The following is a 47,379-nucleotide window of genomic DNA, read 5'->3' as shown; positions in this document are numbered from 1 at the left end:
ATGCACGGCGTCGCGATCAGCTTCGGCAGCCCCTGGCCATCGTACTCGGCCGGATGCTGCAGCCCCTGCCAGCCGCCTTCGACGAACTGGCGAAACGCGTCGCCGAAGCCCGGCGTCGCGCTCACCACACCGTCCTTCCAGCTGCTCGGGTGGCGGTCGCCCTCGACGTTCAGCGGCGCCAGCACCTCGCCGCAGAATTTCGCGGACTCCTCGAGCACGGCCTGCGCCGTGTCGTAACCGGCATCCTCGAAGCCCGGCAACTGCGCGACGGCGTCGATGCCCGCGAGTTCCTTCAGCACGAACAGCATGTCCTTGACGGGGGCGACATAACTCATGGCGCGTCTCCTCTTCTCTCTTTTGTCGATGGCGTAAAAAAAGGGGCGCTCGGCGCGCCCCTTTTCCCGTGTGCTTAACGCTGAAGCGTCACGCCGCGTCAGCCGAGCTCGCTCACGAGCTCCGGCACCAGCGAGAACAGATCGCCGACGAGGCCGTAGTCGGCCACGCTGAAGATCGGCGCTTCCGGATCCTTGTTGATCGCGACGATCACCTTCGAATCCTTCATGCCGGCCAGATGCTGGATCGCACCCGAGATGCCGACCGCGATGTACAGCTGCGGGGCGACGATCTTGCCGGTCTGGCCGACCTGATAGTCGTTCGGCACGTAGCCGGCGTCGACTGCCGCGCGCGATGCGCCCAGTGCCGCCGACAGCTTGTCGGCCAGCGGCTCCAGCACCTTCGTGTAGTTCTCGCCGCTGCCCAGACCGCGGCCGCCCGACACGATGATGCTCGCCGACGTCAGCTCCGGACGGTCCAGCTTCGTCACTTCACGGCTCACGAACTGCGACTTGCCGGCATCCGCCGCCGCTTCGATCTTCTCGACCGCTGCGCTGCCGCCTTCCGCTGCCACCGGATCGAAACCCGTCGCACGCACCGTGATGACCTTGATCGGGTCGCTCGACTGCACCGTCGCGATCGCGTTGCCCGCGTAGATCGGGCGCTCGAACGTGTCGGCACTGTCGACCGCCGTGATGTCCGAGATCTGCGCGACGTCCAGCTTCGCGGCGATACGCGGCGCGATGTTCTTGCCGTACGCGGTGGCCGGCGCGAGGATGTGCGAGTAGTCCTTCGCGATGTTCAGCGCGGTTGCCTCGACGTTTTCCGCCAGGCCCGCGGCCAGTTGCGGCGCGTCGGCCAGCAGCACCTTGGACACGCCTGCGATCTTCGCTGCCGCGTCAGCCGCTGCTTGTGCATTGTGGCCCGCGACCAGCACGTGGATGTCACCGCCGATCTTCGCTGCCGCCGCCACCGTGTTCAGCGTCGCGGCCTTGATCGACGCGTTGTCGTGTTCTGCAATCACCAGAATCGTCATTTCTTTCCGCTCCCTCTTACAGCACCTTGGCTTCGGTCTTCAGCTTCTCGACCAGCGTCTTCACGTCCGGCACCTTCACGCCGGCCGCGCGCTTCGGCGGCTCGACCACCTTCAGCGTCTTCAGACGCGGCGCGACGTCCACACCGAGGTCTTCCGGCTTCACGGTTTCCAGCGGCTTCTTCTTCGCCTTCATGATGTTCGGCAGCGTCACGTAACGCGGCTCGTTCAGGCGCAGGTCGGTCGTCACGACCGCCGGCAGCGTCAGCGACAGCGTTTCCGCGCCGCCGTCGACTTCGCGTGCAACCGTTGCCTTGCCGTCCGCGATCGTGACCTTCGACGCGAACGTCGCTTGCGGCAGGCCGGCCAGCGCGGCCAGCATCTGGCCCGTCTGGTTCGAATCGTCGTCGATCGCCTGCTTGCCGAGGATCACCAGCTGCGGCTGCTCCTTGTCGACCAGCGCCTTCAGGATCTTCGCGACGGCCGGCGGCTCGACGCTGTCGTTCGATTCGACGAGGATCGCGCGATCCGCGCCGATCGCCAGCGCCGTGCGCAGCGTTTCCTGCGCTTGCGTGACGCCCACCGACACCGCGATCACTTCGGTCGCGACGCCCGCTTCCTTCAGGCGCACGGCTTCTTCAACGGCGATTTCGTCGAACGGGTTCATCGACATCTTCACGTTCGCGATGTCGACGCCCGTGTTGTCCGACTTCACGCGGACCTTCACGTTGTAATCGACCACTCTTTTCACTGGCACCAGGATTTTCATGCACACGCTCCAAAGTTACGAATACGACCAGAGGCCATTCTATAGCGAGGCCTCATGACTGCGCGGCCAAGCGGACCCATCCATCGTGGCTGTCGAGGATACCGCTTCTTGGCGACGCGCCAATGATAGCGAACGGTCGTTCTATTTTAAAAGAGAAAAAACCCGGACGCAAAGCCCGGGTTTTCGATCATCGACTCTAATCCCGCCGGGCGTCCGTCCTCCGCCCGTCACCAGGCGGCGATGACCGCCCCGCCGAACTTGCCCTCGATGAATTGCTTCACGTCGGCCGAATGATAGGCCGCGATCAGTTTCGCGACCCACGGCTTGTTCCGGTCCGCGTCGCGAATCGCGAGAATGTTTGCGTAAGGGCCGTTCGGGCCCTCGATCGCGATCGCATCCTGATTCGGTTTCAACCCCGCTTCCATCGCGTAGTTGGTGTTGATCGCGGCCGCGTCGACGTCGCCGAGCGAGCGCGGAATCTGCGCCGCATCGAGCTCGACGATCTTCAGCTTGCGCGGATTGTCGACGATGTCGAGCGGCGTCGCCTTCAGCCCCGCATCCGCGCGCAGCTTCAGCAGCCCCTGCTTCTGCAGCAACAGCAGCGCGCGGCCGCCGTTGGTCGGGTCGTTCGGCACCGCGACGCGCGCGCCCGGCTTCAGTTCGGCCAGCGATTTCACGCGCTTCGAATAGATGCCCATCGGAAACGTCACGGTATCCGCGACCTTGATCAGCTTGTAGCCGCGATCCTTCACCTGCGCCTGCAGATACGGATCGTGCTGGTAGCTGTTCGCGTCGAGGTCGCCCGACGCGAGCGCGGCGTTCGGCTGCACGTAATCGGAGAATTCGACGATACGGATATCGAGGCCGCTCTTCGCCGCGACCTTCTTCACCACTTCCATGATCTGCGCGTGCGGTCCGCCCGTCACGCCCACCTTGATGGTTTCGGCCTGCGCGTGCGCGCCCGCGAACAGTGCGGCCGCACCCAGTGCCGCCGCGAACTTCAGCATGAAACGTCGTTGCATCGTGTCCCCCTTACGGACCGGTTTGATCTTATTTGTGGCTCAGCCGGCGCACGAGCCAGTCGCCGAACGACTGGACGATCTGCACGAACACGATCAGGATCGCGACGACCGTCCACATCACTTCCGGCAGATAGCGCTGGTACCCGTAGCGGATCCCGAGATCGCCGAGCCCGCCGCCGCCGATGGCACCCGCCATCGCCGAGTAACCGACCAGCGACACGAACGTGATCGTCAGGCCCGCGACGACGCCCGGCAGCGATTCGGGCAACAGCACCTTGAAGACGATCTGCGACGTGGTCGCGCCCATCGATTGCGCGGCCTCGATCAGCCCGCGGTCGACTTCGCGCAACGCCGTCTCGACGAGACGCGCGATGAACGGCGCGGCCGCGAGCGTCAGCGGCACGACCGCCGCGGCCGTGCCGATCGACGAACCCGTGACGAGACGCGTGAACGGAATCACCGCGACCAGCAGGATGATGAACGGCGTCGAGCGGACGGCATTCACGATGCCGCCGAGCACGCGGTTCACCGCGAGGTTTTGCAGCACGCCCTGGCGATCGGTCAGGTAGAGCAGCACGCCGAGCGGCAGGCCGACGAGCGCGCCGACCGCTCCGGAGATGCCGACCATGATCAGCGTCTCCCAGAACGACTGCACGAACATATCGAACATCTCACTCAACATACGAAAGCTCCTCTACCACCACCCCTTGCTCGCGCAGGAACGCGAGCGCCTGCCCGACCTTGCCCGGCTCGCCGCCCGCGAGCACCGCGAGCGAACCGAATGCCTGCCCCTGGATCTCGTCGATCTGACCGTGCAGGATGTTGAAATCGAGTTCGTACCGGCGGATCGTCTCCGACAGGATCGGCTGGTCGACCCCCGAGCCCGTGAACGCGAGCCGCAGCAGGTGCCCGCTGCCCGTCTTCAGCCGCTCGGCCACGCGTGCCTTCAGCGCGGGCGGGAGTTCCTGCGCGATCACGTCGCCGATCAGCGCGCGCGTCACCTCATGATGCGGCTGCAGGAACACGTCGATCACGCGGCCCTCCTCGACCACGCGCCCGGCATCGAGCACCGCGACGCGATCGCATACCTGCTTGATCACTTCCATCTGGTGCGTGATCAGCACGATCGTCAGGCCGAGCTCGCGGTTGATGCGCTTCAGCAGATCGAGGATCGAACGCGTGGTTTCGGGATCGAGCGCGGACGTCGCTTCGTCCGACAGCAGCACCTTCGGCTGGCTCGCGAGCGCGCGGGCAATGCCGACGCGCTGCTTCTGCCCGCCGCTGATCTGCGACGGGTAGCGGTCCTTCTGCGCGGACAGCCCGACGAGGTCGAGCAGCGGCAGCACGGCGGCCTCGATTTCGGCACGGCTCGCACCGGCCAGCTCGAGCGGCAGCGCGACGTTGTCGAACACCGTGCGCGACGACAGCAGGTTGAAGTGCTGGAAGATCATGCCGATCTCGCGGCGCGCCTCGCGCAGCGCGCCCGCCGGCAGCAGCATGAGATCGCGCCCGCCGACGACGACGCTGCCTTCGGTCGGCCGCGTGAGCAGGTTGATGGTGCGCACGAGCGTGCTCTTGCCGGCGCCGCTTCGGCCGATGATGCCGAACACCTCGCCCTGCGGGATCGTCAGGTTGACGTTGCGCAACGCCTCGACCCAGCCGCCCGGCCCGGGAAAACGCTGCGAAAGATTGCGTAATTCGATCATGTAAACAAAACGGCGGCCGGCCGGCGAGTTGGCCCGCCAGTCGGCCGCCGATGCATCTGGAATAGCCGGCGATTTTACCGCAAACCCCTCATTCCACTTAATAATCGATTTCGATCTTTTCATAACTACACGAAATTAGAGGGGCACCGCTGGCCCGCCGCGCGAAGGCCGCGACTATGATCCGGAACACCTATGCCAACCAACAGGGGACACGCCAGATGACCGCTACCACCACGCCGGCTGCCGCGCCCGCCATCGCCGGCGCCGCGCCCGCGTCGCCACCCGCACCGACAATGGGCCGGCTGCGTACCGCGGACGGGCTCGAACTGGCGTCGTACCGCTGGCCGGCCGGCGACGACACGGCACCGCCGCGCGCGACGATCGCGCTCGTGCACGGCCTCGCCGAACACGCGGGTCGCTACGCCGCGCTCGCCGGCCGGCTGAACGCGGCCGGCATCGACGTGCACGCGATCGATCTGCGCGGGCACGGCCAGTCGCCCGGCCAGCGCGCGTGGGTCGACCGTTTCGACGGATACCTGAACGATGCGGATGCGCTGGTCGCCGAAGCCGCCCGCGGCAATGCGCCGCTGTTCCTGATGGGACACAGCATGGGCGGCGCGGTCGCGGCGCTCTACGCGATCGAGCGTGCGCCGGCCCGCGGCCATGTGCTGACGGGCCTCGTGCTGTCGAGCCCGGCGCTCGCGCCGGGGCGCGACGTGCCGCGCTGGATGCTCGCGGTGAGCCGCGTCATCAGTCGCGTCTGGCCGACCTTCCCGGCGATCAGGATCGATGCGGCGCTGCTGTCGCGCGACCCGGCCGTCGTCGCGGCCAATCGCGCCGATCCGCTCGTGCATCACGGCGCGGTGCCCGCGCGCACCGGCGCGGAGATTCTCGACGCGATGGCGCGTATCGAAAGCGGCCGCGGCGCGCTGCGCGTGCCGGTACTCGTCTATCACGGCACCGAGGACAAACTGACCGAACCCGACGGCAGCCGCGCCTTCGGCGCACGCGTCGGCTCGCCCGATCGTACGCTGACGCTATACGAAGGCGGTTTCCACGAAACGATGAACGATCTCGATCGCGACCGCGTGATCGACGCGCTGATCGCGTGGATTCACGCGCGCGTGCCGGCACGCTGAGCGCGCCCGCACGTCCTGCCCGTCAGGCGTCGGGAATCAGATGCCGGCCAGCACGCGCAGATGCGCGACGACGCTGCGCCCGAGCGCGGACAGGTTGTAGCCGCCTTCGAGGCAACTCACGATGCGGCCCTGCGCATGCCGGCGCGCCACGTCGACGATCTGCGCGGTCAGCCATTCGAAATCGGCCTCGACGAGGCCGAGGCTGCCGATGTCGTCCTCGCGGTGCGCGTCGAAGCCGGCCGACACGAACAGCATCTGCGGCTTGAATGCGTCGAGGCGCGGCAGCCAGAACATGTCGACGGCTTCGCGGATCGCCATGCCGTTGCTGCGCGCGGGCATCGGCAGGTTGACCATGTTCGGCGCCTGGTGATCGACGCCGGAGAACGGATACAGCGGATGCTGAAAGAAGCTGCACATCAGCACGCGCTCGTCGTTCGCGAACGCCGCCTCGGTGCCGTTGCCGTGGTGCACGTCGAAATCGACGATCGCGACGCGCTCGAGACCGTGTACGTCGAGCGCATGCCGCGCGGCGATCGCGACGTTGTTGAAGAAGCAGAAGCCCATCGCACGGGCGGGCTCCGCGTGGTGGCCGGGCGGGCGCACGCCGCAGAACGCATTCGCATAGCGGCCTTCGATCACCGCGTCGGTCGCCGCGATCGCGGCGCCGGCCGCGCGCAGCGCCGCGCGCCACGTGTCGCGATTCATCAGCGTATCGGGATCGATCTCGACGTAGCCGTCGACCGGCGTCATGCTCCGGATGTAATCGATGTGCGCCTGCGTATGCACACGACCCAGCGCGACCTCGCTCGCGAACGGCGCGGTTTCGTGCACGATCAGATCGTCGATGCGGCTCGCGATCAGTTGATCCTGGATCGCCGACAGGCGGGCCGGGCACTCCGGATGCCATTCCCCCATCTCGTGCAGCATGCAGTCGGGGTGCGTATAGAAAGCGGTTGCCATAAGCTGTCATCCACGACGCTCGGTGCGCCGCAGGTCTCCATCAATGATGTCCATCGTCTGCCGCGAATTCGCCGCTAACTTACCACAACGGGGGCCCGCCACGCCCCGGCGCGCCGGATCCGTCGGGTATACTGCGCCGAACACAATCGCCCTGTCCGCCCGCTTCGACATGAATTCCAGCAAGCCTGCCGCCCTCCTCTCCGCGCTGTCCCGTGTCCGCGTCCCGCTCGTCGCCGCCGCTGTCGTCGCGGCCCTCGGCACCGCGCCTGCCGGCGCGCAGACGCAGCCGGCGAAGCCCGCCGGCAAGCTCGTCGCCCAGGCCCAGCCGCAGCAGCCGTTGCCGCAAGGCCAGACCTTCGAGGAGGAAATTGTTCCGCAGCGTTATGCGAACAACGCCAAGGTCGACGCCTTCATCGACGAGATGGTGAGCCGCAACGGCTTCGACTCCGCGAGCCTGCATGCGCTGTTCTCGCGCATCAGCTACTCGGCGACGGCCGTCAAGCTCGTGAAGCCGGCCCCGTCGCCGACGGTCAAGAACTGGCGCGTCTATCGCTCGCGCTTCATCGAGCCGATCCGCATCAACGCGGGCGTGAAGTTCTGGAAGGCGAACCAGGCAACGCTGCAGCGCGCGTCCGAGCAGTTCGGCGTGCCGCCCGAGGTGATCGTCGGCATCATCGGCGTCGAGACGATCTATGGCCGCTACATGGGCAATTTCCGCGTGCTCGACGCGCTGACGACGCTCACGTTCGATTATCCGGACACGCCGAATCGCGACAGCCGCCAGGCAACGTTCCGCAAGAACCTCGAGGACTTCCTGGTCTGGACCCGCGACAACCAGCTCGACCCGACCACCGTGCTCGGCTCGTACACGGGCGCGATCGGGATCCCGCAGTTCCTGCCGAGCAGCATCCGCGAGTATGCGGTCGACTTCGACGGCACGGGTCACGTCGATCTGCGCAGCAGTCCTGTCGATGCGATCGGCAGCGTCGCGAACTACCTGAAGCAGCACGGCTGGGAAACCGACCGGCCGGTGGTCTGGCAGATCACGCCCGATACGGGCAGCCTGGGCATTGCGCAGGCCGCCGCCGACGGCCAGCCCGAGCCGCACTGGGCGCTGTCGCAACTGACGCGCGCGGGCATGACGCTGAACGAGCCGACGGTCAACATCACGACCGAAGCCGGCACGCCGGTGACCGTGGTCGACCTGCCGTCGCCGGGGCGCGCGACCGAGTACATGCTCGGGCTCAAGAATTTCTACGTGCTGACGCGCTACAACCGCAGCTTCTTCTACGCGCTCACCGTGTACCAGCTCGGCGAAGCCGTGAAGGCGCAGATGGAAGCGAGCGGCGCGCTGAAGCCGGCCGCCGCCGACGACGACGCGCAGTCGCAGTAAGATCTGCCCGCCCAAAGAAAAAGCGCCGCACGAGCGGCGCTTTTTACATGGCTGGCGCGCGGCGCACGCCAACCCGTGTTCAGGCGGGAAACACGCCCGTGGACAGATAGCGGTCGCCACGATCGCAGACGATGAACACGATCGTCGCGTTCTCGACCTGACGCGCGATGCGCATCGCGACTTCGCACGCGCCGCCCGACGAAATGCCCGCGAAGATGCCTTCGACCGCCGCCAGCCGGCGCGTCATCGTTTCCGACGCGGCCTGGCTCACGCTCTCGACACGGTCGACGCGGCTGCGATCGAAGATCGTCGGCAGGTACGCTTCCGGCCACTTGCGGATGCCCGGAATGCGAGAACCGTCTTCCGGCTGCGCGCCGATGATCTCGATCGCCGGGTTCTGTTCCTTCAGATAGCGCGACGTGCCCATGATCGTGCCCGTCGTGCCCATGGCCGACACGAAGTGCGTGATGCGCCCTTCGGTGTCGCGCCAGATCTCCGGCCCCGTCGCTTCGTAGTGCGCAACGGGATTGTCGGGGTTCGCGAACTGGTCGAGGATCACGCCCTTGCCTTCGCGCTGCATCTCGTCCGCGAGATCGCGCGCCAGCTCCATCCCGCCCTTCACCGGTGTCAGGATGATTTCGGCACCGTAGGCGGCCATGCTCTGGCGACGCTCGACCGACAGGTCCTCCGGCATGATCAGCACCATCTTGTAGCCGCGGATCGCGGCGGCCATCGCGAGCGCGATACCCGTGTTGCCGCTGGTCGCCTCGATCAGCGTATCGCCCGGCTTGATGCGCCCGCGTGCCTCGGCCTTGCTGATCATCGACAGCGCCGGGCGATCCTTCACGGAACCGGCCGGGTTGTTGCCTTCGAGCTTCGCGAGCACCACGTTGTTGCGCGCGCGAATCTCGTCGTCCGGCAAGCGGACCAGTTGCACGAGCGGCGTATTGCCGATCGTGTCTTCGATAGTTTTGTAAGCCATGGATATACCGTCAGTGCGAGGCCGATCAATCGATCGATTGTAAACCAGCACCGCCGCTCGCGCCGGCAACCCCCATTACGACGATGGAATACGCATGCCGCGCGACACGTGATCGCCCCCCCGTATCGCACGCGCTCCCCCACGCAAAAAACCCGCGGCATGCCGCGGGAAGCCGTCATGACGACGGCGGCTGAAGGAGCTCGTTGCCGGTCGCGCGCGATGCGTTACTTCTGTGCGGTGCGGGCGGGCGCGGCGGCAGGCTTGGCCGCCGCAGGCTTGCCCGCGGCGGGCGGCGCCGCGGCCGCGCCGGCTGCGCCCGCCGCGCCGATCGTCAGCCCTTCCTGCTGAAGCCGCTCGACGATATGCCCGCCCATGCCTTTCACGCGCGCGGTGAGATCTTCCGCATTCCTGAACGGACCGCGCGTGCCGCGTTCATCGACGATCGCCTTCGCCCGCGCCGGACCGATGCCCTTGATGCCGACGAGCGCATCCTCGCTCGCGGTATTGACATCGACGGCCGCCCAGGCCGACGCGACTGCGCCGAGCATGACCGCTGCGGCAAACCATTTCCTGATCATGTGCTGGATCTCCGAAGAAAAACGGCCGGCGGCTGCCGACCGTGAGACCCAGTCTAGCGACGCAACGCCTGCGTTTAAACCTGGCCGGATAGCCAACGGACGTAGCGGTCGACGCCTTCCTGCACGGTCAGGAACGGCGCGTCGTAGCCGGCTGCGCGCAGTTTCGTCTGGTCGGCCTGCGTGAAGCACTGGTACTTGCCGCGCAGCGCATCGGGGAACGGCACGTATTCGATCAGCCCCTGCTCGACCTGCTGCGCGAGCGTCAGCGGCGGCTGGTTGTCGAGCGCGCGCAGCGTGTTCACGACCGTCGACGCGATATCGTTGAACGGCTGCGCCCGGCCCGTGCCGAGGTTGAAGATGCCCGACTTCTCCGGGTGGTCGAAGAAGAACAGGTTCACCTTCGTCACGTCCTCGACCGACACGAAGTCACGCGTCTGCTCGCCCGGCGCATAACCGTTGTACTCGCCGAACAGCTTCACCTTGCCTTCCGCGCGGAACTGGTTGAAGTTGTGGAACGCGACCGACGCCATGCGCCCCTTGTGCGTCTCGCGCGGGCCGTACACGTTGAAATAACGAAAGCCCGCGATCTGGCTCTTCGCGCTCGGCAGCACGCGGCGGATCACCTGGTCGAACAGGAACTTCGAATAGCCGTACACGTTCAGCGGCGCCTCGACGTCGCGCTCCTCGACGAAACGCGTCGAGCCGCCGTAGATCGCGGCCGACGACGCGTACAGGAACTGCGTGCCGTGCGCGAGACAGGTATCGAGCACCGCGCGGCTGTAGCGGAAGTTGTTGTCCATCATGTAGCGGCCGTCGGTTTCCATCGTGTCCGAACAGGCGCCTTCGTGGAACACCGCGCGCACCTTGCCGAAATCGCCGCGCGCGAAGCGCTCGACGAATTCCGTCTTGTCGAGATAGTCGTCGATCTCGCAATCGACGAGATTGCGGAACTTGTCCGCGCGCGTCAGGTTGTCGACCGCGATGATGCGCGATTCGCCGCGCTCGTTGAGCGCCTTGACGATGTTCGCGCCGATAAAACCGGCCGCGCCGGTGACGATGAGGGTCATGATCGTCCTGCCTGAAAAGTGCGAGCCACTCGTGCGACGCGCTCGTCGCGCCGCCGAATGCGCTCAGTGAAACAGTTCGTCGTAGTCCACCGTGGCCGTGCCGAGCTTGCCCACCACGATGCCTGCCGCGCGATTCGCGAGCACGACCGCGTCGACCAGCGGCACGCCGGCGCCGAGCATCGTCGCGACCGTCGCGATCACGGTGTCCCCCGCGCCCGACACGTCGAACACCTCGCGCGCGAGCGCCGGTGCGTGCAGTTCGCCGGTCGCGGAAAAAAGCGTCATCCCCTCTTCCGAGCGCGTGAGCAGCAGCGCATCGATGTCGAGCTCCGCGCGCAGGTTCGCGACGCGCGCGCGCAGGTCGTCTTCCGACTTCCACTGGCCGACCACTTCACGCAGCTCCGCGCGGTTCGGCGTGATCAGCGACGCGCCGCGATAGCGCGCCCAGTCGTCGCCCTTCGGGTCGACGAGGACGGCCTTGCCGGCCGCACGCGCCTTCTCGATCATCGTCGTGACGTGCGTCAGGCCGCCTTTCGCGTAATCCGACATCAGCACGACGTCGTGCTGCGGCAGCAGCGCGTCGAAGCGCGCGAGCCCCGCGAGCAGCACCTCGTGCGTCGGCATCGCCTCGAAGTCGACGCGCAGCAGTTGCTGCTGGCGCGCAAGCACGCGCAGCTTGATCGTGGTCGGCAGCGCCGGGTCGCGCTCGAGATGCGGCGTCACGCCGCTGCCGGCGAGCAGTTCGACGATCCGCTCGCCGGGCTCGTCGCACCCGACGACGCACAGCAATCCCGCCTGGCCGCCGAGCGTCACGGCATTGCGCGCGACGTTGGCCGCGCCGCCGAGCCGCTCCTCCTGACGCTGCACGTGCACGACCGGCACCGGTGCTTCAGGCGAAATGCGATCGACGTTGCCGAACCAGTAACGGTCGAGCATCACGTCGCCGACGACGAGCACGCGCGAGCGCGCGAGCTGCGCGCGCGGCACCGATACGATTTCGTGAAGAGTATTCATCGTGTGGTCAGCCGCGGGAGGACGACTGCGGATCGACATACGGACGGCCGATCGCATAGTAGTCGATGCCCAGCTCGGCCATCGCGTCCGGCTCGTACAGGTTGCGGCCGTCGAAGATGACCGGCGCCTTCAGTTCGGCCTTCAGGCGCGTGAAATCGGGGCTCCGGAATTCCTTCCATTCGGTCACGATCACGAGGGCATCCGCGCCCGTCACGGCGATATCCTGCGTGTCGACGAGATGCAGCCGCGCCAGCGCATCGGCATCGTGGCCGAAATCGAGCTCGAACACGCGCCGCGCTTCGTCGATCGCGACCGGATCGTACGCGCGCACGGTCGCACCGCGCTCGAGCAGCGCGGCGATCAGACGCCGGCTCGGCGCCTCGCGCATGTCGTCGGTGTTCGGCTTGAACGCGAGGCCCCACACCGCGAACTCGCGGCCCGTCAGGTCGGCGCCGAAGCGTTGCTCGATCTTGCCGATCAGCACGTCCTTCTGCGCATGGTTGGCGGCCTCGACGGCTTCCAGGATGCGCAGCGGCTGGCCGTTCTCGCCGGCGGTGCGAATCAGCGCCTGGACGTCCTTCGGGAAACACGAGCCGCCGTAGCCGACGCCGGCGTACAGGAAGTGATAGCCGATGCGCGGATCGGAGCCGATCCCGCGGCGCACGGCCTCGATGTCGGCACCGACCTTGTCGGCGAGATTCGACATCTCGTTCATGAACGAGATGCGCGTCGCGAGCATCGCGTTCGCAGCATACTTCGCGAATTCGGCCGAGCGCACGTCCATGTAGATCGTGCGCTCGTGGTTGCGGTTGAACGGCGCGTAGAGCTTCTTCATCTTCTCGCGCGCGATCGTGCCGGTCTCGTCGTCGTCGACGCCGATGATGATCCGGTCCGGACGCATGAAGTCCTCGACCGCGGCGCCTTCCTTGAGGAACTCCGGATTCGACACGACCGAGAAGCGATGCGCGACGCTGCCCGCGAGCCCGCGTGCGGCAAGCGCCTCGTCGACCACGCCGCGCACGCGCTGCGCGGTGCCGACCGGTACCGTCGACTTGTCGACGATCACCTTGAAGCCCGTCATGTAGCGGCCGATGTTGCGTGCGGCCTCGAGCACGTACTGCAGGTCGGCCGAGCCGTCCTCGTCGGGCGGCGTGCCGACCGCGATGAACTGGATCTCGCCGTGCGCGACGCTCGCCTCGATGTCGGTCGAGAAGCGCAGGCGCCCCGCCGCGCGGTTGCGCGCGATGATGTCCAGCAGCCCCGGTTCGTGAATCGGCATGCCGCCGTTGTTCAGGATGTCGATCTTGCGCGGATCGACGTCGAGACAGAAGACGTCGTGACCGATCTCCGCGAGGCAGGCGCCCGTGACGAGGCCGACATAGCCGGTGCCGATGATGGTGATTTTCATAGATGTTCCGGTACTTCCCGGTAATTGACTAACTTGGCCGCCGGGGCCAGCCCGGCGGCAACCGCAGCGCGTTGGCTCCGCGTGCCGGGATCAGCCCGGCATCGCAGGTTCGACGCGGCGCGGCGCATAGGTTTCCCAGCCGCTGCATCCGGGGCACTGCCAGTAGAAAAGCCGTGCCCGGAAACCGCAATTCTGGCACGTATACCGTGGCAGATTTTTCGTGCGCTGCTTGATCAGCGCACGCATCATTTCAAGTTCCTTACGGCGCGGTTCGTCGGCCGCCGCGATCTGCGCATCGAGCAGGTGCAGCATCCCCGACAGGTTCGGTGACTTCTCCATCTGCAGGCGCGCCAGCGTGTGCGCCGCTTCCTGGCCGCGCAACCCGGCGATATGCTGGTACGCGATGTCGAGCAGGTCGTTCGACGGATAGCGGTCGACATACCCCATCAGCAGCTCGGCGCCTTCCCCGTTCTTGCCGAGCGCGACATACGCCTTCATCAGCTTGTCGGCGACGAGCGGCAGATACGCGGGGTTCTGCGCTTCGACACGCTTCCAGTGCCCGATCGCGGCGGCGTGGTCGCCTGCCGCCTCCGCCGCGTCGCCCGACAGGATCGTCGCACGCACGTTCTGCGGGTTCACGGTCAGCGCCAGGCGCAACTGTTCGGCTGCCGCGGCCGCATTCTTGCGCTGCAGCGCTTCCTGCGCGAGTTCGCAGTGGAACTGCGCAATTTCGACGCCGAGCGGTTTGTCGCTCATCGATTCGATGCGCTTCGCGGTATCGATCGACTTGTTCCAGTCCTTCTCGATCTCGTAGATCGTCAGCAGCGCCCGCTGCGCGCCGAGCGCATAGTCGCCGTCGGCGAGCTTGTGGAACGCCTCCTCGGCGCGATCGAGCAGGCCGGCCTTCAGGAAATCCTGGCCGAGCTCGTACAACGCGTGGTCACGCTCGTTGACCGGCAGGTCCGTGCGGCTCAGCAGGTTCTGGTGCACGCGGATCGCGCGGTCGGTCTCGCCGCGGCGGCGAAACAGGTTGCCGAGCGCGAAGTGCAGCTCGACCGTCTCGGGATCGAGCTTGGCGACCTCGATGAATGCGTCGATCGCCTTGTCGGGTTGTTCGTTCAACAGAAAATTCAGGCCGCGGAAATACGAGCGCGGCAGGTTGGCGCTCTCCGACAGGAGATTCTTCAGGTCATAGCGTGACGCCGCCCACCCGAGCGCGAACGCGACCGGAATCGCGAGCAACCACCAGAAATCCAGATCCATGCGAAATATCGAAGCAGAGACGAAAACCGCGCGATGATCGCGCGGCGTCCGTGTTAAATGACGGGCGGCATCGGCGGCTGATCGATGACGGCGGGCGTTTCACGCGCCGCGCGCAGATCGCGCTTCAGGCGCCCGTTCTCGAGACGCAGGCGGAAGATCGAAGGCAGCGCGGACAACAGGCCCGCCAGCAGCCCCACGGCGAAGAACGCCAGGCCGATCAGGATCAGCGGCGCTTGCCATGCGTAGCCGGCAACGAAATTCAGCGTCGCGGTTTGCGTATTGGCCAGCGCGAGCACCAGCAGCAGGACGAACACCAATACCCGGATCAGCCAGACGATAAACTTCATGAAGCCCTCTCTTTGTTGAGGTTTGCTGCGGCGCGCGACTCCCCTTCGTCGCACCGAATCGACCCGTATTGTAAAGGAAGCGTTTCCGCGACTGCGCACATCCTGCGCCGGCCGTTGCATCGCTGCCGCCGGAAATGAAAAAAGCGCCCCAAGGGGCGCTTTTCTTTTCAGCCTTCGCCGGACGGGTTCCGGGCACACCAAACGACGTTCAACGCTCGTCGTCCGGATCGTCAGCCTTCAGCGGTTCACCGGCGCGGCCGTCGACGCGTTCGCGCAATTCCTTGCCAGGCTTGAAGTGCGGCACGAACTTCTCGGGCACCTGCACTTTCTCCCCCGACTTCGGGTTGCGTCCGACGCGCGCCGGGCGACGGTTGAGGCCGAAGCTGCCGAAACCCCGAATTTCGATGCGATGCCCTTTCGCCAGGGCATCGGACATCGCATCGAGCATCGTTTTCACCGCGAAATCCGCATCCTTGAGGACAAGTTGCGGAAATCGCAATGCCAGCTGCGCGACCAACTCGGATTTGGTCATACTTCAGCAGACCTCGTGAGGCTTACTGGTTCTGGCCGTCGAGCTTCGCCTTCAGCAGCGCGCCGAGGTTGGTCGTACCGGTCGCAGCAGCGCTCGTGTCCGACTGCAGGCCGCGGATCGCTTCCTGTTGCTCAGCCGAATCCTTTGCCTTGATCGACAGGTTGATGCCGCGCGACTTGCGATCGATGTTGATCACCATCGCGTTGACCTTGTCGCCTTCCTTCAGCACGTTGCGTGCATCTTCGACGCGATCCTGCGAGATTTCCGACGCACGCAGGTAGCCTTCGATGTCGCCCGTCAGCGTGATGACCGCACCCTTCGCATCGACCGTCTTCACGACGCCGTCGACGATCGAGCCCTTGTCGTTCATTGCAACGTAGTTGCTGAACGGGTCGCCTTCGAGTTGCTTGATGCCGAGCGAAATACGCTCCTTCTCGACGTCGATACCGAGCACGATGGCTTCGACTTCGTCGCCCTTCTTGTACTTGCGAACGGCTTCTTCGCCGGCTTCGCTCCACGACAGGTCCGACAGGTGGACCAGGCCGTCGATGCCGCCCGGCAGACCGATGAACACGCCGAAGTCGGTGATCGACTTGATTGCGCCCGTGATCTTGTCGCCCTTCTTGAAGTTGCGGCTGAAGTCATCCCACGGATTCGGCTTGCACTGCTTCATGCCGAGGCTGATACGACGACGGTCTTCGTCGATCTCGAGGACCATGACTTCGACTTCGTCGCCCAGCTGGACAACCTTCGACGGCGCAACGTTCTTGTTGGTCCAGTCCATTTCCGACACGTGGACGAGGCCTTCGATGCCCGATTCCACTTCGACGAATGCGCCGTAGTCGGTGATGTTCGTGACCTTGCCGAACAGGCGCGTGCCCGACGGGTAACGGCGCGAGATGCCTTCCCACGGATCGTCGCCCAGTTGCTTGATGCCCAGCGAGACGCGGTTCTTCTCTTGGTCGAACTTGAGGATCTTCGCGGTGACTTCCTGGCCAACCGACAGGACTTCGCTCGGGTGACGCACGCGACGCCATGCGATGTCGGTGATGTGCAGCAGGCCGTCGATGCCGCCGAGGTCCACGAACGCGCCGTAGTCGGTGATGTTCTTGACCACGCCGTTGACGATCGCGCCTTCCTTCAGCGTCTCGAGCAGCTTCGCGCGCTCTTCGCCTTGCGTTGCTTCGATCACGGCACGACGCGACAGCACGACGTTGTTACGCTTGCGATCGAGCTTGATCACGCGGAACTCGAGCGTCTTGCCTTCGTACGGGGTCGTGTCCTTGACCGGACGCGTGTCGACCAGCGAACCCGGCAGGAACGCGCGGATGCCGTTGACCATCACGGTCATGCCGCCCTTCACCTTGCCGGTGATCGTGCCGGTGACGAGTTCGTTGTTGTCGAGTGCCTTTTCCAGCGACAGCCACGATGCAAGGCGCTTTGCCTTGTCGCGCGACAGGATCGTGTCGCCGTAGCCGTTTTCGAGTGCGTCGATCGCGACGGACACGAAATCGCCCGACTGCACCTCAACCTCGCCCTGATCGTTCAGGAATTCCTCGATCGGAATGTAAGCCTCGGACTTCAGGCCTGCATTGACGACCACGAAGTTGTGGTCGACGCGCACGACTTCGGCGGAAATCACTTCGCCGGCGCGCATGTCTTGGCGGGTCAGCGACTCTTCGAACAGAGCCGCAAAGGATTCGGTATTCGGGGTGGAGGTTTGCAGGTCGGACATAAAAATCTGATTGTGCATGGATCGCTGTGCCACGCCGGCCGGAATGGCAGGCTGAAAGGGCCAGATCGATGACCACACGGGGTTAAGGGTTCGAAACACGCTCCGCGCTTGCGACGCGGAACACCTACCGCTGCCCGCCTTCTCAGGCGGGCTGGCCGAGCGCCCGGTACCACTGCAGCACTTGATCGACGGCTTCATCGACCGACAGCGCCGACGTATCGAGCAGCTTGGCATCTGCCGCAGGCTTCAGCGGCGCGGCCGCGCGATTGCTGTCGCGCGCGTCACGTTCACGAAGATCCCGGAGCAAGTCATCTATATTAGCAGAAAAACCTTTTTGCATCAATTGCTTATGCCGTCTGGTCGCGCGAGCCTCCGCGCTGGCCGTCAGGAACACCTTCAGCACGGCATCCGGGAAGATCACCGTCCCCATGTCGCGCCCGTCCGCGACGAGGCCCGGCGTCTTGCGGAACGCGCGCTGGCGCGCGACGAGCGCGGTGCGCACGGGCCCGTGCACGGCAATGGCTGACGCGCGGTTGCCGACCGCTTCGGCGCGGATGTCGTTCGACACGTCGACGCCGTCGAGCTGCGCACAGCCTTCACGAAAGGTGATGTGGAGATCGTCGATCAGCTTCACCAGCGCGTCGATGTCCTCCGCCGCGATGCCGTAGCGCACGCTCGCGAGCGCGGCGAGCCGGTACAGCGCGCCGCTGTCGAGCAGGTGGAAGCCAAGGTGCGCGGCGACGAGCGCGGCAACGGTGCCCTTGCCGGAGGCGGTCGGGCCGTCGATCGTGATGACGGGAGTCGGGTGAAAGGGTCGGGTCGATTTCATCGGTACAGTCGGGTCAGGCTTTGGCGAGCGCGGCGAAGCGGTCGAAATAGTCGGGGAACGTCTTGCCGACGCACTTCGGGTCGTTGATCCGCACCGGCACGCCGCCCAGGCTGACGAGCGAGAAGCACATCGCCATCCGGTGATCGTCGTACGTATCGATCGCCGCGTTCGGCGTGAGCTTTTCCGGCGGCGTGACGACGAGATAGTCGGGGCCTTCCTCGACGATCGCGCCGACCTTGCGCAACTCGGTCGCCATCGCGGCGATGCGGTCGGTCTCCTTCACGCGCCAGCTCGCGATGTTGCGCAGCGTGCTCGTGCCGTTCGCGAACAGCGCCGCGACCGCGATGGTCATCGCCGCATCGGGAATCAGGTTGAAGTCCATGTCGATCGGTTCGAGCTTGCCGTGGTCGTGGCCGATGCCGCGCACGTCGATCCAGTCGTCGCCCATCGTCACGTTCGCGCCCATCTGCATCAGCGCGTTCGCGAAGCCGACGTCGCCCTGGATGCTCGCGCGCCCCACGCCCTCGACGCGCAGCGGGCCGCCGCCGAGCGCGCCGGCCGCGAGGAAGTACGATGCGGACGACGCGTCGCCCTCGACCATGATCCGCCCCGGCGAGCGGTAGCGGACGCCGGCCGGCACGACGAAACGCTGCCAGCCGTCGCGCTCGACGGTCACGCCGAAGCGCTCCATCAGCCGGATCGTGATGTCGATGTACGGCTTCGAGATCAGCTCGCCGTCGACCTCGACGACGGTCCGGCCGTCCTTCGCCTTCACGAGCGGCAGCGTCATCAGGAGCGCCGTGAGGAACTGGCTCGACACGTCGCCGCGCACGCGGATCGGCGCATCGACCGAGATCGTCGCGGGCTTGATCCGCAACGGCGGGTAGCCTTCGTTCAGCTCGTAGTCGATCTGCGCGCCGATCTGGCGCAGGCCGTCGACGAGATCGCCGATCGGCCGCTCGTGCATGCGCGGCACGCCGTGCACGCGATAGTCGCCGCCATTCACCGCGAGCGCCGCGGTCAGCGGCCGCACGGCCGTGCCCGCGTTGCCGAGGAACAGGTCGGCCGTCTTCGCGGTGAAGGCGCCGCGCGTGCCCGTGACGACACAGGTGTCGCCGTCGCGCGCGAGCTTCACGCCGAGCTTGCCGAGCGCGTCGAGCATCACGCGCGTGTCGTCGGAGTCGAGCAGGTTGGTGATCGTCGTTTCGCCTTCGGCCAGCGCCGCAAGCAGCAGCACGCGGTTCGAGATGCTTTTCGAGCCGGGCAGGCGCACGGTGCCCGATGCGCTGGAGTACGGGCCGAGATCGAGATAGTCCATGGGAATCGTCCTGTTATTTCTTGACCGGTTCGGCAGCGGGCGCGCCGCCGCGCTCCTGCCATGCCTTGCGTGCGGCGCGCGAGCGCGTGAACACGGCTTCGAGCGCCGCGCCGTCGCCGGCGTCGATCGCCGCGCGCAGCCGCGCGAGCACACGCGTGTAGCCGTCGAGTTCGTCGAGCAGCGCCGCGCGGTTCGCGACGCAGACGTCGCGCCACATCTCCGGGCTCGACGCCGCGATGCGCGTGAAATCGCGGAAGCCGCCCGCCGCGTACGAGAATTTCAGTTCCGCGTCGGCCTCGCCGAGAATCTGCTCGACGAGCGCGAACGACAGCACGTGCGGCAGATGGCTGATCGACGCGAACACGCGATCGTGCTGCTCGGTGCTCATCGCGCGCACGTCGGCGCCGCTCGCGCGCCACATCGCGTCGATCCGCGCGACCGACTCGGGCGCGTTCTCCGGCAGCGGGCACAGCACGACGTTGCGGCCGACGTACAGGTCCGGCAACGCGGCCTCGACGCCGCTCGATTCGCGGCCGGCGATCGGATGCCCCGGCACGAACTGCGCGATCCGCGCGCCGAGCGCCGCGCGCGCGGCCGCGACGACGTCGGACTTGGTGCTGCCGGCATCGGTGACGATCGTCGCATCGTCGAGCCACGGCGCGATGCGCGCGAGCAACGGGCCCGTCTGCGCGACCGGTGCCGCCAGCAGCACGAGATCGGCGCCGGCGAGCGCGTCGCGCAACTGCGCATCGTCGTCGAGTGCCGCCGCGCGATCGATCACGCCGAGCGTCAGCGCGCGCTCGACCGAGCGACGCGAACGGCCCACGCCGACGACCTCGCCCGCACCGCCCGGCGCGCGCTCGCGCAACGCGCGCGCCAGCGAGCCGCCGATCAGGCCGACGCCGAAGATGACCAGTTTGTTGAATGCAAAGCCTGACACGAGAAGAGCCAAGTTACGCGTGCGGAACGACGCCCCGCACGCGGAATTCCAGATTCCGGGCCACGGGCCCGCACCCGGCGCAACCAGCGCCGGATGCCGCCCGAACCCGCCTTCGGCAGCGCCGAACGGCCTGCCCTGCCCGCCTGGCCGCCACGCCCGCGCGAGCGGGCGGCGCACCAGCGCGTCAGCGTGCGCGCGGATACGAACCGAGTATCTTCAGGAACGCGGCCTTCTGGCCGAGTTCCGCAAGCGCGGCCGCCACCGCCGCATCGTCGCGGTGCCCTTCGATGTCGATGTAGAAGTAGTACTCCCAGGTGCCGACGCGCGCCGGACGCGACTCGAAACGCGTCATCGACACGCCGTGCCGCGCGAGCGGCTCGAGCAGCTTGAACACGGCGCCCGGCTCGTTCTTCACCGACACGATCAGCGACGTCTGGTCGTGACCGCTTTGCCCGGCCGGCTGCTTGCCGATGATCACGAAACGCGTGCGGTTGTGCGGATCGTCCTGGATCAGCGAGAACGCGATCTGCAGGCCGTAGTGCGCGGCCGCGCGGTCGCCCGCGATCGCGGCGACGGTCGGATCGGCCGCCGCGAGGCGGGCGGCCTCGGCATTGCTCGCCACCGCCTGCCGCTCGAGCTGCGGCGCGTTCGCCGCGAGCCACTGCTGGCATTGCGCGAGCGCCTGCGCATGCGCGCAGACGCGCTTCACGCCGTCGAGCGTGCCGCTTTGCGTCAGCAGGTTGTGGTGGATCGGCAGCGCCAGCTCGCCGCTGATCAGCAGTTGCGTCTGCAGCAGCAGGTCGAGCGTGCGCGATACGGCCCCTTCGGTCGAATTCTCGACCGGCGCGATGCCGAACGCGGACGCACCGGCCTCGACCGAGCGGAACACCTCGTCGATCGACGGGCACGGCAGCCCTTCGATCGACTGGCCGAAATACTCGAGCATCGCCTGTTCGCTGTACGTGCCGACCGGCCCGAGGAATGCGACGTGGATCGTCTGCTCGAGCGCGCGGCTCGCGGCCATGATCTCGCGCCAGATGGCGCTGATGTGCTCGCTCGCGAGCGGCCCCGCGCTCATGTCCTGCAGCCGTGCGATCACCTGCAGCTCGCGCTCCGGCCGGAACACCGGCGCGTTGAAATGCTTCTTGACCTCGCCCACCTCCAGCGCCACCGCGGCGCGCTGGTTCAGGAGCGCGATCAGCTGCGCGTCGATCGCGTCGATGCGATCGCGCAGCGGTTTCAGGCGGGAATTCAGTTCGTCGTCCATGCGTTTTGCCGTGCTGTTTGAGCAGCGCCGCCGTCAGGCGCCGCGCTGCTCGAAGTCCTTCATGTACTCGACGAGCGCTTTCACGCCCTCGAGCGGCACCGCGTTGTAGATCGACGCCCGCATGCCGCCGACGGACTTGTGGCCCTTCAGCTGCAGCAGCCCGCGCGCCTTTGCGCCGGCGAGGAAGTCTTCATTGCGCGTTTCGTCGGCCAGGAAAAACGGCACGTTCATCCGCGAACGCGCTGCCGGCTCGACCTTGTTCAGATAGAAGCTGCTCGCATCGATCGTGTCGTAGAGCAGCTTCGCCTTTTCGATGTTGCGGGCCTCGATCGCCTCGAGGCCGCCCTGCCGCTTCAGCCACTGGAACACGAGGCCCGCGATGTAGATCGCGTAGGTGGGCGGCGTGTTGTACAGCGAGTTGTTCGCGGCGACGGTCTTCCACTCGAACGCGGACGGGCAGATCGACAGCGCGCGATCGAGCAGATCCTCGCGCACGATCACGACCGTCACGCCGGCCATCCCGATGTTCTTCTGCGCGCCGCCGAACAGCACGCCGTATTTCGCGACGTCCATCGGGCGCGACAGGATGTGCGACGAGACGTCCGCGACCAGCGGCACGTCGCCGAGATCGGGAATCTCGAACGTCTCGACGCCGTCGATCGTCTCGTTGGTGCACAGATGCACGTAGGCCGGATCGTCCGACAGCTGCCATTCGGCGCGTGCGGGCGCACGCGTGAAGCCGTCTTCCGTCTTGCCGGTTGCGGCGAGATGCGGCGTGCAGAACTTCTTCGCCTCATTGAACGACTTCTGCGACCACGACCCCGTCACGACGAAGTCGGCCGTCTTGCGCGAGCCGAGCAGGTTCATCGGCACGATCGCGTTTTCCGCGATGCCGCCCCCCTGCAGGAACAGGATCCGGTGGCTGGCCGGCACGCCGAGCAGGTCGCGCAGGTCGGTCAGCGCGGCCTCGTGGATCGACATGAACTCCTTGCCGCGATGGCTCATCTCCATCACGCTCATGCCGCTGCCGTGCCAGTCGAGCATTTCGTCGGCCGCTTGCCGCAGCACTTCCTCGGGCATCGCCGCAGGGCCGGCGGAGAAATTAAAGACGCGCATCGTGAAAACCTCGGAGGGACGCGACCGGCTCGCCGCCGGCAGACCGCGCCAGAAAAGAAATGGCCGTTTGCGCTCGCGCGCAAACGGCCATTATCGCACTGTCGTCAGGCTCCCGCCAAACCCGGCCGAACGGCCGGGGGCGTGCCCGGACGGCTTTACTTGCCCGGCTTGACTGCTGCGACTTCCTTGTCAGCCTGCGTACGCGTTGCCTGGATCGCTTGCGGCATGTACTTCTGCATCAGGCCGTTGACCACGTCGCGACCGACCTGATCCTGCACCTGGATGAACTTGCGGCCCGTCGGGCTCTTGTAGAACGTCGTCAGATCCTTGATCTCCGACGTGCTGTAGTACTTCGCGTACGCGTCGTACTGAGCCGACATCGCGTCGCTCTGGAACTGCTGCGTACCGAACACCTTGCCCGCGCCGTCGACCAGCTTCGGCACGGCGTTCTTCTGCAGCGTCGGAACGGCAGCCTGCTTCTGCTTGTCGTTCAGCGTCTTGTTTTCCGACAGCGCGTCCGACAGGATCGCCGGCACGAGTTGCTTGGCCTGCATTTCGGCGCTGTTGCCGATTGCCGACACGAGCTTCGGCGCGTCGATCGCGTCGAGCAGATCCTTGATCGCCGCCTTCTTGTCAGCGTCGATCGGCGCAGCTGCCGCGGCGGGCGCCGGTGCGGAATTCGACAGCGCTTGCGCCATCGCGAACGTCGGCACCAGTGCGGCCAGCAGGACCAGTTGCTTGAATTGCTTTTGCATCATCACTCCCTTTTGGAAATATGAATGGTTGCTCGCCGGCCGCGGCGCTTCGCGCCCGCGGCGGTCAGAGTCTCATCCGTTCTTCAGGCTTCGCCGTCCGACGCCTCGTCGGCCTCGCCATCGCCCTCTTCTGCCTCCGCGATCTGCTGCAGGCCGGAGAGCTTGGTACCTTCATCGAGACTGATGAGTGTAACACCTTGCGTGGCCCGTCCCATCTCGCGAATCTCGGAAACGCGGGTGCGAATCAACACGCCCGCCGTCGTGATCAGCATGATCTGATCTTCGGCGTCGACGAGCGTCGCCGCGACGACCTTGCCGTTACGCTCCGACGTCTGGATCGCGATCATACCCTTCGTGCCGCGGCCGTGACGCGTGTATTCGGTGATCGGCGTGCGCTTGCCGTAGCCGTTCTCGGTCGCGGTGAGCACGGTCTGCTCCTCGCTGCCGGCAACCAGCATCGCGATGACCTGCTGCCCGTCCTCGAGCTGCATGCCGCGCACGCCGCGCGCCTCGCGCCCCATCGGACGCACGTCGTTCTCGTCGAAGCGCACGGCCTTGCCGGCGTCGGAGAACAGCATCACGTCGTGCGCGCCGTCGGTGATCGACGCACCGATCAGGTAGTCGCCGTCGTCGAGGCCGACCGCGATGATGCCCTTCTTCATCGGACGGCTGAATGCCTCGAGCGGCGTCTTCTTCACGGTACCGAGCGACGTCGCCATGAAGATGAACTTGTCGGCCGAGAACTCCTTGACCGGCAGCACGACGTTGATCTTCTCGCCTTCCTGCAGCGGGAACATGTTGACGATCGGGCGGCCGCGCGAGTTGCGCGAGCCCTGCGGCACTTCGTAGACCTTGACCCAGTACACGCGGCCGCGGTTCGAGAAGCACAGGATGTAGTCGTGCGTGTTCGCGATGAACAGCGTCTCGATCCAGTCGTCTTCCTTCATCTGCGTCGCCTGCTTGCCGCGGCCGCCGCGCTTCTGCGCGCGGTACTCGGACAGCGGCTGCGACTTCACGTAGCCCGCATGCGACATCGTGACGACCATGTCCTGCGGCGTGATCAGATCCTCGGTGTTCAGCTCGGTCGCGTTCAGCTCGATCCTCGAGCGGCGCGCGTCGCCGAATTCGGCCTTCACCGAAGTCAGCTCCTCGCCGATCATCGTCGTGATCCGCTCGGGGCGCGCGAGGATGTCCAGCAGGTCGGCGATCTGCGCCATCACTTCGCGGTACTCGCCGATGATCTTGTCCTGCTCGAGGCCGGTCAGGCGCTGCAGACGCATCTGCAGGATTTCCTGGGCCTGCGTGTCGGACAGGCGGTACAACCCGTCGCCCTGCATGCCGAACGCCGGGTTCAGGCCTTCCGGACGATACGCGGAACGGCCGCCCGCCGACGCGTTCTCGGCTTCGGCACGGGTCAGCATCTCGCGCACGAGCGACGAATCCCACGGCTTCGCCATCAGCTCCTGCTTCGCGATCGGCGGCGTCGGCGCGGCCTTGATGATCGCGATGAACTCGTCGATGTTCGCGAGCGCGACCGCGAGACCCTCGAGCACGTGGCCGCGTTCGCGGGCCTTGCGCAGTTCGTAGATCGTGCGGCGCGTCAGCACTTCGCGTCGGTGCGACAGGAAGCACTGCAGGATTTCCTTCAGGTTCAGCAGCTTCGGCTGGCCGTCGACGAGCGCGACCATGTTCATGCCGAACGTGTCCTGGAGCTGCGTCGCCTTGTACAGGTTGTTCAGCACCACTTCCGGCACTTCACCGCGCTTGAGCTCGATCACGACGCGCATGCCGCTCTTGTCGGACTCGTCGCGGATGTCGGAGATGCCTTCCAGCTTCTTCTCGTTGACGAGCTCGGCGATCCGCTCGAGCAGCGAGCGCTTGTTCACCTGGTACGGCAGCTCGTCGACGATGATCGCCATCCGCTGGCCGCGGTCGATTTCCTCGAAGTGGGTGGCCGCGCGCATCACGACGCGCCCGCGCCCGGTGCGGTAGCCGTCGCGCACGCCGGCGACGCCGTAGATGATGCCGGCCGTCGGGAAGTCCGGCGCCGGGATGATCTCGATCAGTTCGTCGATCGTCGCTTCGGGGTTGCCCAGCAGATGCTGGCACGCGTCGACGACTTCGTTCAGGTTGTGCGGCGGGATGTTGGTCGCCATGCCGACCGCGATGCCCGACGAGCCGTTGATCAGCAGGTTCGGGATGCGCGCCGGCAGGACGGACGGCTGCGTTTCGTTGCCGTCGTAGTTCGGCTCGAAATCGACCGTTTCCTTGTCGATGTCGGCGAGCAGCTCGTGACCGATCTTCGCCATGCGAATTTCGGTGTAACGCATCGCCGCGGCATTGTCGCCGTCGATCGAGCCGAAGTTGCCTTGCCCGTCGATCAGCATGTAGCGCAGCGAGAAGTCCTGCGCCATCCGCACGATCGTGTCGTAGACCGCGGTATCGCCGTGAGGGTGGTACTTACCGATCACGTCGCCGACGATACGCGCCGACTTCTTGTACGCACGGTTCCAGTCGTTGTTCAGTTCGTGCATCGCGAACAACACGCGCCGGTGCACGGGCTTCAGGCCATCGCGGACATCCGGGAGGGCACGTCCGACGATCACGCTCATCGCGTAATCGAGATACGAACGGCGCATTTCCTCCTCTAGGGAGGTGGGCAGGGTCTCTTTGGCGAATTGATCCATGTATCCGTATCGTTTCGGAGCGAAGACGGCGAACGCCTTTCGCGTGGGCGCTGCATGCGCAACGCAACGCGAGATTCTAACATGCGCCCATCAGCCGCCAATTCGCGACCCCTCTATATATAAATAGCAAAAATCGCGGCAGCGGCGATTCGACCGACATCGCACGCGACGCGACGTCGCAGGCCATCCCGTCACGCGTGTTTCGCGCACACGTGTAAACAACAGCACACATTCGCGCAATTTCGCCGACACACTCTTGACAATCTCTAAAAGTTGCGGCAGGGCGGTGTTGCGCATGCACCACAAAGTTGAAGCGATCTTAGGGTGGGGAGGATTTTTTTTCGTAGGAAGGGAACGATATGGCAAAATGCCAACGCACTGAAAGTTAGACGCTGCTCGAAGTCTACACAGAGCGGTGCCGCGTTTTTTGTGCCGCACCAATGTTATACTTCGAGCAATGTATGACTTGTCACCGTCAACAGGCTCGCAGTAAACCTGCGGTAATCTCAATTTCGAGAGGAGAAATATGAATAAACTTTCAAAGCTCGCGTTCATTGCAGCTACCGCAGTTATGGCTGCATCCGCTTCGGCACAGTCGGTGCCGGCGTCGCGTCAAGCCGTCAATGACAACTGGGTGAACGGCACGGGCGAATGGGTGTGGATGAACGGCACGAACGAGCTCTGCTGGCGCGATGCGTTCTGGACGCCGGCCACCGCCAACGCGAAGTGCGATGGCGCACTGGTCGCCCAGGCACCGCAGCCGCCGGTCGCTCCGGTCGCTCCGGCCATCACGAGCCAGAAGATCACGTATCAAGCCGACGCACTGTTCGACTTCGACAAGGCAACGCTCAAGCCGCTGGGCAAGCAAAAGCTGGACGAACTGGCTTCGAAGATCGAAGGCATGAACACGGAAGTCGTCGTTGCAACGGGCTACACGGACCGCATCGGTTCGGACAAGTACAACGACCGTCTGTCGCTGCGCCGTGCGCAAGCCGTGAAGTCGTACCTGGTCAGCAAGGGTGTGCCGGCCAACAAGATCTACACGGAAGGCAAGGGCAAGCGCAACCCGGTTACGACTGGCTGCAACCAGAAGAACCGCAAGCAGCTCATCGCCTGCCTCGCACCGGACCGCCGCGTGGAAGTCGAAGTGGTTGGTACGCAGCAAGTGCAGAAGACGACCGTTCCGGCAAACTAAGCCGCGGTTTTCGACTGCTTCAAAGCCCCGCTCCGGCGGGGCTTTTTCATTGATGCCCGTCCGGGCGCTCGTCGCTTCGCCGCTCGCCTGCTTCTTATATACTCGGGTCTGACGAACCGCAGCACCGCCCTCCTCCTGTAGCCCGTTTGCCGACATGACCAACGCCGATCCGCACGAACTCCAGAAATTCAGCGACCTCGCCCACCGGTGGTGGGATCCGAATGCCGAATTCAAGCCGCTGCACGACCTGAACCCGGTCCGGCTCGGCTGGATCGATGCGCACGCGCACCTGGCCGGCAAACGCGCGCTCGACATCGGCTGCGGCGGCGGCATCCTGTCCGAATCGATGGCCGGACTCGGCGCCCAGGTGAAGGGCATCGACCTGTCGACCGAAGCGCTTGGCGTCGCCGACCTCCACAGCCTCGAAAGCGGCATCATGGTCGACTACGAGGCGATCGCCGCCGAAGCGATCGCCGCGCGCGAACCGGGCACCTACGACGTCGTCACGTGCATGGAAATGCTCGAGCACGTGCCGTCGCCCGGCGATATCGTCGCCGCATGCGCGACGCTCGTGAAGCCGGGCGGCTGGGTGTTCTTCTCGACGCTGAACCGCAACCTGAAGTCCTACCTGTTCGCGGTGATCGGTGCGGAGTACATCGCGCAGATGCTGCCGAAGGGCACGCACGACTACGCGCGTTTCATCCGTCCGTCGGAACTGGCGGGCTTCGTGCGCGCGACCGATCTGCACATCGTGGAGATCAAGGGCATCACGTATCACCCGATCGGCAAGCGCTTCGCGCTGTCGAACGACACCGACATCAACTACCTCATCGCGTGCCGCCGCGGCGCGTGACCTTCCGACCGGCATGACGACTCCCCTTTCGACCGCGCGGGCAGCCGACGAACCGCGCCTGCTGCACTGCGATGCCGTGCTGTTCGACCTCGACGGCACGCTCGCCGACACGGCGCCCGATCTCGCGGCGGCCGTCAACAAGATGCAACGCGAGCGCGGCCTGCCCGAAACGTCGCTCGACGTGTTGCGGCCGCTGGCCTCGGCCGGCGCGCGCGGCCTGCTCGGCGGCGCGTTCGGCATCGATCCGCGCACGCCCGGCTACGAAGCGATGCGCGACGAGTTCCTGGCCAACTACGCGACGGATCTCTGCGTGCAGACGGTGCTGTTCCCCGGCATCGGCGACGTGCTCGACGAACTCGATGCGCGCGGCGTGCGCTGGGGGATCGTCACGAACAAGGCGATGCGGCTCACGGCGCCACTCGTCGACCTGCTCGGTCTCGCACCGCGCGCCGCTTGCATCGTCGGGGGCGACACAACGCCGCACCCGAAGCCGCACCCGGCCCCGCTGCTGCACGCGGCCGACCAGTTGACGCTCGCGCCCGCGCGCATCGTCTACGTCGGCGACGACCTGCGCGACATTCAGGCCGGCAGCGCGGCCGGCATGGCGACGGTCGCGGCCGCGTACGGCTATTGCGGCGACGGCGTCGCACCGACCGACTGGCAGGCGCAGCATCTCGTCGATACGACGCAGGAACTGCGCGAACTGCTGCGCGATGTTGGGCTATAATGATTGATCTTATCCGCGGGGGCGACCTGGTTTCGACAGGGGTTGTGAAGCGGCTAGGGCATGTCGAGGACCCGTCACCTCGTTAATCAATGGGAAAATCGTAACTGCAAACGACGATACGTTCGCACTGGCAGCCTAAGGGCCGCCGTCCTCTGCCTAGTTCACTGACGGGCTAGTGTCGCAAGACCGGTAGCAATACCGCCAGAGGTCATTTACGTCAGTTAAGCCCTGTCGGCGTCGCGACGCCAGGGTCGAAAATCTAGCGAATCGCCGTAGTGCAGCGTGTTCGTCCGCGTCGCTGCGGTTAAATCAAAAGACTGGACTAAACATGTAGAACTAGTCGTGGAGCGCTTCTGGACGCGGGTTCGATTCCCGCCGCCTCCACCAAATACCCGCCAAACGTTTCCAACGTTTGGCAAGAAAACCCCGCCGGGCTTTGCTCTGCGGGGTTTTTTGTTGCAAACTACCGCAAAGAACCCCCAGCTACAGCCATACATCGACGGGGGTTCTTTCGGGGGTTCTTTGCGGAACCCCCAACCCGGAACCCCCAGCACCGGAGCGGATATGGCCCTGACCGACGTAGCGATCCGTAATGCCAAGCCCACTGACAAGCAGCAGAAGCTATTCGATGGCGGCGGACTGTTCCTGCTCATCAAACCGACCGGCGGCAAGCGCTGGGTGCTCAAGTACCGATTCGCCGGCAAAGAGAAAAGCTTAGCGCTCGGCACCTACCCCGCCGTGTCGCTCGTCGAGGCTCGCAAGCGACGCGACGAAGCCAAAGACAAGCTGGCGGCGGGGATTGATCCGGGAGCGGCAAAGAAAGCCGAGAAGCGCACACAGCGGCTCAATGCAGAAAATTCCTTCGAGGCCGTGGCGCGTGAGTGGCACGCCAAGTACGCGCCCACTTGGTCGGATGGCCACGCGGGCCGCATCCTACGCCGCCTAGAGGTAGATGCCTTCCCGTGGATCGGCGGCAAGCCCGTTGCCGACCTCGTGCCGCCGGATGTGCTCGATGTGCTGCGCCGGGTCGAGAAGCGCGGCGCGCTCGAAACAGCCCACCGCCTGCACGCGAACGTCAGCCAAGTATGCCGCTATGCCGTAGCAACCGGACGCGCCCAGCGCGATGTGACGGCCGATTTACGGGGCGCACTTCCGCCCGTGCAATCTGCGCACATGGCGGCCATTACCGATCCGAAGCAGGTCGCCGGGCTTCTGCGCGCGATTGACGGCTATCAAGGCACGCTTCCCGTGTGGTGCGCCTTGCGGGTCGCGCCTCTGCTATTCCAGCGCCCCGGCGAGTTGCGCGCCGCCGAGTGGGCCGAGGTCGACCTAGACAGCGGCATCTGGGAAATACCGGGTGAACGAATGAAACGCACGAAACAAGGCAAGGCGGCCGGTGGTGCGCATATCGTCCCGCTATCGAGTCAAGCCGTAAATATCCTGCGAGAGCTGCACGCGCTTACCGGCAACGGCCGGCTGCTCTTTCCGAGCGTACGCACAAAGGATCGGCCGATGTCCAACAACACCATCAACGGCGCGTTGCGCCGACTCGGGTACGACGGCGACACAATGACCGGTCACGGCTTCCGGGCAATGGCTCGCACAATCCTTGATGAAGTCCTGAGCGTGCCGGCGGCGATCATCGAGGCCCAACTCGCACACGCAGTGAAAGACCCGCTCGGGCGCGCGTACAACCGCACCGCGCACCTGTCCCAGCGTCGCGAAATGATGCAGAAATGGGCAGACTACCTCGACCAACTCAAGGCGGGTGCAGAAGTCATCCCGTTCAGCGCGGCGACACGGTAGCCGCGCGATTTACCCCGGCCCGCGCGTCGGCTTAACGAACGCCGCATAGGGATTGTCGGCCGGCACCGGTGGCGGCGCGTCGATAGCTTGCCGACCGCGCGGACTCAGGCCGAACGCATCGAGCAGCCGGGCCGCTTGCGCGCGTGCGTCGCTCAATGCGCGCAGCGCCGGATGCGCCTTGCTTCCGCCGGTTCCGGTCGCAATCGTCAACCCTTCACGGTCCAGCGTTTCGCGTAATTGCGCCTCGGTCGCAAGTGTTTCGGCCAGCAGTTCGAGCGCGCGCAGGTCGGACGCGCTCAATAGACCCAAGCTCACGACGAGCGGCGCGACGCGGTTCCATTCCGCAGCCGCACGCGATGACATGCCAGCGGGCGGTGGCGGCGCGACGGTCAATTGGTCGGCCGCGATGCCCTTGAGCCGGTCGGCACGCAACGTGCCGGAAAGCGCCTTCGCGGCGTTCGATTTCTGCGGCATGATTCGCTCCCGAAAAATGGTTTTGGTGCTGACGTTGCAAAAATTCGCGTTGCGCCACGATCACCGGACCGCGCGGCCTAGGGATTTGCACCCCCTACCGGGTACGGCGGATGCCTCGCGGACGGTTGCGGTGGTGCCGCTGCGCCGCTCGCGCGCGTTAGTCAAGGTTCGCCCTACCAGCGCGCACGTCGACGGCCTCAAACGCCCGCAATCCGTTCGCTTCGCGGTGGGTTCGGTCGCCGCCTGTACGTTCGCGATTCCGGACGTTCAAGGTAATTCGGATGCTCGATTACATGCTCGCCGATGAGCCTGCGGCGTGCATGTCGGACCTGTTCAACAGCGTTCGCGCCGACATGCTGCAGCCGGCCCGCTACGGTCAGCGCATGCGGAGAATTGGCCATCGCGTAGCGTAATGCGCCCGGCGCGGGCCGGCTTCATCGCCGGACGTCCGGCGTCGCGCACGGACACGCGCAGCGTGCCAAGCTCCCCGTAATGCGACGGTCAGATGCCGGTCGCTTCTGCGCGCGCGCCGACCGACTTCGCCGACGCATTTTTGCGTTGGCAATGAAATCAACGGGACTTGGGTCGATGATCGATTTCGGCCGCCTCAATTTTGAGGGCGTTATGGAATCAACGGCTTACATCGACTCGGAGTTCGTGAGCGCAAAATTGCGCGCTGCTACGAAGCATCAGCGATGATTTTGACCGGCTCAAAATTGAGCCGGTAATGGAATCAACGAGTCAACGCACGAACGGCGGCGCGCAGAACGCACGCGCCGCCGATGCACGCCGCTATTCCCCGTAGCCCGCGACTTCGGCCAACAGGTCGCCGTGCGGCCGCGAACGGCGAGTTTCCCACTTCTGACGCGACACGAGGGAGAACAGCGGTTCCAGCGCCGCATCTACGAGCATCCGCGCACGCGATACCAGTTCGTCGCTTGAAATTGACCCGTCATGAACGAGCGCGCGAACGCTACGTTGTGCCTCAGCGATTTTCGCGCGAGCGGCTTTTATTTGGGGCATGTTCGTCGTGACGTTGCCGACGCGAGCGCCCAGCCAGTTTTTCTCCGTGAATACGTCGGTCCGAACTGCGGCACGCAGAAGGTCATCCGCATCCGATAGGTCGTCCAGCGCCTCGCCGACTTCGGGCGGCGCAGTGCGTTCGAGTTCGGTCAAGATGCGCTGCTGCTCGCCTTCGTGCTGCCTCTCCATCATGACAACCCGTGCCGTGGCTTGCTTGTCTGCTCGGTCGGCGTCGCGAAATGCCGTTTGTGCCGCGTCGAGCGCGATGCGCGCGCGAGTTGCTTCCTTCGTCGCAGCCGCCAGTTCGCGTTCGGGGTTCGGCACAGCTTTTAACTCGCGCGCCAGTTCGGCTCGGCGTGCGTCAACCTTGGCGCGCTGTTTCGCCTCAAGTTCGCCGGTGAGACCGGCATCGTTTGCGAGCGCTTCAAGGGCTTCGAGGCGTTCGGGCAAGGGACGCTTCAACGGATTCATAGCGATTCTCCAAAAAAGGCGCGTTAGCGCGGGATCAACACGATGTAACCTTCGGGACGAATTTCGACGCGGTACTTCACAGGGCCGGGCTTTATGACTCGATACAGCGGTTGGCCGCCCGGACTGGGCCAAATGAAAATGCTGTATTCGCCGCGTATCTCGTCAAAATGCAACCGTTCCAAAAGCCGTTTTGGTTCGGAAATTTTCATGAATTCGTACTCCTATTTGTAAAGGTAATACGCCTGTTCGATTCGGTCTGCCCCGCGCCTACAAATCGTCCTGCATGTCCGACGTGTCGCCGCCGTAGAGCGCCGCCGCCTGTCGGGCACCGTCCGTAGCAGGGCGTCTGTTCCCGCGTTCGTCTCCGTCGTTCGCACCTTGCACGGCGGCGCGCTTACGCTTGACGTGATAGGCACTCAGAACCGCATGCGCGACCATATCGAGCGCCGGTTTAGCGTCGCCGTTGCGGTCGGTCCAAACCTTCGGGGTCAGCGTACCGGCCAGCGCGACGGAATCGCCGTCATCGAGCGCCAACAGGGCGGCCTTCGCGCCGTCCGAGAACGCAATCACGTTTACGAAAAGCGCTTCGCCGTCGCCTGCGGGTACGCGCACTTTTGCCGTGACGAAGGGGCGGCCGCTCGGGCCGGTCCGTTCGCCCGGCTTGCCGTACAGCTTGCCGCTTGCCAATGCATCGAGCATTTCGCCACCTCATGAAAGTCGTGATGTTGTCAGGTGTACCCGGTGTACCCGGTGAAGCCTTTTCCCTATACGCGCCACGCGCGCGCGCCTGCTGCATCTTTCTTCTTCTGTATTGCTACGGAAATATGGGTTCACTGGGTTCACCGGATCTCGACAAGCCTTATCCGTAGCGGGTTTCAGCGGTGAGCCCACTCTCCGGAAAGATTCACGCGGTGGGTTCACTGGATTCACCCTTGCTCCACACCTTGCCCGTGTTCAACCTGCGCGACACGTAGCCGAATTCACGCAGGGCGTTCGCGATGTGGCGCAGTTCGGTTGCGTCACGGCTTGTGCTCGTGCGCCCCGTCATGGCAACGAAAACATCGGCGGTCTTGACTTCCGTGACGGTCGGGCGGTTTTCCAGATACGCGCCAACATGGTCGAGCCACGGGTTTTGCACCGTGCGCGCGCTCACCTCGTGCGCTGCCTGCGCCCGCATGGCGTCATCCTCAATCCACCACACCTCGCCATCGCGGAATGCGGCGACCGCCTCGGCAAGCAGTTGCGCGCGGTCTGCCGTCAACGCGGCGATGTCACACGCCCTGACCGGTACGGGCCAGAAGCGTCGACCACCCGTTTCATCGCGGAGATAGGTTCCTTCGCCGTCGCGGTTGCACGTGCCGACCATCACGAACTGGCGCGGCTGATAGACCTGCTCGCGCCCGTAGGCCGGACGGAACGCGTCTTCGCTGCGACTGAGGAACGCTTTGACGGCGTTCGCCTCATGTTTGCGCAGGCCGACGATTTCGCTGTTTTCGAGCAGCCACACGCCCGCGACCGTCTCGCCTGTCTGGCGGGCATCGTCCATGTCCGGCACGGCGTCCGAATAAAATTCATCACCCGCCAGCGCGCGCACCGTGCGCGACTTGCCGATGCCCTGCGGGCCTTCCAGCACCAGCATGTGATCGGCCTTGCAGCCGGGACGAAATACGCGCGCAACCGCTGAAATCAGGAAGCGCCGCCCGACCTCGCGCACATAGGGCGTATCGTCCGCGCCGCAGTAGGTCGCAAGCCACGCGTCGAGGCGCTTCACGCCGTCCCATTCGAGCGCGTCGAGCCATTCGCGCAGCGGATGAAAGCGGTTGCGTTCAGCGTGCGTGTGTACCGCGTCCACCGCGTGTTCCTTCGCCGCCGTCAGCATGTAGCGGCGTTCGATATACGCGCGCAGGTTCGTTGTGTCCGCATCGGTCCAGTACGGCGACGGCGCGACCTCCCACGGGCGCGCACTCGCGATGACGACGCGGCGCTTCATTTCGTCGTAGCGAACCAGCCCGCGAAGCGCCGGGTCTTCCGCCAACACGTCGAGAAGTTGATGCATCGTCGCGCGCGAGAATTTGCCGGCATGGGCGGTTTCGCGTGCGGCCGAAACGTGCGAATCGGCCGTCGCGCCATCGGGCACCGGCTCAGCTTTTGCAATGTGCGTGCCGCTCGCGATAGCACGCCGCACGGCCTCCGCGCCGCCGCTTACGGCAAGGTCGTTCAGGTCACGCCCCATAGCTCACCTCTACAACTTCGCGGCCCGCGTTGGACCAGCGTTGCGCGCACGCAGCGGCGGCGGCCTTGCCCGCCGGGTCATCGTCGGCAGCGACGGTCAGCGATTCAATGCCAGCCAGCACCGGCAGTGCCTTCAGGTTGCCTGCATCGATGCAGGCCCAAACCGGCACGTAGCCGTGCGCGAGCGAAAGCGCCGTTTCGATACCTTCCGCGACGGCGAGTCCGGTCGACACTGCGTCATCGGGCCACAAGCGAATCACGCCGCCTTGTTTGCGATGCCTGCCGAGCAGCAAGCGCGGCGGGTCAACGTCAGCCTTGCGGCCATCGGTCCGAATCCATGTTTTGTGCAAGGTCATGGGTTCGCGCGTTACCGCGTGCGTCACGAGCCCGACGAGCGCCGGGCCGGCATAGCCGTTCGGATGCTTCAGCGACGGATGCCAGCGCAAATCGCCATCGGCGGGCGGAATGCGGCAGTGCCGAGCGTTGAGATAGGCCAGCGCTTCGCAGGAAACGGCGCGACACGCGCTCCAAAGGTCGCGCCCATAATCGGACAGGGAGCGATGCTTCGCGGACGGCGTAACGACCGGAATGCGTGCCATGCTATGCGTCGAGCCGCAAACGCCGCGTTCGGGGCGGTACGTTTCCGTGAAGCCGCAACGGAAACAGTGCGCGACGCCCGCGCCGCTCGCGTCGACAGTTACGCCGAGCGTTTTATCGCGCTCGCCGCGACCGCAAACGGGGCAGCGCACGCGGGAATTGCCCGCTCCGTAACTGCTCCACGCAATCGCGTTCATACCGCCTCCCGCGATTTCAGCCAACGGGCAACCTTGCGGCGGTCGGTCGTCGTGAGGTGATAGACGCCGCGCTGCACTTCGATACCATCACGGTCGATGCAAGCGACGCGCACGCAGGGCAAGGCGAGTCCCTTTGCGCGCAGGCCCGCGATGAGGTCCGGGCCGTTGCTGCACCCCACGTAGCCATCTAATTCCTCACGCGGCATCGGGCGGCGTTGCAGCACGGTCAATGCGCGAAGCTGACGGGGGTTAGCGGTTCCGGTAAACTCGCTTTGACGTTTGGCGCTCGATTCGGCTTTGCTGGGTCGGGCGTTTTTCATTATCGGCCCCCGGTCATCGTTGCCGCATCGATATCGGTGCGATAGCCGACCGGGTCCGCGAACCAGCGGTGAATCTCTCGGTTCGACCACACGGAGCACCGCAAGGACAGACGGAACCGACGCGGGAAACGACCTTCGATTTCGCGCTTGCGCAACGTTTCGCGGCTGAAGGGCAGAAAGTTACGCAGCTCGTTCCAACGGCAGAAGCCGTCCAACGGGAGGGAGCCGATATCTCGAACAAGTGCGCCATCGGCGCGCGCTGGGTGTACTTCTTTCGCCACCATGCTCAACCTCGCAAAGAGTTGTTAAACATGGGGCCATTCTTGACAGTCGCCGAACGGCGGGCACCGCATCTGCGGCGACCGTTGCCGCAGTTGCGGTATGTGTCAGGACGCGTTCACGCTCCTTTTCGCCGCTGCGAATTTTTCTTCAAGCGTTCGCGCTGATATGCCGGGCTTACCCTCATGATGAGCAAGCAGCGCGGAAATCACCGCCGCCTGACTTGCAAACGACGAGTGCGGCTTTCCGGCGGGGGACTTTCCTAGCAGCAGCGCGAGCAGCGCACCAATAATGTTCAGGAAAGTTGTTTCGGCCCGCGCACTTGGCTCACCGGATGCCGTTGGGTGCGCATCGAAATTGTCGACCATCGCGCGTAGCGAGTTACGTTCGGCCTCGATGAGAGCAATCCGTTCGCTTGCCTCACGAAGACGCTCGTTCGCTTCGGCAAGTTGGTGCGTTTTTGCTTCGTGAGACGCCTGAAGCGTCCGGTACGCTTCAGCGCTGATACCTGCGTGGGTGTCGCGTTCAAGCTCATCAAACAGAAATGCAGGACGCTCGGACGGCGCAATTTCCTTGGCCCATTCCTTCAAGGCGAGCCCGTGGACGTGACGACGCTCATAGGCGACGTGTTCGTCGACCTTCCTTCCGTCCTCTCGACAAGCCGCCAGCATGCCGGAATCGATTGCGGCGTGTATTGCCCGAATGCGCGGCTCAAGACACTTCAGGTATGGATGCCGCAGAATCGCCCTGCTAAGAGCGTTGCTCTGACCAATCGACACTGCGCGACCAAGCTCCTCGTTCACGTCCTCAGCGGGTACGCCGCACCATAAGGCAGCCGCAACGGGAACAGCGTAGACGGCGTAGCAAGCTTGGACCGTTGCACAACTGTCGTTCTCCCACGGTCGCTTCATACTACTTCCCCCTCCTTTTTCGACAAGCCAAAAAAGCGAAACCGCGCCTGTACGCTAAGCGGCCCGTAGTGGGTCAATCAGGTTAGGCGCGGTTGATCTACAGGTCGCGTATGCTCGGCAACCATGGTGAAGGATTGTAGATCGGAACGCCGTTTTTTCGTACAAAAGCACGCTGCTGCCCCGCGCCGCTGGCAAGGCGACCGCCAACGGGCGTCATCTGGGGGTTCTTTTGGGGGTTTTTTTCACTGCGCCGAGCATCAGATCATTACCTGACAAAGTGGAGCGACCCGAATAGGATTGTCGCCGCCCCACCAAATTCCGCGCTCGTCGCACGAACCCCGCATGACGCAAGTCTGCGGGGTTTTTTGTTGCCGGCGAAACGCATGCCTCCCTCTCCTGCCGAAAAAGCGCCCAGCCACTGACGGACGGACGGGCGGCCGGGCGGAATGCCGCCGGTACTCCGGCGGCAGGAGGTGACGGATGGTCGGCCGCCCCCGCGCAGTCACTCGCTGCGCCTGACGGCGGCCAGCCCGGCTACCGCGGCCCCGGCCACGACGCGTCGTCGCGACCGGTTCGCGCCGGGCGACGCGCGGCTCAACTGCCGCGATACAGCGACTTCATTTCTTCAGCGCTGGCGGGACGCACGCCCATCGCACGCGAACCCGATGCCGATGCGCCCTGCGCCTGTGCGCCGTAGCCGCTGACGTCGGCGCCTTGCGCTTGCGCCAGCGCACGCTGCTGCTCTGCAACCCGGGCCGTCGCGGCCTGGATCGCTTCCGGATAATGCGGATCTTCGCCGCGGGCGGAGTTGTAACCGGCCTGCTGGAGCTGGACCAGTTCGGCACGAACCTGCGCGCGGGTGATCGTCGAGCCCGACTGGGCGAACGACACGACCGGGGCAACGAGCGCAGCGGCAACGACGACGGCTTGAACGAGCGACTTCATGATGACCTACCTCCAGATTTGTCTGTGTTCGCGGTGAACACCTTGTTCATCGCTGACAAACCGAAGTTTATGTAGGCAGATGCTTAAGAATAAGGCAGGTTTCTGGAAGACATCCTTCCTGAATTACGGGTTAACCCTAGATCAATGAGCGGGATGGCCAGACGTGCGTACGGCGGCTCCGCCCGGCACCCCGTTGGATGCGGGCCCGTCGAAAAGCACGAGCCCCGCAAAGCGGTAACGCTTTGCGGGGCTCGACCACCATCAGGCCTGGAATCGACGCTCGTCCACCCGGTGGTCAGATGATGGGCAGTCGTGCGAAAGCACGGCGCCTCACCCCGGGCACAAACGCGCCGGTCAGCGCATTACTGGGTATCCATCGGGCACTTCAGGTTGCAGCCGTTCGGGTCACCCAGGTCGCCCTTGCGGCGCAACGCCGACTTCTTGCCGCCCTGGTATTTCTGCGATGGCGCCGACGCCGCGAACGGCATCTGCGGATGCTCGTTCAAACGAAACTGTTCGCTCAGGATGCCGCCCGGCACACCCGGGGAATTCTGCGCGGACGCAAACGGCGAAACGACGACCAGCAGCCCCGCGGTCAACGCTGCCGCGGCGTGGGGAACGGAAAATTTCATGGCGGAATGACGCCTGAACGGCGTGCTTGTTGGAACGTTGATCAAGCGCCAAGCGTAGCGCAAATCCCCCGCTGTTGCAGCGCGACCCGATCGCGTCCCCGTTACCGGGAATTGCCGTGCCGCGCCTGCGCGCCGTCGTCGCCGGCCAGCCCGGCCGCGATGCCCGTCAGCGTGCCGCACGCGGCCGGATCGTAGCCGTCCAGATGCGCGACGCGCTCGACGAAACGTGCGTCGCGCAGCAGCGCCAGTACGCCGGCGAGCGGCCGGGCGTCGAGCCGCGCACGTTCGCATGCGAAGTAATAGTCCTCGTCGACGACCGGGATGAAGTCGAGCCCGAAATGATGCGCGGCCGGCTCGACGCCGAAGCCGAGATCGGCCATCCCGCTCGCGACGAATGCCGCGATCGCCGAATGCGTGAGCTCGGCCGATGCATAGCCGTCGACGCGCTCCGGATCGATGCCGATCGCACGCAGCGCGAGGTCCAGCAACATGCGCGTGCCCGACCCCGGCTGCCGGTTGACGAAGCGGATGTCGTTGCGCGCGAGATCCGCGAGACCGCGGACCTGCTTCGGGTTGCCACGCGGCACGAACAGCCCCTGTTGACGACGCGTCAGGTGGATCAGCACGTGGCGCGTGTCGTCGAGCCACGGCCGGTAGATCTGCGCGCACTGCGCGCGGAACGCGCCGCGCGGCAGATGGAAGCCCGCCAGGTCGCATTCGCCGCGCGAGAGCGCCTGTACGGCCTCGATGCTCTCGCGATACTTGATGTCGACGGCCGCCTGCGCATCGACGAGCGCGGAGACGAGCGTCGCGACCGCGTAGCCGTGCGACGCATGGATGCGCACGGCGCCGTCGCGCTGCGCGAGCCGCCGGTTCAGGTCGCTCGCCACTTCGGCCGCCAGCGTGCGCAAATTCCCGTCGAGCCGGCTGCGCGCGAGGCGCTGCGCATCGACGACCGCCTGCCCGAGCGCCGACAGCGTCGAGCCCTTGCCGCGTGCCGTTTCGATCAACTCGCCGCCGATGCACGCTTCCAGCGCGCGGAGCATGCCCCACGCGTGCCGGTACGACAGCCCCTTGGCCTGTGCCGCCTGCGCAATGCTGCCCGTGTCGGCCACGAGTTCGAGCAACGGCGCGACGTCCGACAGGCTGGCCGACCGGCCTTCCGTGTCGCGTACGGTCAGATACGCGTCGCATTCGATCCGAATCAATTATGCACTCCGATTTCCTATTGCGACCGCGGAATGTTCCGCTTATGGTTGATAAAAATCAATCAGAACGAAGTCGAGATGCGCACTATATGAACTGCAAGCGCATATGAGATTTTGGAGGAGCATAACCGATGTCCCCGAATTCCCCTGCGCCCGACGCGCTCGTCGAGCGTCATGCGCGCGCCGGCCGGTCGCTCGTCGCGATCCTGCACGCGATCCAGGACGACGCGGGCTACGTGCCGCCGGGTTGCGTCGCACCGCTCGCCAAGGCACTCAACCTGTCGCGTGCGGAAGTCCACGGCGTACTGACTTACTACCATCACTTCCGCACCGCGCCGCCCGCGCGCGTGACGATCCAGATGTGCCGCGCCGAAGCGTGCCGCAGCATGGGTGGCGAAACGCTCGCCGCCCATGCGGAGGCGCGCACGGGCTGCCGGTTCGACGCGGCACACGGCGATGCCGCCGCTGCGCGCGCGCCGGACGCCGTCGCGCTCGAATCGGTGTACTGCCTCGGATTGTGCGCGCAGTCGCCGTCGCTGACGGTCAACGGCGTGCTGCACGCGAAGGTCACGCCGGAGAAATTCGACGCGTTGCTCGCCGACGCGGTCGCCCACTCGCAGGAGGCCGCATGACGACCCGCATCTACGTTCCACGCGATTCGTCCGCGCTGGCGCTCGGCGCGGACGCGCTCGCCGCCGCGATCGTCGCGGAGGCCGAACGGCGCGGCGTCGCGATCGAACTGGTCCGCAACGGCTCGCGCGGGCTGCTGTGGCTCGAGCCGCTCGTCGAGATCGGCACGGCCGCGGGCCGCGTCGGCTATGCAAACCTGTCGGCCACCGACGTGCCCGCGCTGTTCGACGCCCACTGGCTCGAGGGCGGCACGCACCCGAGCAGCGTCGGCCTCGTCGACGCACTGCCCTATCTCGCGCGCCAGCAGCGCCTCACGTTCGCGCGGATCGGCCTGACCGACCCGCTGTCGATCGACGACTACCTGCGGTACGAAGGACTCGCCGGCCTGAAGAACGCACTGTCGCTCGACGGCGACGCCGCCTGCGAGACGCTGATCGAATCGGGGCTGCGCGGCCGCGGCGGCGCGGCGTTCCCGGCCGGCATCAAGTGGCGCACCGTGCGGCACGCGCACGCCGCGCAGAAATACATCGTCTGCAACGCGGACGAAGGCGATTCGGGCACGTTCTCCGACCGCCTGATCATGGAGTGCGATCCGTACTGCCTGATCGAAGGGATGATCATCGCGGGCATCGCGACGGGCGCGACGGTCGGCTACATCTACGTGCGCAGCGAATACCCGCACGCGATCGCGACACTCGAAGCCGCGATCGTCCGCGCGCGCGAAGCCGGCTGGCTCGGCGAGCACGTGCTCGGCTCCGCGCACGCGTTCGAGCTGCACGTCGCGAAAGGCGCGGGCTCGTACGTGTGCGGCGAGGAAACCGCGCTGCTCGAATCGCTCGAGGGCAAGCGCGGCGTCGTGCGCGCGAAGCCGCCGCTGCCGGCGCTCGCGGGCCTGTTCGGCCAGCCGACCGTCATCAACAACGTGATCACGCTCGCGACGGCGCCGGTGATCTTCGCGCGCGGCGCGGCGTTCTACCGCGACTACGGGATGGGCCGCTCGCGCGGCACGCTGCCGTTCCAGCTGGCGGGCAATATCCGTCAAGGCGGCCTCGTCGAACTCGCGTTCGGCGTCACGCTGCGCGAACTGCTGTTCGACTTCGGCGGCGGCACGGCCAGCGGCCGGCCCGCTCGCGCCGCGCAAGTCGGCGGCCCGCTCGGCACCTACCTGCCCGACCATCAGTGGGACGTGCCGCTCGACTACGAGGCGTATGCGGCGATCGGCGCGGTCGTCGGTCACGGCGGCATCGTGCTGCACGACGACACCTCGAACCTCGCCGAACTGGCCGAATACGCGATGAAGTTCTGCGCGATCGAATCGTGCGGCAAGTGCACGCCGTGCCGGATCGGCTCGACGCGCGGTGTCGAGACGATCGCACGCATCCGCGACGGCGACACGTCGGAGCGTCAGGTCACGCTGCTGCGCGACCTGTGCGACACGATGCTGGCCGGCTCGCTGTGCGCGATGGGCGGCATGACGCCGTACCCGGTGCTGTCCGCGCTCGACCATTTCCCCGAAGATTTCGGGCTCGCTGCCGGCAAGGATGCCGCAGCGGGTCCGGTCAAGGCCGCGGCCTGACCCAGAAGGAGCCCTGCATGTCCCTCGACACGAACAACGTCCGCCAAGGCGGCTGCGGCTCGGGCCAATGCGCGTGCAAGAGCGCCGCTCAGGCGCGTGCCCGCGATCCGTTCGACGATACCGACTACGGCACGCCGCAACGGCATGCCGACACCGACGTCACGCTCGAAATCGACGGCCAGCCGGTGACGGTGCCGGCCGGCACATCGGTGATGCGCGCGGCGATCGAGGCCGGCGTCAACGTCCCGAAGCTCTGCGCAACCGATTCGCTCGAGCCGTTCGGCTCGTGCCGGCTGTGTCTCGTCGAGATCGAAGGCCGGCGCGGTTATCCGGCGTCGTGCACGACACCCGCAGAAGCCGGCATGAAGGTGCGCACGCAGTCGGACCGGCTGCAGTCGCTGCGTCGCAACGTGATGGAGCTGTACATCTCCGACCATCCGCTCGACTGCCTCACCTGCCCCGCCAACGGCGACTGCGAATTGCAGGACATGGCGGGCGTGGTCGGGCTGCGCGAAGTGCGCTACGGCTTCGACGGCGCGAATCACCTGAAGGACCGCAAGGACGAATCGAATCCGTATTTCACGTACGACCCGTCGAAGTGCATCGTCTGCAACCGCTGCGTCCGCGCATGCGAGGAAACGCAGGGCACGTTCGCCCTGACGATCGCCGCGCGCGGTTTCGAATCGCGTGTCGCCGCGGGCGAAAGCGAATCGTTCATGGCATCGGAATGCGTGTCGTGCGGCGCGTGCGTCGCCGCATGCCCGACGGCCACGCTGCAGGAAAAATCCGTCGTGCAGCTCGGGCAGGCCGAACACTCGGTCGTCACGACCTGCGCGTACTGCGGTGTCGGCTGCTCGTTCAAGGCCGAGATGAAGGGCACGCAGGTCGTGCGCATGACGCCGCACAAGAACGGCCTCGCCAACGAAGGCCACGCGTGCGTGAAGGGACGTTTCGCCTGGGGCTACGCGACGCACAAGGACCGCATCACGAAGCCGATGATCCGCGAGAAGATCACCGACCCGTGGCGCGAAGTGAGCTGGGACGAAGCCCTCACGTATGCGGCTACGCAATTCCGCAAGCTGCAGCAGAAGTACGGCCGTGACTCGATCGGCGGCATCACGTCGTCGCGCTGCACGAACGAGGAAACCTATCTCGTGCAGAAGCTCGTGCGTGCCGCGTTCGGCAACAACAACGTCGATACCTGCGCGCGCGTGTGCCATTCGCCGACCGGCTATGGTCTCAAGACGACGCTCGGCGAATCGGCCGGCACGCAGACGTTCGCCTCGGTCGGCCAGGCCGACGTGATCGTCGTGATGGGCGCGAACCCGACCGACGGCCACCCGGTGTTCGGCTCGCGGATGAAGCGCCGCGTGCGCGAAGGCGCGAAGCTGATCGTGATCGACCCGCGCCGCATCGACGTCGTCGACGGCCCGCACGTGAAGGCCACGCACCACCTGCAACTGCGCCCCGGCACCAACGTCGCGATCGTCAACGCGCTCGCGCACGTGATCGTCACGGAGGGGCTCGTCGCCGACGCCTTCGTCGCCGAACGCTGCGATACCCGCGCATTCGAGCAATGGCGCGAATTCGTGTCGCGCGACGAGAATTCGCCGGAGGCCACCGCCGACGTGACGGGCGTGCCGGCCGAACGCGTGCGCGAAGCCGCGCGCCTCTATGCGACGGGCGGCAACGCGGCGATCTATTACGGGCTGGGCGTCACCGAACACGCGCAAGGCTCGACGACGGTGATGGGCATCGCGAACCTCGCGATGGCGACCGGCAACATCGGCCGCGAGGGCGTCGGCGTCAATCCGCTGCGCGGCCAGAACAACGTGCAGGGTTCGTGCGACATGGGCTCGTTCCCGCACGAACTGCCCGGCTACCGGCACATCAGCGACGCGGTCGTGCGCGCGCAGTTCGAGCAGGCGTGGTCGGCCACGCTGCAACCGGAACCGGGGCTGCGCATCCCGAACATGTTCGACGCGGCGCTCGACGGCAGCTTCAAGGGGCTCTACTGCCAGGGCGAGGACATCGTCCAGTCGGACCCGAACACGCAGCACGTGGCGGCCGCGCTGTCGGCGATGGAATGCATCGTCGTGCAGGACATCTTCCTGAACGAGACCGCGAAATATGCGCACGTGCTGCTGCCGGGTTCGACGTTCCTCGAGAAGGACGGCACGTTCACGAACGCCGAGCGCCGCATCTCGCGCGTGCGCAAGGTGATGCCGCCGCTCGCGGGCTACGCGGACTGGGAAGTGACGCTGCTGCTGTCGCAGGCGCTCGGCTACGACATGCACTACACGCATCCGTCGGAAATCATGGACGAGATCGCGCGGCTCACGCCGACCTTCTCGGGCGTGTCGTACGAGAAGCTCGACGCGCTCGGCAGCATCCAGTGGCCGTGCAACGAGCACGCGCCGGACGGCACGCCGACCATGCACATCGACGCATTCGTGCGCGGCAAGGGCCGGTTCGTGATCACCAAGTTCATTCCGACACCGGAGAAGGTCACGCAGCGCTATCCGCTGATCCTGACGACGGGCCGCATCCTGTCGCAATACAACGTCGGCGCGCAGACGCGCCGGACCGAAAATGTCCGGTGGCACGAAGAGGACCGCCTCGAGATCCATCCGCACGACGCCCAGGATCGCGGGATCCGGACCGACGACTGGGTCGGCATCGAATCGCGCGCCGGGCAGACGGTGCTGCGCGCGCTCGTGACGGAGCGCATGCAGCCGGGCGTCGTATACACGACGTTCCACTTCCCGGAATCGGGCGCGAACGTGATCACGACCGACAGTTCCGACTGGGCGACGAACTGCCCCGAATACAAGGTGACGGCCGTGCAGGTGCTGCCGGTCGCGCAACCGTCCGACTGGCAGCGTGCGTATGCGCGTTTCAACGCGGAGCAGATCGACCTGCTCGAGCGCCGCGCGGCCACGCCCGACACCGTGACGACAGGCAAGTGAGGCAGCGATGGATCAAGGACACCTGATCGACATGGCCAACCAGATCGGCGCATTCTTCGAATCGATGCCCGATCGCGACGAAGCGCTGGCCGGCATCGCCGACCATCTCCGGCGCTTCTGGGAACCGCGGATGCGCCGCGCGTTGCTCGCCGCGCTCGACGATCCGTCGAGCGAAGGCGCGCAACGCGCGGCACCGATCGTGCGCGACGCGGTCGCCGCGCATCGGGCCTCGCTCGCGCCCGCCGCCGCGAGCGTCTGACCGCACCGCTACGCGGACTGCGTCATGCCCGCGAACCAGGTTTCGCAGTGGCGCAGCAGCGCGTTCGCGTCGGTTGCCGTGCGCCCGCGCACGGCAACATAACCGTCGGGCCGCAACAGGTAGAACGACGGCCGCGAGCGGCCGTATTCCTGCGCCAGGCCGGCGGCGCCATCGCCTGCGGCATCGGTGACGCGCCACGCGCGCACCGCTTCCGGCATGATCCGTTCGAGCCCCTGCACGAGCGCCCGCGCGTCGGCCGGCATCGGCGGCACCTCGCCGGTATCGGCATCCGCCGGTTCTTCCAGCAGCAACAGCGTGAAGCTCGCCGGATCGTGAAGATCGTATAACCGCGCCGTCCCCGGTGCGCGGCCGAGCGGCCCGTCGAGCACATGCACGAGTGCATCGGGTGCCCGCTCGCCCGCGCGCGGGCCGCCGTCGAGCACGCGCTCGAGCGTGAGCGGACTTTTCCGGTACTGCACGCCGAGCTCGCTGACCGTGCGCCGCACCGCGTCGCGCATCGGCCCGAACGACGCCAGCAGCGGTACGACATGATCGCGCAGCAGCCGCATCGCACCGCGCTCGGCTTCGACCATCTGCGTGACGAATCCGGTCTGCCGCAACACGTCGCGCTCGATCGGATGGCGTTCCGCGTGGTACGTGTCGAGCAGCCGCTCGGGCGTGCCGGCGCCCAGCACGCGCGCAAGCTTCCAGCCGAGATTGAACGCTTCCTGGATGCCGGTGTTCATGCCCTGCGCGCCGGCCGGGCTGTGGACGTGCGCGGCGTCGCCCGCGAAAAAGACGCGGCCGTGACGCAACCGGTCGACCATCCGGCTATGCAGGTGAAAATAGGACGACCACGCGAGATCGCTCGGGGAGATCGACACGCCGGCACGGTGACGCACGATCGCGTCGCACTCCGCGAGCGTCGGCGTCGGCGCATCGGACGACGCGTCGCTGCCGGGCGGACGGTCGGCCACGAGCCGGTAACGGCCGTCGCCCATCGGAAACAGGCCGGCCATGCCGTCGGACGACGTGAACAGGTGGATCTCTTCGTCCGGCCAGTCGGGGATCGCCGCGAAATCGGCAAGCAGGAACGTCTGTTCGAACGCCTGCCCGGCAAAGCCCAGGCCGAGCAGATGCCTGACCGTGCTGTGCGCGCCGTCCGCCGCGATCAGGTACGACGGCGCGAACGACTCGTCGCGGCCGTCCGCGTGGCGGATCGACACGTCGAGCAACGTGCCGCCCGCGTCGCACGCGGTCAGCGTCGCGCCGCGCTCGACCGTCACGCCGAGCTGCGCCAGGTGTTCGGCCAGCAGGCGCTCGGTGATGCTCTGATCGAGAAACAGCAGATACGGATAGCGCGTTTGCAGCGGATCGAAATCGAGCCGCGCGATCTCGCGGCCGTCGGCATGCAGCGCGGCCGCATGCGCGCGATGACCGAGCGCGAGAAACGGTTCGACCGCGCGATGCTGCTCCAGCAGCTCGAGCGTGCGCGCCTGGATGCCGATCGCGCGCGAATACGGCGCGGGCGCCGCGAGACGATCGATGATGCGCACCGGCACGCGGGCCCGCGCGAGGCTCATCGCCGCGGCGAGACCGGTCGGCCCCGCGCCGACGATCAGCACGGGCGGGATATCGGACAGTGTGTCAGCCATGAGAACCTCGATGACACGCGACCCTGCCAGTCTACGCCGCTCCGCGTGACGGGGCCATATGCCGACCGGCCGACCGGCGCCCCGTTACTATCTTCACGCCCCGATTGTCGGGGCTTTGGCCAGCCAGGCCCGGCATGATTCTCGCCCCCAGTCGCAGTCATGATCCGGGGGGTGTTGTCACCGGGCCTGGTGGGTGGCTGGTGATCGCTGATAGGGGTTTGGCCGGG

General features: G+C 65.9%; 46 protein-coding genes, 1 other RNA gene and 1 pseudogene. 12 read left to right on the top strand and 36 right to left on the bottom strand.

Features of this window, described 5'->3' with window-relative positions:
* The 6 genes and pseudogenes from HWX00_RS35345 to HWX00_RS35320 all read right to left on the bottom strand — a co-directional run.
* A pseudogene (locus HWX00_RS35345) lies at positions 1-335 on the bottom strand (acyl-CoA dehydrogenase N-terminal domain-containing protein); the annotation flags it as partial.
* Positions 336-433: 98 nt separating this feature from the next.
* Positions 434-1,369 (bottom strand): electron transfer flavoprotein subunit alpha/FixB family protein, encoded by a 936-nt coding sequence (locus HWX00_RS35340; protein ID WP_049028302.1) that lies wholly within the window; start codon positions 1,367-1,369, stop codon positions 434-436.
* Between the two features lie 16 nt (positions 1,370-1,385).
* Entirely contained in the window at positions 1,386-2,135 is a 750-nt protein-coding gene (locus HWX00_RS35335) for an electron transfer flavoprotein subunit beta/FixA family protein (protein ID WP_175029367.1), read from the bottom strand.
* 227 nt (positions 2,136-2,362) lie between these two features.
* A complete protein-coding gene (locus HWX00_RS35330) occupies positions 2,363-3,157 on the bottom strand; it encodes a MetQ/NlpA family ABC transporter substrate-binding protein (RefSeq protein WP_034187437.1) in 795 nt (264 codons plus the stop codon).
* Between the two features lie 28 nt (positions 3,158-3,185).
* Positions 3,186-3,839 (bottom strand): methionine ABC transporter permease, encoded by a 654-nt coding sequence (locus tag HWX00_RS35325; RefSeq protein ID WP_006486982.1) that lies wholly within the window; start codon positions 3,837-3,839, stop codon positions 3,186-3,188.
* Complete coding sequence (locus HWX00_RS35320; protein ID WP_175029368.1) at positions 3,829-4,863, bottom strand: methionine ABC transporter ATP-binding protein; 1,035 nt, start codon at positions 4,861-4,863, stop codon at positions 3,829-3,831. Before HWX00_RS35320 ends, HWX00_RS35325 begins: the two co-directional genes overlap by 11 nt.
* A gap of 218 nt (positions 4,864-5,081) precedes the next feature.
* Between HWX00_RS35320 and HWX00_RS35315 the strand changes: the two genes are divergently transcribed.
* On the top strand, positions 5,082-6,002 hold the full coding sequence (locus tag HWX00_RS35315) for an alpha/beta hydrolase (RefSeq protein WP_175029369.1): 921 nt from the start codon (positions 5,082-5,084) through the stop codon (positions 6,000-6,002).
* Positions 6,003-6,038: 36 nt separating this feature from the next.
* Here the strand turns inward: HWX00_RS35315 and HWX00_RS35310 are convergent, their stop codons facing one another.
* Positions 6,039-6,962 carry a histone deacetylase family protein gene (locus HWX00_RS35310; protein WP_034187434.1) on the bottom strand — a complete coding sequence of 308 codons (924 nt, stop codon included), beginning with the start codon at positions 6,960-6,962 and terminating at the stop codon, positions 6,039-6,041.
* A gap of 43 nt (positions 6,963-7,005) precedes the next feature.
* On the opposite strand from HWX00_RS35310, the gene mltB reads away from it, so the two are divergent.
* Entirely contained in the window at positions 7,006-8,355 is a 1,350-nt protein-coding gene (gene mltB / locus HWX00_RS35305) for a lytic murein transglycosylase B (RefSeq protein WP_080287788.1), read from the top strand.
* A 79-nt stretch (positions 8,356-8,434) separates the two neighbouring features.
* On the opposite strand, the gene cysM is transcribed toward mltB, so the two are convergent.
* The 16 genes from cysM to gyrA all read right to left on the bottom strand — a co-directional run bounded on the left by cysM (position 8,435) and on the right by gyrA (position 26,193).
* A complete protein-coding gene (cysM, locus tag HWX00_RS35300) occupies positions 8,435-9,337 on the bottom strand; it encodes a cysteine synthase CysM (protein WP_034187432.1) in 903 nt (300 codons plus the stop codon).
* Between the two features lie 224 nt (positions 9,338-9,561).
* Positions 9,562-9,915 (bottom strand): ComEA family DNA-binding protein, encoded by a 354-nt coding sequence (locus tag HWX00_RS35295; RefSeq protein WP_034187431.1) that lies wholly within the window; start codon positions 9,913-9,915, stop codon positions 9,562-9,564.
* A 74-nt stretch (positions 9,916-9,989) separates the two neighbouring features.
* On the bottom strand, positions 9,990-10,982 hold the full coding sequence (rfaD, locus tag HWX00_RS35290; protein ID WP_034187430.1) for an ADP-glyceromanno-heptose 6-epimerase: 993 nt from the start codon (positions 10,980-10,982) through the stop codon (positions 9,990-9,992).
* A gap of 63 nt (positions 10,983-11,045) precedes the next feature.
* Positions 11,046-11,996, bottom strand: coding sequence for a D-glycero-beta-D-manno-heptose-7-phosphate kinase (gene rfaE1, locus HWX00_RS35285; protein ID WP_051700958.1), 951 nt, complete (start codon positions 11,994-11,996; stop codon positions 11,046-11,048).
* A 7-nt stretch (positions 11,997-12,003) separates the two neighbouring features.
* A complete protein-coding gene (locus HWX00_RS35280) occupies positions 12,004-13,404 on the bottom strand; it encodes a UDP-glucose dehydrogenase family protein (RefSeq protein ID WP_034187429.1) in 1,401 nt (466 codons plus the stop codon).
* 90 nt (positions 13,405-13,494) lie between these two features.
* A complete protein-coding gene (gene lapB, locus HWX00_RS35275; RefSeq protein WP_034187428.1) occupies positions 13,495-14,667 on the bottom strand; it encodes a lipopolysaccharide assembly protein LapB in 1,173 nt (390 codons plus the stop codon).
* Between the two features lie 53 nt (positions 14,668-14,720).
* The gene (locus tag HWX00_RS35270) at positions 14,721-15,014 is read right to left on the bottom strand and encodes a lipopolysaccharide assembly protein LapA domain-containing protein (protein ID WP_012328123.1); all 294 of its coding nucleotides are present in this window, start codon (positions 15,012-15,014) and stop codon (positions 14,721-14,723) included.
* Positions 15,015-15,222: 208 nt separating this feature from the next.
* The gene (locus tag HWX00_RS35265; RefSeq protein WP_034187427.1) at positions 15,223-15,546 is read right to left on the bottom strand and encodes an integration host factor subunit beta; all 324 of its coding nucleotides are present in this window, start codon (positions 15,544-15,546) and stop codon (positions 15,223-15,225) included.
* Between the two features lie 22 nt (positions 15,547-15,568).
* Complete coding sequence (rpsA, locus tag HWX00_RS35260) at positions 15,569-17,281, bottom strand: 30S ribosomal protein S1 (RefSeq protein ID WP_034187468.1); 1,713 nt, start codon at positions 17,279-17,281, stop codon at positions 15,569-15,571.
* A 142-nt stretch (positions 17,282-17,423) separates the two neighbouring features.
* Positions 17,424-18,110 (bottom strand): (d)CMP kinase, encoded by a 687-nt coding sequence (gene cmk / locus HWX00_RS35255; RefSeq protein ID WP_006476573.1) that lies wholly within the window; start codon positions 18,108-18,110, stop codon positions 17,424-17,426.
* Positions 18,111-18,123: 13 nt separating this feature from the next.
* Positions 18,124-19,428 (bottom strand): 3-phosphoshikimate 1-carboxyvinyltransferase, encoded by a 1,305-nt coding sequence (aroA, locus tag HWX00_RS35250; RefSeq protein ID WP_027811969.1) that lies wholly within the window; start codon positions 19,426-19,428, stop codon positions 18,124-18,126.
* 13 nt (positions 19,429-19,441) lie between these two features.
* Entirely contained in the window at positions 19,442-20,368 is a 927-nt protein-coding gene (locus HWX00_RS35245) for a prephenate dehydrogenase/arogenate dehydrogenase family protein (protein WP_175028997.1), read from the bottom strand.
* Between the two features lie 184 nt (positions 20,369-20,552).
* Positions 20,553-21,635: a prephenate dehydratase gene (pheA, locus tag HWX00_RS35240; RefSeq protein ID WP_124669188.1), complete on the bottom strand. Its 1,083-nt coding sequence runs from the start codon at positions 21,633-21,635 to the stop codon at positions 20,553-20,555.
* 33 nt (positions 21,636-21,668) lie between these two features.
* Positions 21,669-22,751, bottom strand: coding sequence for a 3-phosphoserine/phosphohydroxythreonine transaminase (serC, locus tag HWX00_RS35235; RefSeq protein WP_034187424.1), 1,083 nt, complete (start codon positions 22,749-22,751; stop codon positions 21,669-21,671).
* A 155-nt stretch (positions 22,752-22,906) separates the two neighbouring features.
* Positions 22,907-23,506 carry a DUF2059 domain-containing protein gene (locus tag HWX00_RS35230; protein WP_034187466.1) on the bottom strand — a complete coding sequence of 200 codons (600 nt, stop codon included), beginning with the start codon at positions 23,504-23,506 and terminating at the stop codon, positions 22,907-22,909.
* Positions 23,507-23,589: 83 nt separating this feature from the next.
* Complete coding sequence (gene gyrA / locus HWX00_RS35225) at positions 23,590-26,193, bottom strand: DNA gyrase subunit A (protein WP_034187423.1); 2,604 nt, start codon at positions 26,191-26,193, stop codon at positions 23,590-23,592.
* A gap of 526 nt (positions 26,194-26,719) precedes the next feature.
* On the opposite strand from gyrA, the gene ompA reads away from it, so the two are divergent.
* The 5 genes from ompA (at position 26,720) to HWX00_RS35200 (ending at position 30,774) form a co-directional block, all read left to right on the top strand.
* Positions 26,720-27,388, top strand: coding sequence for an outer membrane protein OmpA (gene ompA / locus HWX00_RS35220; protein ID WP_006476579.1), 669 nt, complete (start codon positions 26,720-26,722; stop codon positions 27,386-27,388).
* 154 nt (positions 27,389-27,542) lie between these two features.
* Positions 27,543-28,241: a bifunctional 2-polyprenyl-6-hydroxyphenol methylase/3-demethylubiquinol 3-O-methyltransferase UbiG gene (ubiG, locus tag HWX00_RS35215; protein ID WP_034187422.1), complete on the top strand. Its 699-nt coding sequence runs from the start codon at positions 27,543-27,545 to the stop codon at positions 28,239-28,241.
* A 13-nt stretch (positions 28,242-28,254) separates the two neighbouring features.
* A complete protein-coding gene (gph, locus tag HWX00_RS35210) occupies positions 28,255-28,968 on the top strand; it encodes a phosphoglycolate phosphatase (protein ID WP_034187421.1) in 714 nt (237 codons plus the stop codon).
* 17 nt (positions 28,969-28,985) lie between these two features.
* Positions 28,986-29,355: a transfer-messenger RNA gene (ssrA, locus tag HWX00_RS35205) on the top strand.
* 177 nt (positions 29,356-29,532) lie between these two features.
* Positions 29,533-30,774, top strand: a complete 1,242-nt coding sequence (locus HWX00_RS35200; RefSeq protein WP_175028996.1) for a tyrosine-type recombinase/integrase — start codon at positions 29,533-29,535, stop codon at positions 30,772-30,774.
* Between the two features lie 9 nt (positions 30,775-30,783).
* On the opposite strand, the gene HWX00_RS35195 is transcribed toward HWX00_RS35200, so the two are convergent.
* Positions 30,784-31,248: a phage terminase small subunit P27 family gene (locus HWX00_RS35195; RefSeq protein ID WP_175028995.1), complete on the bottom strand. Its 465-nt coding sequence runs from the start codon at positions 31,246-31,248 to the stop codon at positions 30,784-30,786.
* On the opposite strand from HWX00_RS35195, the gene HWX00_RS35190 reads away from it, so the two are divergent.
* On the top strand, positions 31,247-31,555 hold the full coding sequence (locus tag HWX00_RS35190) for a hypothetical protein (protein ID WP_175868188.1): 309 nt from the start codon (positions 31,247-31,249) through the stop codon (positions 31,553-31,555). The two genes, HWX00_RS35195 and HWX00_RS35190, sit on opposite strands and share 2 nt — an antisense overlap.
* 485 nt (positions 31,556-32,040) lie before the next feature.
* Here the strand turns inward: HWX00_RS35190 and HWX00_RS35185 are convergent, their stop codons facing one another.
* The 11 genes from HWX00_RS35185 to HWX00_RS35135 form a co-directional block, all read right to left on the bottom strand.
* The gene (locus HWX00_RS35185) at positions 32,041-32,742 is read right to left on the bottom strand and encodes a hypothetical protein (protein WP_175028994.1); all 702 of its coding nucleotides are present in this window, start codon (positions 32,740-32,742) and stop codon (positions 32,041-32,043) included.
* 23 nt (positions 32,743-32,765) lie between these two features.
* A complete protein-coding gene (locus tag HWX00_RS35180) occupies positions 32,766-32,951 on the bottom strand; it encodes a hypothetical protein (RefSeq protein WP_175028993.1) in 186 nt (61 codons plus the stop codon).
* A gap of 58 nt (positions 32,952-33,009) precedes the next feature.
* A complete protein-coding gene (locus HWX00_RS35175; RefSeq protein WP_175028992.1) occupies positions 33,010-33,441 on the bottom strand; it encodes a single-stranded DNA-binding protein in 432 nt (143 codons plus the stop codon).
* A 205-nt stretch (positions 33,442-33,646) separates the two neighbouring features.
* Positions 33,647-34,975, bottom strand: a complete 1,329-nt coding sequence (locus HWX00_RS35170; protein ID WP_175028991.1) for a virulence-associated E family protein — start codon at positions 34,973-34,975, stop codon at positions 33,647-33,649.
* On the bottom strand, positions 34,965-35,768 hold the full coding sequence (locus tag HWX00_RS35165; protein ID WP_175028990.1) for a DUF7146 domain-containing protein: 804 nt from the start codon (positions 35,766-35,768) through the stop codon (positions 34,965-34,967). The genes HWX00_RS35170 and HWX00_RS35165 overlap by 11 nt, the downstream gene beginning before the upstream one ends.
* Positions 35,765-36,088, bottom strand: a complete 324-nt coding sequence (locus HWX00_RS35160) for a hypothetical protein (protein WP_175028989.1) — start codon at positions 36,086-36,088, stop codon at positions 35,765-35,767. Before HWX00_RS35160 ends, HWX00_RS35165 begins: the two co-directional genes overlap by 4 nt.
* Complete coding sequence (locus HWX00_RS35155) at positions 36,088-36,372, bottom strand: helix-turn-helix transcriptional regulator (RefSeq protein WP_175028988.1); 285 nt, start codon at positions 36,370-36,372, stop codon at positions 36,088-36,090. The genes HWX00_RS35160 and HWX00_RS35155 overlap by 1 nt, the downstream gene beginning before the upstream one ends.
* A 102-nt stretch (positions 36,373-36,474) precedes the next feature.
* The gene (locus tag HWX00_RS35150; RefSeq protein WP_175028987.1) at positions 36,475-37,170 is read right to left on the bottom strand and encodes a protein kinase; all 696 of its coding nucleotides are present in this window, start codon (positions 37,168-37,170) and stop codon (positions 36,475-36,477) included.
* 702 nt (positions 37,171-37,872) lie between these two features.
* Entirely contained in the window at positions 37,873-38,223 is a 351-nt protein-coding gene (locus HWX00_RS35145) for a DUF4148 domain-containing protein (RefSeq protein WP_034187420.1), read from the bottom strand.
* 362 nt (positions 38,224-38,585) lie between these two features.
* A complete protein-coding gene (locus tag HWX00_RS35140) occupies positions 38,586-38,855 on the bottom strand; it encodes a hypothetical protein (protein WP_049033188.1) in 270 nt (89 codons plus the stop codon).
* Positions 38,856-38,956: 101 nt separating this feature from the next.
* Complete coding sequence (locus HWX00_RS35135) at positions 38,957-40,063, bottom strand: substrate-binding domain-containing protein (protein WP_049033190.1); 1,107 nt, start codon at positions 40,061-40,063, stop codon at positions 38,957-38,959.
* A gap of 131 nt (positions 40,064-40,194) precedes the next feature.
* Between HWX00_RS35135 and HWX00_RS35130 the strand changes: the two genes are divergently transcribed.
* From HWX00_RS35130 to HWX00_RS35115, 4 genes are read left to right on the top strand one after another with little or no spacing between them, the layout of a single operon-like run.
* Complete coding sequence (locus tag HWX00_RS35130) at positions 40,195-40,695, top strand: NAD(P)H-dependent oxidoreductase subunit E (protein WP_049033191.1); 501 nt, start codon at positions 40,195-40,197, stop codon at positions 40,693-40,695.
* On the top strand, positions 40,692-42,269 hold the full coding sequence (locus HWX00_RS35125; RefSeq protein ID WP_034187416.1) for a formate dehydrogenase beta subunit: 1,578 nt from the start codon (positions 40,692-40,694) through the stop codon (positions 42,267-42,269). Before HWX00_RS35130 ends, HWX00_RS35125 begins: the two co-directional genes overlap by 4 nt.
* A gap of 17 nt (positions 42,270-42,286) precedes the next feature.
* Entirely contained in the window at positions 42,287-45,238 is a 2,952-nt protein-coding gene (gene fdhF, locus HWX00_RS35120) for a formate dehydrogenase subunit alpha (RefSeq protein ID WP_034187415.1), read from the top strand.
* 7 nt (positions 45,239-45,245) lie between these two features.
* The gene (locus HWX00_RS35115) at positions 45,246-45,497 is read left to right on the top strand and encodes a formate dehydrogenase subunit delta (RefSeq protein WP_175028986.1); all 252 of its coding nucleotides are present in this window, start codon (positions 45,246-45,248) and stop codon (positions 45,495-45,497) included.
* A gap of 8 nt (positions 45,498-45,505) precedes the next feature.
* On the opposite strand, the gene HWX00_RS35110 is transcribed toward HWX00_RS35115, so the two are convergent.
* The gene (locus tag HWX00_RS35110; protein ID WP_175028985.1) at positions 45,506-47,152 is read right to left on the bottom strand and encodes an FAD-dependent monooxygenase; all 1,647 of its coding nucleotides are present in this window, start codon (positions 47,150-47,152) and stop codon (positions 45,506-45,508) included.
* Positions 47,153-47,379: the final 227 nt, after the last annotated feature.

The organism is Burkholderia seminalis DSM 23518, assembly GCF_902832885.1.
GTDB lineage: Bacteria > Pseudomonadota > Gammaproteobacteria > Burkholderiales > Burkholderiaceae > Burkholderia > Burkholderia seminalis.
Note: the sequence above shows the minus strand (reverse complement) of the source record. Positions and strands in the feature narration are given on the sequence as shown.

Excerpts from the sequence above, each read along its gene's own strand:
- HWX00_RS35330 (WP_034187437.1), bottom strand. The coding sequence starts at position 3,157 with ATGCAACGACGTTTCATGCTGAAGTTCGCGGCGGCACTGGGTGCGGCC.
- aroA (WP_027811969.1), bottom strand. The coding sequence starts at position 19,428 with ATGGACTATCTCGATCTCGGCCCGTACTCCAGCGCATCGGGCACCGTG.
- lapB (WP_034187428.1), bottom strand. The coding sequence starts at position 14,667 with ATGGATCTGGATTTCTGGTGGTTGCTCGCGATTCCGGTCGCGTTCGCG.
- HWX00_RS35265 (WP_034187427.1), bottom strand. The coding sequence starts at position 15,546 with ATGACCAAATCCGAGTTGGTCGCGCAGCTGGCATTGCGATTTCCGCAA.
- HWX00_RS35315 (WP_175029369.1), top strand. The coding sequence starts at position 5,082 with ATGACCGCTACCACCACGCCGGCTGCCGCGCCCGCCATCGCCGGCGCC.
- HWX00_RS35325 (WP_006486982.1), bottom strand. The coding sequence starts at position 3,839 with ATGTTGAGTGAGATGTTCGATATGTTCGTGCAGTCGTTCTGGGAGACG.
- HWX00_RS35270 (WP_012328123.1), bottom strand. The coding sequence starts at position 15,014 with ATGAAGTTTATCGTCTGGCTGATCCGGGTATTGGTGTTCGTCCTGCTG.
- HWX00_RS35165 (WP_175028990.1), bottom strand. The coding sequence starts at position 35,768 with ATGAACGCGATTGCGTGGAGCAGTTACGGAGCGGGCAATTCCCGCGTG.
- rpsA (WP_034187468.1), bottom strand. The coding sequence starts at position 17,281 with ATGTCCGACCTGCAAACCTCCACCCCGAATACCGAATCCTTTGCGGCT.
- HWX00_RS35200 (WP_175028996.1), top strand. The coding sequence starts at position 29,533 with ATGGCCCTGACCGACGTAGCGATCCGTAATGCCAAGCCCACTGACAAG.
- HWX00_RS35130 (WP_049033191.1), top strand. The coding sequence starts at position 40,195 with ATGTCCCCGAATTCCCCTGCGCCCGACGCGCTCGTCGAGCGTCATGCG.
- HWX00_RS35140 (WP_049033188.1), bottom strand. The coding sequence starts at position 38,855 with ATGAAATTTTCCGTTCCCCACGCCGCGGCAGCGTTGACCGCGGGGCTG.
- HWX00_RS35230 (WP_034187466.1), bottom strand. The coding sequence starts at position 23,506 with ATGCAAAAGCAATTCAAGCAACTGGTCCTGCTGGCCGCACTGGTGCCG.
- HWX00_RS35170 (WP_175028991.1), bottom strand. The coding sequence starts at position 34,975 with ATGGGGCGTGACCTGAACGACCTTGCCGTAAGCGGCGGCGCGGAGGCC.
- cmk (WP_006476573.1), bottom strand. The coding sequence starts at position 18,110 with ATGAAATCGACCCGACCCTTTCACCCGACTCCCGTCATCACGATCGAC.
- serC (WP_034187424.1), bottom strand. The coding sequence starts at position 22,751 with ATGCGCGTCTTTAATTTCTCCGCCGGCCCTGCGGCGATGCCCGAGGAA.
- gyrA (WP_034187423.1), bottom strand. The coding sequence starts at position 26,193 with ATGGATCAATTCGCCAAAGAGACCCTGCCCACCTCCCTAGAGGAGGAA.
- HWX00_RS35190 (WP_175868188.1), top strand. The coding sequence starts at position 31,247 with ATGATTCGCTCCCGAAAAATGGTTTTGGTGCTGACGTTGCAAAAATTC.
- HWX00_RS35320 (WP_175029368.1), bottom strand. The coding sequence starts at position 4,863 with ATGATCGAATTACGCAATCTTTCGCAGCGTTTTCCCGGGCCGGGCGGC.
- HWX00_RS35310 (WP_034187434.1), bottom strand. The coding sequence starts at position 6,962 with ATGGCAACCGCTTTCTATACGCACCCCGACTGCATGCTGCACGAGATG.
- rfaD (WP_034187430.1), bottom strand. The coding sequence starts at position 10,982 with ATGACCCTCATCGTCACCGGCGCGGCCGGTTTTATCGGCGCGAACATC.
- HWX00_RS35185 (WP_175028994.1), bottom strand. The coding sequence starts at position 32,742 with ATGAATCCGTTGAAGCGTCCCTTGCCCGAACGCCTCGAAGCCCTTGAA.
- HWX00_RS35175 (WP_175028992.1), bottom strand. The coding sequence starts at position 33,441 with ATGCTCGATGCATTGGCAAGCGGCAAGCTGTACGGCAAGCCGGGCGAA.
- mltB (WP_080287788.1), top strand. The coding sequence starts at position 7,006 with ATGATGTCCATCGTCTGCCGCGAATTCGCCGCTAACTTACCACAACGG.
- HWX00_RS35340 (WP_049028302.1), bottom strand. The coding sequence starts at position 1,369 with ATGACGATTCTGGTGATTGCAGAACACGACAACGCGTCGATCAAGGCC.
- HWX00_RS35125 (WP_034187416.1), top strand. The coding sequence starts at position 40,692 with ATGACGACCCGCATCTACGTTCCACGCGATTCGTCCGCGCTGGCGCTC.
- gph (WP_034187421.1), top strand. The coding sequence starts at position 28,255 with ATGACGACTCCCCTTTCGACCGCGCGGGCAGCCGACGAACCGCGCCTG.
- HWX00_RS35335 (WP_175029367.1), bottom strand. The coding sequence starts at position 2,135 with ATGAAAATCCTGGTGCCAGTGAAAAGAGTGGTCGATTACAACGTGAAG.
- HWX00_RS35145 (WP_034187420.1), bottom strand. The coding sequence starts at position 38,223 with ATGAAGTCGCTCGTTCAAGCCGTCGTCGTTGCCGCTGCGCTCGTTGCC.
- HWX00_RS35195 (WP_175028995.1), bottom strand. The coding sequence starts at position 31,248 with ATGCCGCAGAAATCGAACGCCGCGAAGGCGCTTTCCGGCACGTTGCGT.
- ubiG (WP_034187422.1), top strand. The coding sequence starts at position 27,543 with ATGACCAACGCCGATCCGCACGAACTCCAGAAATTCAGCGACCTCGCC.
- ompA (WP_006476579.1), top strand. The coding sequence starts at position 26,720 with ATGAATAAACTTTCAAAGCTCGCGTTCATTGCAGCTACCGCAGTTATG.
- rfaE1 (WP_051700958.1), bottom strand. The coding sequence starts at position 11,996 with ATGAATACTCTTCACGAAATCGTATCGGTGCCGCGCGCGCAGCTCGCG.
- HWX00_RS35160 (WP_175028989.1), bottom strand. The coding sequence starts at position 36,088 with ATGAAAAACGCCCGACCCAGCAAAGCCGAATCGAGCGCCAAACGTCAA.
- cysM (WP_034187432.1), bottom strand. The coding sequence starts at position 9,337 with ATGGCTTACAAAACTATCGAAGACACGATCGGCAATACGCCGCTCGTG.
- fdhF (WP_034187415.1), top strand. The coding sequence starts at position 42,287 with ATGTCCCTCGACACGAACAACGTCCGCCAAGGCGGCTGCGGCTCGGGC.
- HWX00_RS35180 (WP_175028993.1), bottom strand. The coding sequence starts at position 32,951 with ATGAAAATTTCCGAACCAAAACGGCTTTTGGAACGGTTGCATTTTGAC.
- HWX00_RS35295 (WP_034187431.1), bottom strand. The coding sequence starts at position 9,915 with ATGATCAGGAAATGGTTTGCCGCAGCGGTCATGCTCGGCGCAGTCGCG.
- HWX00_RS35115 (WP_175028986.1), top strand. The coding sequence starts at position 45,246 with ATGGATCAAGGACACCTGATCGACATGGCCAACCAGATCGGCGCATTC.
- pheA (WP_124669188.1), bottom strand. The coding sequence starts at position 21,635 with ATGGACGACGAACTGAATTCCCGCCTGAAACCGCTGCGCGATCGCATC.
- HWX00_RS35280 (WP_034187429.1), bottom strand. The coding sequence starts at position 13,404 with ATGAAAATCACCATCATCGGCACCGGCTATGTCGGCCTCGTCACGGGC.
- HWX00_RS35155 (WP_175028988.1), bottom strand. The coding sequence starts at position 36,372 with ATGGTGGCGAAAGAAGTACACCCAGCGCGCGCCGATGGCGCACTTGTT.
- HWX00_RS35110 (WP_175028985.1), bottom strand. The coding sequence starts at position 47,152 with ATGGCTGACACACTGTCCGATATCCCGCCCGTGCTGATCGTCGGCGCG.